General features: G+C 66.5%; 50 protein-coding genes (2 of these 50 only partly in view). 23 read left to right on the top strand and 27 right to left on the bottom strand.

Annotated features, from left to right (window positions below):
- On the top strand, positions 1-984 hold the 3' portion of the coding sequence (locus CFB46_RS34240; RefSeq protein ID WP_027786649.1) for an aldehyde dehydrogenase family protein. The gene continues 513 nt to the left of window position 1, outside the view; the window shows 984 of its 1,497 coding nt (coding positions 514-1,497); its start codon lies off the left edge, out of view; its stop codon occupies positions 982-984.
- Between the two features lie 3 nt (positions 985-987).
- Positions 988-2,652, top strand: coding sequence for a GMC family oxidoreductase (locus CFB46_RS34235; protein WP_027786648.1), 1,665 nt, complete (start codon positions 988-990; stop codon positions 2,650-2,652).
- Positions 2,653-2,844: 192 nt separating this feature from the next.
- Here the strand turns inward: CFB46_RS34235 and CFB46_RS34230 are convergent, their stop codons facing one another.
- Both CFB46_RS34230 and CFB46_RS36195 read right to left on the bottom strand, forming a co-directional pair.
- Positions 2,845-4,089 (bottom strand): aromatic ring-hydroxylating oxygenase subunit alpha, encoded by a 1,245-nt coding sequence (locus CFB46_RS34230; protein ID WP_027786647.1) that lies wholly within the window; start codon positions 4,087-4,089, stop codon positions 2,845-2,847.
- 56 nt (positions 4,090-4,145) lie between these two features.
- The gene (locus tag CFB46_RS36195) at positions 4,146-4,289 is read right to left on the bottom strand and encodes a hypothetical protein (protein ID WP_155257387.1); all 144 of its coding nucleotides are present in this window, start codon (positions 4,287-4,289) and stop codon (positions 4,146-4,148) included.
- Positions 4,290-5,129: 840 nt separating this feature from the next.
- On the opposite strand from CFB46_RS36195, the gene CFB46_RS34225 reads away from it, so the two are divergent.
- From CFB46_RS34225 to CFB46_RS34215, 3 genes are all read left to right on the top strand, one after another.
- On the top strand, positions 5,130-6,512 hold the full coding sequence (locus tag CFB46_RS34225; protein WP_227789672.1) for a spinster family MFS transporter: 1,383 nt from the start codon (positions 5,130-5,132) through the stop codon (positions 6,510-6,512).
- A 307-nt stretch (positions 6,513-6,819) separates the two neighbouring features.
- Positions 6,820-8,865, top strand: coding sequence for a transketolase (tkt, locus tag CFB46_RS34220; protein WP_027786645.1), 2,046 nt, complete (start codon positions 6,820-6,822; stop codon positions 8,863-8,865).
- A gap of 133 nt (positions 8,866-8,998) precedes the next feature.
- On the top strand, positions 8,999-9,313 hold the full coding sequence (locus CFB46_RS34215; protein ID WP_027786644.1) for a hypothetical protein: 315 nt from the start codon (positions 8,999-9,001) through the stop codon (positions 9,311-9,313).
- 105 nt (positions 9,314-9,418) lie between these two features.
- On the opposite strand, the gene CFB46_RS34210 is transcribed toward CFB46_RS34215, so the two are convergent.
- Positions 9,419-10,432: a hypothetical protein gene (locus CFB46_RS34210; protein ID WP_027786643.1), complete on the bottom strand. Its 1,014-nt coding sequence runs from the start codon at positions 10,430-10,432 to the stop codon at positions 9,419-9,421.
- A 354-nt stretch (positions 10,433-10,786) separates the two neighbouring features.
- Between CFB46_RS34210 and CFB46_RS34205 the strand changes: the two genes are divergently transcribed.
- The 3 genes from CFB46_RS34205 to CFB46_RS34195 all read left to right on the top strand — a co-directional run bounded on the left by CFB46_RS34205 (position 10,787) and on the right by CFB46_RS34195 (position 12,151).
- Entirely contained in the window at positions 10,787-11,230 is a 444-nt protein-coding gene (locus CFB46_RS34205) for an Hsp20/alpha crystallin family protein (protein WP_027786642.1), read from the top strand.
- Positions 11,231-11,266: 36 nt separating this feature from the next.
- Complete coding sequence (locus CFB46_RS34200) at positions 11,267-11,692, top strand: Hsp20/alpha crystallin family protein (RefSeq protein WP_027786641.1); 426 nt, start codon at positions 11,267-11,269, stop codon at positions 11,690-11,692.
- A gap of 162 nt (positions 11,693-11,854) precedes the next feature.
- Entirely contained in the window at positions 11,855-12,151 is a 297-nt protein-coding gene (locus CFB46_RS34195) for a hypothetical protein (protein ID WP_027786640.1), read from the top strand.
- A 247-nt stretch (positions 12,152-12,398) separates the two neighbouring features.
- Here the strand turns inward: CFB46_RS34195 and CFB46_RS34190 are convergent, their stop codons facing one another.
- The 4 genes from CFB46_RS34190 to CFB46_RS34175 all read right to left on the bottom strand — a co-directional run bounded on the left by CFB46_RS34190 (position 12,399) and on the right by CFB46_RS34175 (position 16,429).
- A complete protein-coding gene (locus CFB46_RS34190; RefSeq protein ID WP_027786639.1) occupies positions 12,399-13,397 on the bottom strand; it encodes a transketolase family protein in 999 nt (332 codons plus the stop codon).
- The gene (locus CFB46_RS34185) at positions 13,394-14,239 is read right to left on the bottom strand and encodes a transketolase (RefSeq protein WP_027786638.1); all 846 of its coding nucleotides are present in this window, start codon (positions 14,237-14,239) and stop codon (positions 13,394-13,396) included. Before CFB46_RS34185 ends, CFB46_RS34190 begins: the two co-directional genes overlap by 4 nt.
- A gap of 40 nt (positions 14,240-14,279) precedes the next feature.
- Entirely contained in the window at positions 14,280-15,605 is a 1,326-nt protein-coding gene (locus CFB46_RS34180) for an MFS transporter (protein ID WP_027786637.1), read from the bottom strand.
- 74 nt (positions 15,606-15,679) lie between these two features.
- Positions 15,680-16,429, bottom strand: a complete 750-nt coding sequence (locus CFB46_RS34175; RefSeq protein WP_089502471.1) for an SDR family NAD(P)-dependent oxidoreductase — start codon at positions 16,427-16,429, stop codon at positions 15,680-15,682.
- A gap of 213 nt (positions 16,430-16,642) precedes the next feature.
- Here CFB46_RS34175 and CFB46_RS34170 point away from each other — a divergent pair, with 213 nt between their 5' ends.
- Positions 16,643-17,593, top strand: a complete 951-nt coding sequence (locus CFB46_RS34170; RefSeq protein WP_373558197.1) for an IS110 family transposase — start codon at positions 16,643-16,645, stop codon at positions 17,591-17,593.
- A 166-nt stretch (positions 17,594-17,759) separates the two neighbouring features.
- On the opposite strand, the gene CFB46_RS34165 is transcribed toward CFB46_RS34170, so the two are convergent.
- Positions 17,760-18,659: a LysR substrate-binding domain-containing protein gene (locus CFB46_RS34165; protein WP_027786635.1), complete on the bottom strand. Its 900-nt coding sequence runs from the start codon at positions 18,657-18,659 to the stop codon at positions 17,760-17,762.
- Between the two features lie 242 nt (positions 18,660-18,901).
- On the opposite strand from CFB46_RS34165, the gene CFB46_RS34160 reads away from it, so the two are divergent.
- Together CFB46_RS34160 and dctA are read left to right on the top strand one after the other, a co-directional pair.
- A complete protein-coding gene (locus CFB46_RS34160) occupies positions 18,902-19,825 on the top strand; it encodes a LysR family transcriptional regulator (protein ID WP_027786634.1) in 924 nt (307 codons plus the stop codon).
- Between the two features lie 34 nt (positions 19,826-19,859).
- Positions 19,860-21,170, top strand: coding sequence for a C4-dicarboxylate transporter DctA (gene dctA / locus CFB46_RS34155; protein WP_027786633.1), 1,311 nt, complete (start codon positions 19,860-19,862; stop codon positions 21,168-21,170).
- Positions 21,171-21,194: 24 nt separating this feature from the next.
- Here the strand turns inward: dctA and CFB46_RS34150 are convergent, their stop codons facing one another.
- Positions 21,195-21,977 carry a substrate-binding domain-containing protein gene (locus tag CFB46_RS34150; protein ID WP_089502470.1) on the bottom strand — a complete coding sequence of 261 codons (783 nt, stop codon included), beginning with the start codon at positions 21,975-21,977 and terminating at the stop codon, positions 21,195-21,197.
- Between the two features lie 55 nt (positions 21,978-22,032).
- Positions 22,033-23,328 carry an MFS transporter gene (locus CFB46_RS34145; protein ID WP_027786631.1) on the bottom strand — a complete coding sequence of 432 codons (1,296 nt, stop codon included), beginning with the start codon at positions 23,326-23,328 and terminating at the stop codon, positions 22,033-22,035.
- Positions 23,329-23,660: 332 nt separating this feature from the next.
- Between CFB46_RS34145 and CFB46_RS34140 the strand changes: the two genes are divergently transcribed.
- Positions 23,661-25,181, top strand: a complete 1,521-nt coding sequence (locus CFB46_RS34140) for a GGDEF domain-containing protein (protein WP_027786630.1) — start codon at positions 23,661-23,663, stop codon at positions 25,179-25,181.
- A gap of 113 nt (positions 25,182-25,294) precedes the next feature.
- On the opposite strand, the gene CFB46_RS34135 is transcribed toward CFB46_RS34140, so the two are convergent.
- Entirely contained in the window at positions 25,295-26,194 is a 900-nt protein-coding gene (locus CFB46_RS34135) for a LysR family transcriptional regulator (RefSeq protein WP_027786629.1), read from the bottom strand.
- A gap of 110 nt (positions 26,195-26,304) precedes the next feature.
- Between CFB46_RS34135 and CFB46_RS34130 the strand changes: the two genes are divergently transcribed.
- The gene (locus tag CFB46_RS34130; RefSeq protein ID WP_027786628.1) at positions 26,305-27,168 is read left to right on the top strand and encodes an SDR family oxidoreductase; all 864 of its coding nucleotides are present in this window, start codon (positions 26,305-26,307) and stop codon (positions 27,166-27,168) included.
- 81 nt (positions 27,169-27,249) lie between these two features.
- Here CFB46_RS34130 and CFB46_RS34125 read toward each other — a convergent pair whose 3' ends face one another.
- The 12 genes from CFB46_RS34125 to CFB46_RS34065 form a co-directional block, all read right to left on the bottom strand.
- Complete coding sequence (locus CFB46_RS34125) at positions 27,250-28,152, bottom strand: GNAT family N-acetyltransferase (protein WP_027786627.1); 903 nt, start codon at positions 28,150-28,152, stop codon at positions 27,250-27,252.
- A gap of 194 nt (positions 28,153-28,346) precedes the next feature.
- The gene (locus CFB46_RS34120) at positions 28,347-29,534 is read right to left on the bottom strand and encodes a M20 aminoacylase family protein (protein ID WP_027786626.1); all 1,188 of its coding nucleotides are present in this window, start codon (positions 29,532-29,534) and stop codon (positions 28,347-28,349) included.
- Positions 29,535-29,599: 65 nt separating this feature from the next.
- The gene (locus CFB46_RS34115) at positions 29,600-31,057 is read right to left on the bottom strand and encodes an aldehyde dehydrogenase family protein (protein ID WP_027786625.1); all 1,458 of its coding nucleotides are present in this window, start codon (positions 31,055-31,057) and stop codon (positions 29,600-29,602) included.
- A gap of 140 nt (positions 31,058-31,197) precedes the next feature.
- Positions 31,198-32,523 (bottom strand): NAD(P)/FAD-dependent oxidoreductase, encoded by a 1,326-nt coding sequence (locus CFB46_RS34110; protein WP_027786624.1) that lies wholly within the window; start codon positions 32,521-32,523, stop codon positions 31,198-31,200.
- A 2-nt stretch (positions 32,524-32,525) separates the two neighbouring features.
- On the bottom strand, positions 32,526-33,260 hold the full coding sequence (locus CFB46_RS34105) for a cupin domain-containing protein (RefSeq protein ID WP_027786623.1): 735 nt from the start codon (positions 33,258-33,260) through the stop codon (positions 32,526-32,528).
- 120 nt (positions 33,261-33,380) lie between these two features.
- The gene (locus CFB46_RS34100) at positions 33,381-33,812 is read right to left on the bottom strand and encodes a helix-turn-helix domain-containing protein (protein WP_027786622.1); all 432 of its coding nucleotides are present in this window, start codon (positions 33,810-33,812) and stop codon (positions 33,381-33,383) included.
- 23 nt (positions 33,813-33,835) lie between these two features.
- Positions 33,836-35,113 (bottom strand): NAD(P)/FAD-dependent oxidoreductase, encoded by a 1,278-nt coding sequence (locus CFB46_RS34095; RefSeq protein ID WP_027786621.1) that lies wholly within the window; start codon positions 35,111-35,113, stop codon positions 33,836-33,838.
- A 195-nt stretch (positions 35,114-35,308) separates the two neighbouring features.
- The gene (locus tag CFB46_RS34090; protein ID WP_027786620.1) at positions 35,309-37,177 is read right to left on the bottom strand and encodes an ABC transporter ATP-binding protein; all 1,869 of its coding nucleotides are present in this window, start codon (positions 37,175-37,177) and stop codon (positions 35,309-35,311) included.
- Positions 37,177-38,136, bottom strand: coding sequence for an ABC transporter permease (locus CFB46_RS34085; RefSeq protein ID WP_027786619.1), 960 nt, complete (start codon positions 38,134-38,136; stop codon positions 37,177-37,179). The genes CFB46_RS34090 and CFB46_RS34085 overlap by 1 nt, the downstream gene beginning before the upstream one ends.
- Before the next feature lie 31 nt (positions 38,137-38,167).
- On the bottom strand, positions 38,168-39,121 hold the full coding sequence (locus tag CFB46_RS34080; protein WP_027786618.1) for an ABC transporter permease: 954 nt from the start codon (positions 39,119-39,121) through the stop codon (positions 38,168-38,170).
- Positions 39,122-39,200: 79 nt separating this feature from the next.
- Positions 39,201-40,784, bottom strand: coding sequence for an ABC transporter substrate-binding protein (locus CFB46_RS34075; protein WP_027786617.1), 1,584 nt, complete (start codon positions 40,782-40,784; stop codon positions 39,201-39,203).
- 456 nt (positions 40,785-41,240) lie between these two features.
- Complete coding sequence (locus CFB46_RS34065) at positions 41,241-41,909, bottom strand: haloacid dehalogenase type II (RefSeq protein WP_027786616.1); 669 nt, start codon at positions 41,907-41,909, stop codon at positions 41,241-41,243.
- 462 nt (positions 41,910-42,371) lie between these two features.
- Here CFB46_RS34065 and CFB46_RS34055 point away from each other — a divergent pair, with 462 nt between their 5' ends.
- The 9 genes from CFB46_RS34055 (at position 42,372) to CFB46_RS34015 (ending at position 52,902) form a co-directional block, all read left to right on the top strand.
- Positions 42,372-43,232 carry a GNAT family N-acetyltransferase gene (locus CFB46_RS34055; protein WP_027786614.1) on the top strand — a complete coding sequence of 287 codons (861 nt, stop codon included), beginning with the start codon at positions 42,372-42,374 and terminating at the stop codon, positions 43,230-43,232.
- Positions 43,233-43,244: 12 nt separating this feature from the next.
- Positions 43,245-44,171, top strand: coding sequence for a 2-hydroxyacid dehydrogenase (locus tag CFB46_RS34050; RefSeq protein WP_027786613.1), 927 nt, complete (start codon positions 43,245-43,247; stop codon positions 44,169-44,171).
- 160 nt (positions 44,172-44,331) lie between these two features.
- Positions 44,332-45,732 carry an aspartate aminotransferase family protein gene (locus CFB46_RS34045; RefSeq protein ID WP_027786612.1) on the top strand — a complete coding sequence of 467 codons (1,401 nt, stop codon included), beginning with the start codon at positions 44,332-44,334 and terminating at the stop codon, positions 45,730-45,732.
- 85 nt (positions 45,733-45,817) lie between these two features.
- Positions 45,818-46,309, top strand: coding sequence for an Lrp/AsnC family transcriptional regulator (locus CFB46_RS34040; RefSeq protein WP_027786611.1), 492 nt, complete (start codon positions 45,818-45,820; stop codon positions 46,307-46,309).
- A 109-nt stretch (positions 46,310-46,418) separates the two neighbouring features.
- Positions 46,419-47,891 carry an NAD-dependent succinate-semialdehyde dehydrogenase gene (locus CFB46_RS34035; protein ID WP_027786610.1) on the top strand — a complete coding sequence of 491 codons (1,473 nt, stop codon included), beginning with the start codon at positions 46,419-46,421 and terminating at the stop codon, positions 47,889-47,891.
- Positions 47,892-48,125: 234 nt separating this feature from the next.
- On the top strand, positions 48,126-49,136 hold the full coding sequence (locus CFB46_RS34030; RefSeq protein ID WP_034185530.1) for a helix-turn-helix domain-containing protein: 1,011 nt from the start codon (positions 48,126-48,128) through the stop codon (positions 49,134-49,136).
- A 78-nt stretch (positions 49,137-49,214) separates the two neighbouring features.
- Positions 49,215-50,153, top strand: coding sequence for a SphA family protein (locus CFB46_RS34025; protein ID WP_027786608.1), 939 nt, complete (start codon positions 49,215-49,217; stop codon positions 50,151-50,153).
- Between the two features lie 22 nt (positions 50,154-50,175).
- On the top strand, positions 50,176-51,408 hold the full coding sequence (locus tag CFB46_RS34020; RefSeq protein WP_027786607.1) for an MFS transporter: 1,233 nt from the start codon (positions 50,176-50,178) through the stop codon (positions 51,406-51,408).
- A gap of 36 nt (positions 51,409-51,444) precedes the next feature.
- Positions 51,445-52,902 (top strand): amidase, encoded by a 1,458-nt coding sequence (locus CFB46_RS34015; RefSeq protein WP_027786606.1) that lies wholly within the window; start codon positions 51,445-51,447, stop codon positions 52,900-52,902.
- 131 nt (positions 52,903-53,033) lie between these two features.
- On the opposite strand, the gene CFB46_RS34010 is transcribed toward CFB46_RS34015, so the two are convergent.
- Positions 53,034-54,509 carry an HD domain-containing phosphohydrolase gene (locus CFB46_RS34010; RefSeq protein ID WP_027786605.1) on the bottom strand — a complete coding sequence of 492 codons (1,476 nt, stop codon included), beginning with the start codon at positions 54,507-54,509 and terminating at the stop codon, positions 53,034-53,036.
- A 290-nt stretch (positions 54,510-54,799) separates the two neighbouring features.
- Between CFB46_RS34010 and CFB46_RS34005 the strand changes: the two genes are divergently transcribed.
- Entirely contained in the window at positions 54,800-55,375 is a 576-nt protein-coding gene (locus CFB46_RS34005) for a DUF308 domain-containing protein (RefSeq protein WP_027786604.1), read from the top strand.
- Positions 55,376-55,439: 64 nt separating this feature from the next.
- Here the strand turns inward: CFB46_RS34005 and CFB46_RS34000 are convergent, their stop codons facing one another.
- The 3 genes from CFB46_RS34000 to CFB46_RS33990 all read right to left on the bottom strand — a co-directional run.
- The gene (locus tag CFB46_RS34000; RefSeq protein ID WP_027786603.1) at positions 55,440-56,153 is read right to left on the bottom strand and encodes a DUF4396 domain-containing protein; all 714 of its coding nucleotides are present in this window, start codon (positions 56,151-56,153) and stop codon (positions 55,440-55,442) included.
- Between the two features lie 205 nt (positions 56,154-56,358).
- A complete protein-coding gene (locus CFB46_RS33995; RefSeq protein WP_227789464.1) occupies positions 56,359-57,021 on the bottom strand; it encodes a nucleotidyltransferase family protein in 663 nt (220 codons plus the stop codon).
- Positions 57,022-57,241: 220 nt separating this feature from the next.
- Positions 57,242-57,671, bottom strand: partial view of a DUF4149 domain-containing protein gene (locus CFB46_RS33990; protein ID WP_027786602.1) — the 3' portion only. 338 nt of this gene lie beyond the right edge of the window; only the last 430 of its 768 coding nucleotides appear in the window; its start codon lies off the right edge, out of view — the gene reads right to left on this strand; it ends in the stop codon at positions 57,242-57,244.

Here is a 57,671-nt window from a genome sequence, read left to right as displayed (position 1 = left end):
ATGACGTTCGCGATGAAGGTGGCGCCGGCGCTGGCCTGCGGCTGTACCGTCGTCGTGAAGCCGTCGGAACTCACCAACCTCGCCGTGAGCCGGCTCGCGCAGATCCTGGCCGACAGCGATCTGCCGCCCGGCGTCTTCAACCTCGTGACCGGCGCCACCGAAACGGGCACCGCGCTCACGTCCCATCCCGGGATCGACAAGGTGACATTCACCGGCAGCCCGCTCGTCGGCGAACGCATTACGGTAGCGAGCGCGCCGACTATGAAGCGCCTGTCGCTGGAACTCGGCGGCAAGAGTGCGGCGCTGGTCTTTCCCGACACGCGCAGCGTGCCGGCCACGGCGCAGGCGCTCATGGGGCTGTGTTCCACCTTCCTGTCGGGGCAGGTCTGCACCACGCCGTCGCGCGCGATCGTGCATCGGTCAATCATGGACGAGTTTCTGCATCACGCGCAGGCGCAACTCGCGAAGGTGCGGTTCGGCGATCCGTTCGACGCCATCACCACGTCCGCGCCGATGATCTCCCGGCGTCACCAGTCGCGCGTGCTCGAATACGTCGAAACCGGCCGTGCGCAAGGCGCGACGCTGCTGGCGGGCGGCGGTGTGCCGGGCGGCGCGCTCGGCATCGGCAACTGGGTAGAGCCGGCGCTCTTTGCAAACGTGCGCAACGACATGCGGATTGCGCAAGAGGAAATCTTCGGCCCCGTGCTGTCTGTGATTCCTTTCGATACGGAAGAAGAAGCGATACGCATCGCGAACGGCAGCGAATACGGCCTGGCCGGCTGCGTATATACGACGGACGTCAGCCGTGCCTTTCGCGTCGCTCGCGCGGTCAAGAGCGGCGCGATCGGCGTCAACGGCTTCGCCAGCATTCCGAACGCGCCGTTCGGCGGCATCAAGCGCTCGGGCGTCGGCCGCGAAGGCGGCTGGTCGACGATCGAGGCGTTCACCGAACTGAAGACCATCAATTTCAATCTGGATGCCTGACCCATGAGCGAAACCTTCGACTACGTGGTCGTCGGCGCCGGCAGCGGCGGCAGCGTCGTGGCCGCGCGGCTCGCCGAAGCCGGCCATACCGTGTGCGTGCTGGAAGCCGGCCCGCCCGATACCAACCCGTTCATCCACATTCCGGCCGGCTACATCAAGAACCTCTTCAACGACCGGCTCGTGTGGCGCTTTCGCAGCGAGCCGATCGCTGGCACTGCTGGGCGCACGATCGAACTGACGCAGGGCAAGGTCGTGGGCGGATCGGGTTCGATCAACGGCATGGTCTACAACCGCGGGCAACATGCCGACTTCGACGGCTGGGCCGCGCTCGGCAATCCGGGCTGGTCCTACGACGACGTGTTGCCCTACTTCAAGAAGGCCGAGACGCGTATCGGGCCCGGTGACGACCGCTACCGCGGCCGCAGCGGGCCGCTGATCGTCACCGACCCGATCATGCCGGCGCTGCTGTGCGAGCTGTTCGTCGAAGCGGTCAAGAGCTTCGGCTATCCGTACGTGGCCGACTCGAACGCCGAAGCGCAGGACGGCGTCGGGCCGTGGCATTTCATGATCGACACGCGCGGCCGCTTGCCGCGACGCTGGAGCGCCGCACGGGCGTACTTGCATCCGGCCATCAGAAGCGGACGCGTGGCGCTACGGACCGACAGCCCCGCCACCAGCGTGCTGCTGGACGGCCGGCGCGCGACCGGCGTGCGATACCGGGCGGGTGGCATCGGCGCCCCGGAGCGCGAGGTGCGCGCCAGTCGCGAGGTGATCGTCTCGGCGGGCGCGCTGAACACGCCACGCCTGCTGCAGATCTCCGGCATCGGCGACGATGCGCATCTGCGCACCATCGGCGTGCAGACGCAGATCGATCTGCCCGGCGTCGGCGCGAACCTGGTCGATCACTTCAACCTGCGCGTGGCCGTCAAGGTCAAGGACGTCCCCACCCTCAACGAGCGCGGGCGCGGCCTGCCGCTGGCCCGCGAGATCGCGCGCTACTTCCTCGGCCGGCCGAGCATCCTGAGCATGGGCCCGGTGCCGATGCGCTTTTTCTTCCGCTCGGAGCCGTCGTTGGCGCGCCCCGACCTGCAGGTATCGTTCACGCCCGGCAGCTATCAGGAAGGTCTGCCCGGCCTGCTCGATCGCTACCCGGGCATGACGCTGGGCGGCCACAAGCAGCGGCCCGACAGCCGCGGCTGGGTCAAGGCGCGCTCCCCAAACATCGACGTGCTACCCGAGGTGCAGCCGAACTACCTGACCGACGAATCGGACCAGCGTGCGATGGTGGCCGTCGTCAAGATGGCGCGCGCCGTGCTACAGGCCAGGCCGTTCGCGCCGTACTACGTCGACGAGATGTTCCCCGGCAAGGACGTCCGGACCGACGACGAGATCCTCGCGTTCGCGCGCCAGCGCGGCGGCACCGTCTATCACCACAACGGCACCGCGCGTATGGGGCCCGACAGCGATCCGATGGCGGTGGTCGATGCGCGGCTGCGCGTGCGCGGCGTGCAGGGGCTGCGCATCGCCGACGCGTCCGTGATGCCGTTGCCGATCTCCGGTGCGACCAATGCGGCGACGATCATGATCGGCGAGAAGGCCGCCGCGATGCTGGTCGAGGATGCGAAGGCGGACAGCGTCCCGAGCGCGCGGTTGTTCGATACCGCTTGATTGCGGCAGGCGCCCGGCAAGCTCGGGCATCTGCGCGACGTGCCGATCTCACCGCCCGTCGAAACGGGCGTCGAACGATTTCGGCTAACGTGTGGGGGGGCACCGGAGGAACGACGCTGCGCGGCCCCACCCGATCGATACGTCCGTGATCGTCGCCACCATTTCGGCAGCGTCCGATCGCGGACTTCTCCACTACGCGATCGCGTCCTTCACGGTCGACGCCGACGACCACCGGACGACCTGCTCGAGCCCGTGTCGGCACAGGAGCTCGCTCTCGTTGAAATAAACGAACGGTTTGGCGCCCGTCTCCATGCCGGTCTGCATCGATTCGATGTTGCCGAGATCCTCGAGCATGCCGTCGGAGATGTGCGACGTGAAATGCTCGAGCTGCAGGCGCTCGCGCACGCTCTTCGGTTTCTTGTTGTAGAAGCGCGCCTCCCAGATCGTCGTATTCACCGACGTCGGCCAGAATTCATGTGTCCAGAACTGGTTCGCCGAGACCTGCAGATGCCAGTTGGGAAAGAACCAGTTCACGTCCTGCGACCAGTTCGGATGCCGATCGGGGTTCACGCCGCGATGCTCCGTGAGCGGATTGGCCTGCGCGACGTTGCGCGTGCCGGTCACCGTTTCGCCCGCCGAAAACAGCCAGCGCGCTACCTTCGCCTTCTCCGGCACCGCGACGTTCTGGTTCAGCCAAAGCGAGAACGAGCGATGGGCGCCGCGCAGGTTCGCGCTCAGGGGCCGCCCGAACGGATTCTCCCTGCCGGTGTAGATGGGCGCGAACGTCTTCGGGTGGATCGACGCGATGTGATACACCTCGCTGAAGTTCTCGGCCACCGCCTTCCAGTTCGCCTTGAATTCGCCGCGCAGCACGATCGTGTTGTCGGCGTTCGGATAGTCGATGCCAGACAGCGCTTCCGCCATCGGACCGAGAAACTCGGCGAGGCTCACCTCCGGCGCGGGCGCCATGTTGATGAAGATCCAGCCGTCCCACACGTCGAGTGCGACGGGTGTGAGCCCGCATTTCTTCCGGTCGAGATGGAAGAAACCGGCTTCGTCGGGCACGTTCGCCAACTCGCCCGCGTTGCCGTATCCCCAGCTGTGATAACGGCAGACGAAACGCTTGGCGTTACCGCTCGGGCGGTGCTCCACGATGTTCGCGCGATGCGCACACACGTTGTGAAACGCGCGGACGTTGCCGTCCTCCGAACGCGCGACGATCACGGACGCCTTCGCAACCGCAAGATCCTTCACGAAGAAATCGCCCGGCTTCGGGATCCGCTCGACACGGCCCACCATCAGCCACGCACGGCGGAAGATTCGTTCGCGTTCGATTTCGTATTGTTCCGGATCCGTGTACAGCGTGGTCGGCATCGGCTTCGTCGACAGGCCGACGGATTCGGTCAAGCTCGGTTTGAGTTCGCCAGGGTGATTCATGCCAGCTCCTTAAAAGGGTTTGGGTGCGGGATTCGAATCAAATCGACGTGGCGCGCTCAACCGTGCGGCTGAAAGCCGGTAGTGATCGTCAATGCGTGAACCGGCGGCGCATGCCTGATGCCCGACGTCTCGTGCATCTCGACTGCGATCGCGGCGTGGCACATCGCGAGCAGCAAGCGAAACAGGTTCTGCTCCGGCATTGGCATGTCGTCGAGCGGAAACTGCTCGAGATGGACAGTCGCCTCCGCGCGGACATCGCTTCGTAAAACGCCACAATCTCCGCGTACGGCGTGGCCGCCCGATTGATCCAGCGCGCGTGCGACGTCGGCGCATTCCAGCGATCGAGAAACGGTTCGAGGGATTCGAAGCCTATGGGCAAACGCTTCGAATCGCGTGATTCATCGTCAGTCATCGTGCTCCTCCAATTTGAAACGCAACACCCGAGCCCGAAATGAGCTGCAGCGCATCGCGTCATCTCAAAGCGTCATGCGTACCCTCGCGACATCAGCACCCAGATGTCCGCGCGCCATCTTTCCGGCTTCGACCTGGGGTGCCATCGGCTTCGCACGCCACCAGAAACGTTTCGCATTCCGTACTTCAAAATACATGGCGATATCCGAGCTGATTCGGCCTGTTCGAGGTCCGCGCATTTATCTAACTAACGATAGCTTGATTACAAGAATGCGTGCGCTCCATCCGGTCAAACCCCTATGCGAATGCCTGTTTCAGGAGGATTGGGACGAGCTTGCCAAGCAACAACAAGCCCGACGACGCTACGTGCGAAGTTCGCGTGGCAGCTCAGGTGTCGTGGCAACCGTGCTTAGTGGATAACACTCATGGCGAATCACTTTGGGGCACGCCAAACTAACTAACAATTGTTCGATTAAATGCGATGTGCCGGTGGAACCGCCGATGCGCCGCACCGAAATCAAGATTGCACGGATGCGAATGACCCGACGGGCGCGCATTCAGCCTATCGGCTCGACACCAACCCTTCACATGAATCCATCGACCGCATTGGAGATAAGATGAGGAATGCCATGAATGACGTACCACCCATCGACGGCGTGGATGAAGCACCAACGGGACAATCGTCGCCAAGAGTGGTCCACGACAGTCTTCGGTCGTGGTACATCCTGGTCATCGTCACGCTGGCATATTCGCTTGCGTACATCGACCGCCAGCTTCTCAATCTGCTCGTCGATCCGATCCGGCATTCGCTTGGTATCTCCGACACGCAACTCAGCCTCGTGCAAGGGGTCGCATTCATTTCCGCGTACCTGATCGCATCACCGCTATTCGGTCGACTCGTCGACGTAACCAACCGGCGCAACATCCTGCTGGTCGGCATTTGCCTATGGTGCATTTTTACGGCGCTGTGCGGCAAGGCCACGACGTTCCAGGGCCTGTTCCTGGCGCGCTTTGGCGTCGGGGCTAGTGAAGCATGCGTGTTCCCGATCGCGTTGTCGCTGATTGCCGACTGCTTTTCGGCGAAGCAGATGCCGCGCGCGATGAGCGTGTTCATTCTCGGCCCGATGCTTGGCGGTGGACTCTCTCTCGTCGCCGGCGGCCTCGTCATCTCGTTCACCCGCAACGTTCGCCAGCAATTACCAGCGCTCGCCGGATTCGAGACCTGGCAACTGGCATTCGTGTTGATCGGGCTTCCAGGCATGCTGTTTGCGTTGCTCGTGTGGCTGACCGTGCGCGAGCCCATGCGCAGCAAGGTCGTCAGCGGTAGCGCGGACGACCGCCAGTTCTCGACCCGCGAATCCGCCGCATTTCTTTGGGCTCGGCGCGGGTTCTACGCACGCATATTGCTCGGCGTCGGCATGCTCGCCATTGTCGTGCTGGGCATGCCCGCGTGGATGCCGACCTACCTGATCCGTTCGCACGGCATGCCCGCTGCGCTGGTCGGATTTCGTTTCGGCGCGCTGGTGGTCTGCTGCGGAATTGCGGGGGCACTGTCGGGCCCCTGGGTGGTGCGCCGCTTCGAACAGCGCGGCTATGAGGACGCACCGTTGCGCGCGGCAGCGTTCGCGATGATCCCGATGTTGCTGTGCTGCGCGAGTATCCCGTTTGTGCCTGATGCAACGGGTACGCTGGTCGCAGCCGGCGGCACCGTGTTTTTCTTTACGCTGCCGACGGGGTGCATGGCCGCGGCTCTGCAACTCGTCGCGCCCAGCCGCATGCGCGGCACCGTCGGGGCGCTCTACTCGTTCTTCGCGCAGTTGATCGGTTTTGGGCTCGGACCTACGCTGATCGCAGTCTTCACCGACCGTGTGTTCGGCAATCCGAAGATGGTCGGTGGCTCGATCGGGATCATCTGTACGATCGCGTCCGCTCTCGCTGCGTGGCTGCTGTTCGGCGCACTGCCTCATTATCGTCGTCTGCTCGCGGAGGAGCGTGGCACGCATATAGGTTGACGTGGATTTGGACGAGACCAGTAAGCGCGCGACCAACGTTGCGCGCCATCGATACACGATTTCAATGCGGATGGGCATGCCGCGCGCACCGTACTAAACGCGGTGGCGGGTCGGGTGCCATGTACGAGACCGAACCCGGTCGGGCTCTCGTCGAGTCACTCGCGTCGGAACACGATTCGCACATTACATAAATAGTATTTGTTAATTTAAAAGGGTCGAATCTTTACACCCCATAACCTCGCCACCGCCGACAAGGTATGCATATTGCACCGTAGCCTCATCTTTCCTCGCCAACATAGGAGAACCGATGAGCGATCCCACCACAAATTCCGGCACGACTGCGAAATCGGTGCCGTCCCCACGAGACCCACATCTTCGCGCGCTGGCGAACTGTATCTGCTTCCTCACGATGGATGCAGTCCAGAAAGCCAACAGCGGTCATCCCGGTGCGCCAATGGGATTGGCTGACGTCGCGACCGTCCTGTTCAAGGAGTTCATCCAATTCGATGCATCGGACCCCCACTGGATCGATCGAGACCGGTTGGTACTTTCCAACGGCCACGCGTCGATGCTCCTCTACAGCCTCCTCTATCTCACCGGCTATTCCGACATGACCCTGGACGAGCTCAAGCGGTTCCGGCAAGTCGGCAGCAAGACACCCGGTCATCCGGAGTACTCGCATGCCGATGGCATCGAACTGACTACCGGTCCCCTCGGACAAGGCATCGCGGACTCCGTCGGCATGGCGTTGGCCGAACGCGTGATGAATGCGAACTTCGGCGATGATCTCGTCGATCACTACACATACGTATTTCTCGGTGACGGTTGCCTGATGGAGGGCATCAGCCACGAGGCCATTTCGTTGGCCGGCCACCTCCGGTTGGGCAGACTGATCGCGTTCTGGGACAACAATTCGATTTCCATCGACGGGGCCACCAAGCTCGCTGTCTCGGACAACGAAATCGAGCGCTTTCACTCGGCTGGATGGCACGTCCTGGAAATCGACGGCCACGATACGGATGCGATACGGCGTGCTATCGAGACCGCTCGGACAACGAATGACAGACCGACCTTGATCGCATGCAGGACGATCATCGGTTTCGGCTTTCCGACGAAGGCTGGAACCGAGAAAGCCCATAGCGACGCGCCGGGCGAGGATGAAATCGCGGGCGCACGACAGACCCTCGACTGGCATTCACCGCCGTTCGAAATCCCGGATGACCTGCTGAAAGCATGGCGGGAGGTCGGGGCGCGCGGCCGCGACGCAAGACTCGCGTGGGAAGAGCGTGTCCGCCGGGCACCGCAGGCGCTGCGTACCGAATTCGAGCGGCGCAATGCGGGCAAGCTTCCCGATGACTGGAAGCAGGCCATTGCCGCGGCACGGCAGGCTTTTATTGCCAGTGGTCGTGAAATGGCCACCCGCAAGGCCAGCGGCGAAGTGCTTGACCGTCTCTTCGACGTGATTCCGGAATTGCTCGGCGGCTCGGCGGACCTTACGGTGTCCAACAATACGAAGACAAAAAATCAAATCGCAATCGAGCCTGGCCGGTTCAAAGGTTCATACCTTCACTACGGCGTCCGCGAACACGGCATGGCCGCGGCCATGAACGGCATTGCCCTTCATGGAGGCCTCATTCCGTACGGTGGCACCTTCCTTTGTTTTTCGGACTACTGTCGACCGGCGATCCGGTTAAGCGCGATGATGCGGGTGCGATCCATCTTCGTGATGACGCACGATTCCATCGGTCTCGGCGAAGATGGCCCGACTCATCAACCCGTTGAACATCTTGCCGCCCTTCGGGCCATTCCCCAACTCGCCGTCTATCGGCCGGCCGATCCAGTCGAAACGGCAGAGTGCTGGGAACTGATTCTCGAACAGCCCCGCAGGGCTGCCCTCCTCGCATTGTCACGACAGCCGGTCCCGCTCCTGCGCAACGAGCCTGGAAACGAAAACAAGTCGGCACGGGGTGCCTATATTTTGCGGGAGGCCGATGGCGGACCGCGCCAACTCACGCTGCTCGCGACAGGTTCGGAGGTCGACCTCGCCGTCCAGGCACGCGACGTCCTGCAGCACGAAGGCGTGCCGACGGCCGTTGTATCGATGCCGTGCCGCCTGCTCTTCGAGGAGCAGCCACGCGATTACCAACGGGCCGTGCTGGGCACCTCTCCCGCGAGAGTCGCGGTCGAGGCGGCGGTCGAACTGGGATGGGAGCGGTACATCGGTCCGGAAGGCCGGTTCGTCGGAATGCACAGTTTCGGCGAGTCCGGGAAAATCAAAGACGTGTACGACAAGTTTGACATTACGGTAGATGCGGTTGTTCGCGCGGCGCACCAGGTGTTATCCGAAGTGTGACATTGCTGCGATCCGCTCGGGATGCGATGACCTCGCAGGGCTCGTGGATGTGCTTGGAGAAGTGGGCGGCCCCGATTTTTCGGTGGATTCTCGCGTAGCGTTAGAATAGCGCCCCTTCTCATGGGAGACGAAAATGTCCTGGTTCGTATACGAAGTGCCCGAATACCACGAAGACGCTGCGCGCATCGAGCCCTTCAGCGACCTGCGCAGCCGTGTGCTGCAAGTCAGTGGCGCGGCCATGGCCGATGAACTGGAAAGCGTTCGCGAGAACGCCGCGGCAACGGCGGACACTCCCGATCGTCCCCTGCGCACTCCGGAAAATCCGCATGTCTTTCCGATTCCTTACGCCGACTCCATGATCCTGGTCGGGTTCATCTTCGATTTGAAACGCGAATTCCGGCAACTGGTCGTGTCGCCCGTGGAAATGCCCTGGTTGAACGACGCGTAAAAGCTGGCCCCAGCGGAAGCCGACGGAAAAAGTCGAGCGTGCTCGCGAGCCAGTTCGAATAGTCAGCGCGCTCGACAGAATGACCCGGCGCACCAGAACGAGTGCCTAGAAATTGCGCGCCACGCCGACCATGAACATGTCCTGGTCCTTGTCGTTGCCGGTTGCGACGCGATTGAAGCGCAAGCTTGCCGCCCAATCGTTCGTGACCTGATAGGTTACTTGCGCGCTGAGCAACGCATTGAGTCGCGTCTTGCCCGAGGTCTCGTCCCGATCCCGCGAGAGATACGGACCGACGCCTGCCGACAGCGTCCATTTGCTCTTGATCGGCGCGACGTACCAGAATTGCGCGGCCACGCCTCGTCGGCCGGCAACGCCATTGTTGCCTTCGTAGACGAAGCTCGCCGAATAAGCCCACGCATTGCCGAGCGGCCGCTTGACTTCGACCATGTATCCCTTTTCGATCGGCACTTGAGGACGGTTCGTCTGCGACGTCCCGGCCCAGACGCTGACCTGCGTCTTGCCGTCCGAAAACGCCGGGCGAGGATCGCCGCCGAAATCCGAGCCGATGCCGAAGAGCACGGCGTCGGAATTGAATCCGCCAATCATCTGGACGTGGTTGTACTGCACCTTGAGGAAGAAGCGCTTGGGCACGACGTAATACCGCACCGCCGCCGACGCACGCACACCCCAGCGCTTTTCATTGCGTGCCCGGTCGTCGACATGTGTCGTGTCCATGCTGAAATACGGGCCCGCCGAAAATTCGAGCGCCAGACGACTGCCGACCGGCCAACGAAACGAACCCAGGGCAGCGAAGCCGTCGCGATGATGATCCGCCGGATGCCCTTCGTTCAAGTATGCAAGGTAGACCGACAGGTAATCGTTCAAGACGTCGCCGAAGCCGACTTCGTACGCACGCCAATGCATATCGCCACCCTCGGTCGCGCGCCCGTCGCCATACACCGCATAGGCGTTGAGCGTTCGCTCAGATGATTTGAGCCCGCCCGGCGGGCTCGAAGGATCGTCCTCGGCGTGCGCGGGTACCGGGCACGCCAGCATGGTCAGACCGGCGATCGAGCTGGCGAGGACCCAGCGCGAACGGATGCGACGGCAGTCTTCCATTTGGACACCCTCCTCACCTTGGTAACCGCGATTTGCCGGAAAGGTTGATAGCGATTATAGGCGGCGCCCGGTCGGACGGCTGACGTGCACCGCATGCCGACATCGGGCGATCAGGCGGCGGCCCTCACGGCGCGGCCGCGACCCGCCACTTGCCCGCCGGAATCGGGGAACGACCGGTGAGCCGTCGCCCCCCTTGAAATTCACGCGGCGTATCCTATTTTAGGTATCGCTCAAGGCAGTCGCGGCTTACGCGCTGCGTGTTTCGATTTGTTAGTCAGCGACCCTCTCGCGGATGGACGAACTGGAGCGCGTGGTCCGGTACGTCCCCCGCAGGGGGCACAACAGGAGCGAGTCATGAGCGATATCTTCTTCCCCTCCGATCTGCTGGCGGAATTCGACCGCCTGCAACGGCAGATGGCCGGTATGTTCACGGGCTTGCCGGCCAGTCTGCGCGCCCCGCGGCCCGGTGCGTTTCCACCGGTCAATATCGGCAGTACCGACGACACGGTGGAGATCGTCGCCTTCGCGCCGGGTCTCGACCCCGCCAGGATCGACATCTCCGTCGATCGCCGGCTACTGTCGATCAGCGGCGAGCGCACACCGCCGGACGATGGCACGACCGACGACGAGCGGCGCGTCTACGCGAACGAACGTTTCATGGGCGCATTCCGCCGCGTGATCGAACTGCCGCAACATGCGGACCCCGACAAGATCGAGGCCCGCTATACGAACGGCTGCCTGACGATCAGCATCGGCAAGTCGGAAGCATCGAAGCCGCGCGCGATTGCGGTCCAGTAAGCAGCACGACGTCACGAACGCATGACGGAGGACATCATGAGTGACACCAATACGACCGAACTGACGACCCGTGCGGCCGACACTCGAACGGCCGTGACGAACCGTGAAGCGGCTCAGCACGACACGCCGCGCACGCGTATTGCGCCGGCCGTCGACATCGTCGAGGATGCGCACGGCATCACGTTGTACGCGGACCTGCCGGGCGTGCCGCGCGAGAAGCTCGACGTCCGCGTGCACGACGGCAGCCTTGCCATCGAAGCGGAGGCCGTCGTTCCGACGCCAGCGGGATTGCGCCTGCAGCACGGCGAAGTGCAGCATCCGCACTTCTCGCGCGCATTCACGCTCAGCCCGGATTTCGACGTGTCGCGCATCGACGCGCAACTGCGCGACGGCGTGTTGAAACTGAGCATCCCGCGGCGCGAGGAAGCGAAACCGCGGCGGATCGAGGTGATGGCGGGGTAAACGGACGCGCCGGGCGCGTTTCATCGACCCGGCGCGGTCCGCGTCGCTTGCGCCGCTTCGACCGCCGGGTGCGGGCACCCGCGCTTACGGTCGCGGCGTGAAGTACCGGCACCGCGCAAGCGAGTCGTCGCACATGTCGTATTTCCATGCAGGAGGCATCCGATGCAGATCAACAGGACGATCGAACATGGCGGATATACGGTCCGGGCCGTGGTGACCGACACGGAGACGGGCCGCTATTCGGCGACGGCGATCCTCATGGATCGCGACGGTGAAAGCCGGGCGCTCGGCGTCGACGGCGACTTCGCCGATACCCGCGAAGCATGCGACCAGGCGCTCGAACTCGGGCTCGCATGGATCCAGCGACGGTCGGTCGTGTCGGACCGGTATGTGAGACGAAATCGAGCCGGGCCGAGCCGCGATTTGGACAAGGTACCGCGCGCACGACGACAAGCCTGACGCACGTTGCGCTTGCCATCGGCGACGGCCCGGCTGCCACGCCGGCGAACAGGTTTGCCGCGGGGTTACCGTGCGCGGGTAGCCGGGTCACTCACCGACGCTCAAACCGCCAGGCACCGGCATTTGACGGTCCGATGGTCGCCGATGCCGGCGTGCGCCCCGCCGCGGCCGAACCCCGACCGCTTCGCATCGCCGACCGGCGAGATCTCGTTTCGCATCGACACGCGGGTGTCGAACGATCGCCCGATCATCCGAGCCAAGACTTGATGTTCGCGCCCATCGCGCCAGCCGAGATCCCGTACCGCTCGTGCAACGTCGGCAGCGCGCCCGCGGCGAGGTATGCATCCGGCAGTGCGATCTGCCGGAACGGGACCGCGACGCCGGCGCCGAGCAACGCGGTCGCGACCGCTTCGCCGAGGCCGCCGATCACCGTATGGTTCTCGGCGACGATGACCATGCGCCCCCTGCGCGCGGCCTCGCGGACGATGGTCGCCGTATCGAGCGGCTTGATCGTCGGTACGTGCAGCACGGCGACATCGACGCGATCGCCCTGAAGCGCCTTCGCTACCTCGAGCGCGCGCATCGTCATGATCCCGGACGAGATCAGCAGCACGTCGTTGCCGTCGCGCAGCAGCTTGGCCTTGCCGAGTTCGAAACGGTAATCGTATTCGTCGAGCACGGCCGGCACGTTGCCACGCAGCAGGCGGGCGTACACCGGCCCCTTGTGCGCGGCGATGGCCGGCACCATCTGTTCGATGTCCAGCGCGTCGCACGGATCGATCACGGTCATGTTCGGCATCGCGCGCATCAGCGCCAGATCCTCGGCGGCCTGGTGGCTCGGCCCGTAGCCGGTCGTGAGCCCCGGCAATGCGCACACCAGCTTCACGTCGAGATTGTCCTCGGCAATCGCCTGATGAATGAAGTCGTACGCCCGGCGCGTCGCAAACACCGCATAGGTGGTGACGAACGGCTGCGCGCCTTCGTGCGCGAACCCGGCGGCGGCCCCCATCAGTAGTTGCTCGGCCATGCCCATCTGGTAGTAACGTTCGGGGAAGGCCTTCGCGAAGATGTGCAGGTCGGTGTACTTGCCGAGATCGGCCGTCATCCCGATCACGTTGTCGTTCGTGCGGGCGAGTTCGGTCAGCGCATGGCCGAACGGCGCAGCGCGGGTCGCCTGCCCTTCCGCCGCGATGGACGCGATCATCGCCGACGTCTTCAGACGCGGCTTGTTGTCGACGGTGCTCATGCCTGTCTCCCTGCTTCGAGTGCGTCGAGCGCGAGTTGCCACTCGTGCGCATCGACGCGGATGAAATGGCTCTTCTCGCGTGCCTCGAGGAACGGCACGCCGCACCCCATCTTCGTGTCGCAGACGATGATGCGCGGCTGCGGCGCGCCATGCCGGCGCGCCTGGTCGAACGCACGCTTCACCGCGTCGATGTCGTTGCCGTCCACGCGTTGCACGTACCAGCCGAACGCCTCGAGCTTGTCGACCAGCGGCTCGAACGCCATGACCTGGGTCGACGGGCCGTCGGCCTGCTGGTTGTTCACGTCGACGATCGCGATCAGGTTGTCGAGCCGCCAGTGCGCGGCCGACATCAGCCCTTCCCAGATGGCTCCTTCGTCCAGCTCGCCGTCCGAGAACAGCGTGTAGACGAACGCATCCGAGCCCTTGCGCTTCAGGCCGAGACAACGGCCGACCGCGATCGTCAGGCCCTGCCCGAGCGAGCCGCCGGACATTTCCATGCCGGGCGTATAGCTCGCCATGCCGGACATCGGCAAACGGCTGTCGTCGCTGCCATAGGTCTCGAGTTCCGCGGCCGGCAGGATGCCGGCTTCGAACAGCGCCGCGTACAGCGCGATCGCATAGTGCCCGTTGGACAGCAGGAAGCGGTCGCGCCCTTCCCATTCGGGATCGTCGGCGCGATAGCGCATCGCGCCGAAATACGCGACGGCCAGCACGTCGGCGATGTCGAGCGCCTGGCCGACATAGCCCTGCCCCTGCACTTCGCCCATCAGCACGGCGTTTCTACGGATGCGGTACGCGCGCTCGGCGAGCGTGGCCGCTTCATGGATGGTTTCGTTGTCCATCGATAGCTCCATTATCGGATCGGAAGGAATACAAATCGAATCAGCGGTTGACGGATCGCGGAACGAGGAACACCAACAGCGCACCGACCGCGATCGCGACGGAGATGAACACGAGTCCCGCGGTGGACTTGCCGGTCAGGTCGTTCAGCCAGCCGACAATCGCCGGCGAGAAGAAACCGGCGAGGTTCGCGAAGCAATTGACCGCGGCGATGCCCGCCGCCGCCGACACCCCGCCCAGCAATGCGGTCGGCAGCGACCAGAACTGCGACGACGACGCGAGGATGCCGGCGGACGCGATGCTCAGGCACACGATCGACGCGCCGACGCTGCCGAGCATCGGCAACGTGGCGAAGCCCGCCGCCGCGACCAGCATCGGCACCGCGAGATGAAGGCGGCGCTCGCGGCGACGATCCGCGCTGATGCCGATCAGCGGCAGCGCGACGATCGCACAGGCATACGGAATCGCGGTGAACAGGCCGACCCACAGCGGATCGGCAACGCCGGCCTTGCGAATGATCGTCGGCAGCCAGAACGTGAGGCCGTACTGGCCGAGCACCACGCAGAAGTAGATCGCCGCCATCAGCCACAGGCGTCGGTCCGCGACGAACGTACGGATCGACAGGTGGGCGGTGGTGTGCTCGGCATCGGCCGACACGTTGCGCGCCAGGAGGGATTTTTCGGCGTCGGTCAGCCATTTCGCGCCGGCGATGCCATCGTCGAGATACAGCAGGATCGCGAAACCCAGCACGAACGAAGGCAGCGCCTCGAGCAGAAACAGCCACTTCCAGCCCGCCATCGACATCGCGCCGTGCAGGGAATGCATGATCGCGCCCGACAGCGGCCCGCCGATGATCCCGGCGAGCGGAATCGCCATGAAGAACAGCGACAGCGCCTTCGCGCGCCGCGCCGACGGGAACCAGTACGTGAGGTACAGGATCACGCCCGGCGCGAAGCCTGCTTCGGCGACGCCGAGCAGAAACCGCAGCACGTAGAACGCGGTGGGCGACTTGACGAACACGAAGCTCGCCGAGATCGCCGCCCACGTCAGCATGATGCGCGCGAGCCAGCGACGCGCGCCGACGCGATGCAGGATCAGGTTGCTCGGCACCTCGAACAGAAAATAGCCGAGGAAGAAGATGCCTGCGCCCATGCCGTAGACCGTCTCGCTGAAGCGCAGGTCGTTGAGCATCTGCAGTTTCGCGAAGCCGACGTTGACACGGTCGAGATACGCGCCGAGATAGCACAACATCAGGAACGGGATCAGCCGTCGGGCAACCTTCGCGTAGGTGGCCGCCTCGAACGTCGGCGCATCGTCCCGTTGCAGCGTCTCGCCCTGGACCGGCGGTGCGGGGTACTTTGCTCTCATCTTTGTCTCCTGCCATGGCCCCGGGTCGTCCCGGGTGCATGATGGTCGGCGCCGCGCATCGGGCGGCGCCGTTCTCAGTGAATCAGCATCCCGCCATTGACGTCGAGCGTGACGCCCGTCAGATAGCTCGACAGGTCGCTCAGCAGGAACAGGCACGCATTGGCGACGTCGGCGGCATCGCCGAGCCGGCCGAGCGGAATGCCCTTGATGATGTCCTCGCGCATGTCGGGCGTCAGCTTGTCGCCGGTGATGTCGGTCTGGATCAGGCCCGGCGTGATCGAATTGACGCGGATGCGCTCGGCGCCGAATTCGCGTGCCATCGCCTTCGCGAGGCCGAGCACGCCGGCCTTGGCGGCGCTGTAGTGCGGGCCGCCGAAAATGCCGCCGCCGCGTTGCGCGGATACCGACGACATGCAGACGATGCTGCCGCTGCGCTGCGCCTTCATCGCGGGCAACACCGCCTGCGACATGTAGAGCGTGCCGCGCAGGTTCACGTCGACGATCGCATCGAAGTCGCGCGCCGAGATATCCAGCGTGCGCACGGGCTGCGTGATGCCGGCGTTGTTCACGAGGCCGTCGATACGGCCAAAGTGCTCCAGCACCGCGCGGGCTGCCGCCACGCACGCGTCGCGGTCGGTCACGTCGCACGCGAGGCCGAGATGATCCGGGCCGAGTTCGGCGGCGGCCGCTTGCGCGTCTTCGCGGCGCAGGTCGAGGATCGCCACGCGTGCGCCCTGCGCGGCCAGCGCGCGGGCCGTGGCCTTGCCGATACCGCGCGGCGATGCGGCGCCGGTCACGATGATGGCCTTGTCGTCGAGCAACATGGTTCGTCTCCTTATATCTTCGATTTGCTTCAAACTTCAGTTGTGGCCCGCCGTGAGGCGGGCTGCCTTACCGGTTGGCGGCCATGGCACAGCTTGTGTCTCCTGCGAGCCATCGAGCTCGAATCACAGCTCAAGGCGTGTCGTGGCTGCCTCGTTTAACGCTATCCCGAATGGTTGATTGATCTCATTTCGCATCTATAAGGCTGGGAGTCGATGAACATGAGCCAACCGGTTTTCGTCGGTATCGATGTCGCCAAGGACAGTGTCGAAGTCTGCTGCTCGGACGCCTCGACGCATGCGTTCGAGAACACTGAAGCCGGACACGCGAAGTTGTTGCGCTGGCTCAGGCGCAAGACAGTTACGTTGGTCATACTTGAGGCCACCGGCGGCTACGAGCGAGCCTGCGCGGTGGCGCTGGCGGGCGTCGGATTGCCCGTGTCGGTCATCAACCCTCGCCAGGCACGTGATTTTGCGCGGGCTATGGGGCGACTGGCCAAGACCGATCGGCTTGACGCGCGGGCATTGGCCGAGTTCGCCGCCGTGTTGCATGCCCAGGGGCATCAGCCCCGTGCGTTGGCCACTCAGGAGCAGCGTGAGCTCGTCGCACTTGTTACGCGCCGACGGCAACTCGTGGCCATGCTCGTGAGCGAGCGGCAACGCCTGGCCGTCGCTCACGAGCGGGCCCGTGCCAGCATCGAGGCAATGATCGAGGCCTTGCTCAGTCAGTTGGCCGACATCGATAACGACGTACAACGTGTGCTTCAGGAACGCTACGCCGATCTGTCGGCTTTGCTGCAATCGGTCAAGGGCGTTGGCCCGACCACCGCCAGTACACTCATCGCTGAACTGCCCGAACTCGGACACCTCACTCGCAAGCAGATCACCAGTCTTGCGGGGCTTGCACCCATCAATCGCGATTCGGGCACCCTGCGCGGGCAGCGCCATATCTTCGGCGGGCGCTCCAGTGTCCGACGCGTACTGTACGTCGCCGCACTGGTCGCCACGCGCTTCAATCCGCTGATCCGTAGCTGCTATCTGAGGCTGATCGCCGCCGGCAAGCCCAAAAAAGTCGCCCTCGTCGCGTGCATGCGCAAACTGCTCATCACGCTCAATGCCATCGCCCGCTCGGGCGAGCGGTGGCAGCCGGATTTCAAGGGCGCATGACATGGGCTGTCTCAAGATGGTTGCTGTGTTGATGTGTGTGCAGAGTGTCGGCTCGGCGGACACCCGCATCAACGCGGAAACGCTCAGACATCGTTGAGAAAATTTCAGGTGACGGCGCGCGGCCGGTGCTGCAGCGCAATATCGCGAGCGCCGTCGGGCGCCGCGTTCAAGCCGGCCGCGCGTGCGCCGCCACTTCCCGTTCGATCCATGCCAGGAAGCGCTTCACGCGCGGCAGCTCCGCGTTCTGCCGCGGGTAAACGAGATGATGCGCGCCGACTTCGACCGCATGGGCCGCGTCGAAGACCGGCACCAGCAGCCCTTCGCGGATCTTCACCGACGCGAGCATCAGGCTTTCGAGCGCGATGCCGAGGCCCAATGCGGCGGTTTCGAGCGACATGTACGAACGGTCGAACGAAAAATCGAAGGTCTTCTGGGCCGCGAGCGGCACGCCGGTCCGGCCGAACCACTGCTTCCACTGGACCAGCGGCGTTTCGGAATAGATCAGCCGATGCGCGAGCAGGTCTTCCGGCGCGTTCACCGGATGCCGTTCGAGATAGCGCGGCGACGCGAGCGGCGCGATGAATTCGCCGCGCACGGTCCGGACCTCGAGGTTGTCCCAGTTGCCGTAGCCGTGCCGGACATCGATATCGTAAAAGCCGTTCGAGAACGACACGTTTTCGTAAGAGCACGCGAGGTTCAGCTGGATATCGCCGTTCGCCTCCTGAAACGACGACAGCCGCGGCAGCAGCCACATCAGCCCGAAGCTCGGGCTCGAATGCACGCGCAGGATGTCCACTTCGGTGCGGCTCGACGCGCGCTCGGTCGCGCGGCTCAGGTCGGCCAGCGAGCCGGTGACGTCGGCCAGGTAGCGTTCGCCGGTCGGCGTGAGGACGAGGCCGCGCCCCGAACGCTGAAACAGCGGCTGACCGATCTGCGATTCGAGGTTGCTGAGCTGATGGCTCACCGCGGACGCGGTCAGGCCGAGCTCTTGCGCCGCACGGTTGACGCTTTTGGTCCGGGCGACGCTTTCGAACGCAATGATGGCCTTGAGCGGCGGAATGCGCATGCTGGAGTCCGTTGAAGAGAGCGGCTCGCCCGGCTGGCCGGGGCTAACGCCGGCGCTGAATCGTTGCCCGGGCAAAAGCGATACGGTACAACAGGAAGCGCGCCGGGACGATCGATTCGCGGCGTGGCCTCGGCTGGGCAGCACACCGCGCCGCGCCAACGCCGCCGCATGGACGACGCGACACGCATGGCGCGGACCGAATCATGCAAAATGCTGCGCATCTGAGTGGCGGAGAGTGACCGGTGGGCATCAATTTCGATTTGACCGACTTGCAGGCGTTTCGCGCGGTCGTGGAAACGGGCAGTTTCCGCAAGGCCGCCGAAGCGGTCAGCCTCTCCCAGCCCGCGTTGAGCCGCCGGATCGACAAGCTCGAGGACGCACTCGGCGTGCGGCTGTTCGAACGCACCACGCGCCGCGTCGCACTCACCACCGTCGGCCGCGTGTTCGCGCAGAGCGCCGAACAACTGCTCGACGATCTCGACGCCGCGCTGCTCGGCATCCGCGACGTGTCGTCGAGCCGCCTGGGCCACGTGACGATCGCCTGCGTGCCGTCGGTCGCCTACTACTTCCTGCCCCCCATCATCGCCCGCTATCATCAGCGCTTTCCGCGCATCAGGGTGAAGCTGCTCGACGCCGGCGCCAACGAGGTGCTCGGCGCCGTGATCAGCGGCGAGGCGGATTTCGGCGTGAGCTTTATCGGCAGCCAGGAGGCGGAGATCGAATTCAAGGTGCTGCTCCAGGAACGGTTCGTCGCCGCGTGCCGCCGCGACCATCCGCTCGCGCGCAAGAAGCGCGTGACCTGGAACGAACTTTACGAACACGATTACGTATCGGTGGACAAGACTTCCGGTAACCGCCTGCTGCTCGACCAGGCATTGGCCGCCGTCGCGCCGCGTAAGCCGAGCGTCTGCGAGGCGCGCCACGTCACGACCCTGCTCGGGCTGATCGAGGCGGGGCTCGGCGTCGCCGCGGTGCCATCGATGGCGATGCCGGGGCATGACCACCCGGTCCTCACGAGCGTGCCGCTCGTCGAGCCGGCCGTGAAACGGCGCGTGGGCATCGTCAAGCGGCGCGGGCGCTCGCTGACGCCGGCCGCCGAGGCGTTTCACCGGATGATCGTCGACGCGAAGCGCGGCGACGCCGTCGGCAGCGGCACATCGGCATGACGACGCCGGAACGCAAACGAAGGAAGATTGCATCGTGAGGTGGACCCGGCTGCTCAAATCGCTTTACGTGCAGGTCCTGCTCGCGATGATGCTCGGCATCGCCATCGGTCACGTGTGGCCGGCGGCGGGCTCGATGCTCAAGCCGCTCAGCGACGCGTTCGTCGGGCTCGTGAAGATGACCATCGCCCCGATCGTCTTTTGCACGATCGTGTCGGGCATCACGTCGTTGTCGAACGGGCGGGCCATCGGCCGCACGATCGTGCGGGCGCTCGCGCTCTTCTATCTGTTGACGGCCGCCGCGCTCGCGCTCGGGCTCGTCACCGCGTACGGGCTGCAACCGGGCGCCGGCATGCACATCGACGTCCATCATCTGGATGCGAGCATCCTGGCGCCGTACGCGAAGCATGCGGAGCCGCGCAGCCTGGTGGCGTTCGCGCTCGGCGTGATTCCGGATACGATGCTCGGCGCGTTCGCCAGCGGCGAAGTGTTGCCGGTGCTGCTGCTGTCGCTGTTGTTCGGCTTCTCGCTGAATGCGCATCCGCGCACCGCCCGCCCCGTTCTTGCGCTGATCGACGGCATCGCCCAGGTCGTCTTTCGCATCCTCGCGATGATCATGCGACTGGCGCCGCTCGGCGCGTTCGGCGCGATGGCGTTCACGGTGGGCCGCTTCGGCATCGGCTCGGTCGGTTCGCTTGCGAAGCTGATGATGTCCTTCTACGTGGCCTGCGCGCTGTTCGTCGCGCTGGTGCTCGCACCGCTCGCGCGGCTGCACGGCTTCGCGCTGTGGCGGCTCTTGCGTTACCTGCGCGAAGAGTTGCTCATCGTCCTCGCGACCTCGTCCACGGAGCCGGTCCTGCCGCGCCTGATCGTCAAGCTGGAAGCGCTCGGCTGCGACAAAGGCGTGGTGGGGCTCGTGCTGCCGGCCGGCTATTCGTTCAATCTGGACGGTACCGCGATCTATCTGACGCTCGCGGCGTTGTTCATCGCGCAGGCATGCGACGTCCCGCTTTCCGCGCCGCAGATCGCGACGATGCTCGCGATCATGCTGCTCACGTCCAAGGGGGCGGCCGGCGTGTCCGGCAGCGGGCTCGTCGCGCTGATCGCGACGCTCGCCGTCATGCCCGACCTGCCCGTCGCCGGGGTCGCGCTGCTGGTCGGCATCGATCGCTTCATGTCGGAAGCGCGCGCGCTGACCAGCGTGATCAGCAATGCGTGCGCGGTGATCTTCGTGTCGGCGTGGGAAGGTGCATGCGATCGCACGCGCCTCGCGCAGCGGCTCGCGTCGGCCGGGGCCGATGAAGCGCGTGCCGCGGCAGGCGGCGACGGCGACGGAAAGACGGTCTGATACGCGCCTTCCCGTCGATCGGGCTCAATGTGCGGAAACCGGATCCAGGCCGGTCGATTTCACGTCGGCCTGCACGTCGGGCGACGCAAGAAAGTCGAGCAGCGCCTTCGCTTCCCGCGGATGCTGCGCGCCGACCGGGATGCCGGCGGCGAAGCGCGTGACGGACTGCAGCGATTCGGGAATCTTGCCGACGAAGCTCGCCCCCTTGACGGGCAGCAGCTCGCTGACCTGCTGGAAGCCGATTTCGTAGTCGCCGTTCGCGACGACCGACGCCACCGGAATCCGCGGGATCATCTTCGCCTTCGACTTCACCTGCTCCTCGATCCCGAGCTTCTTGAACAGCGCGCGTTCGATATACACGCCGCTCGCGCTGTCCGAATAGGCGATCGATTTCGCGTGCAGCAGCACCTGCTTGAGGCCCTCGGCGGTGCTGATGTCGGGCTTTGCCGCGCCGTCGCGCACGACCATGCCGATGCGCGAGTCGGCCAGCTCGACGCGAGATTCGGGAGCGACCTTGCCTTGCTTGATCAGATCGTCCAGCGCGTAGCCGACCATGATCACGGCGTCGGCGGGCTCGCCGCGCGCGAGCCGGTTCGGAATTGCTTCGGGCGATTTGCCCATCGACGGGCCGAGCGCAGTAGCGAGCGTATTGCCCGTCGTGGACGCGAACCGGGGGCCGAGCACCTTGTAGGCGGCGGTGAAGCCGCCCGAGCTCATCACGTGCAGTTCGGCGGCCTGTACGTTGGCCGCCAACGCCGCGGTGGCGACGAGCGCGGTCGCGCAGAATGTCAGGAACGGATTTCTCATGGTCGTGGTCGTGCGGATTCGTGGATGTGGGTTGGCATGCCGGAGGGGCCGGACCTCAATGCGCCGGCGTCAACGTCGCTGCACGGCGGCGATAGAGCGCGAACGTCGCAAGCAACGCGCACATCGCGGCGAAGCTCATCCAGTAGCCCGGTGCGGCCTTGTCGCCCGTCATGTGAATGAGCCCGGTCGAGATGACCGGCGTGAAGCCGCCGAACACGGCCGTCGCGAGGCTGTACGCGAGCGAGAAGCCCGCGACGCGCACCTGCACGGGCATCACTTCCGTGAGCGCGACGATCATCGCACCGTTATAGATCCCGTACATGAACGAGAGCCAGAGCAGGACGAGCAGCATGTTGACGAACGACGGCGCGTGAGCGAGGAACGTCAGCGCCGGGTAGGCGGTCACGACGGTGAGCATCGTCATGCCGACCAGCAGCGGCCGGCGGCCGATCCGGTCGGAGAGCGCACCGCCGATCGGCAGCCACACGAAGTTCGACACGCCGACGCAAAGCGTCACGAGCAGGCTGTCGGCGGTGCTCAGATGCAGCACCGTCTTGCCGAAGGTCGGTGCGTAGACGGTGATCAGATAGAAGCTCGTCGTGGTCATCGCGACCAGCATCATGCCGGCGACCACGACGCCCCAGTTCTGGACCAGCGTACCGAACACTTCCTTCATGCCCGGACGATGCTTGCGGGCCTTGAATTCATGGGTTTCCTCCAGGTTGCGGCGCAGCATGAAGATGAACGGCACGATCATGCAGCCGACGAAGAACGGCACGCGCCATCCCCAGGCGGCGATCTGCGACGCGCTCAACCACTGATTGAGCGCGAAGCCGAGGCCCGCCGCGATGACGATCGCCACCTGCTGGCTGGCCGATTGCCAGCTCGTGAAGAAGCCCTTGCGGCCGGGCGTCGCCAGCTCGGCGAGATAGACCGATACGCCGCCCAGTTCGGCGCCCGCGGAGAAGCCCTGCAGCAGCCGGCCGGTCAGCACGAGCACGGGCGCGAGCAGCCCGATCGTCGCGTAGCCCGGCACGAACGCGATCAGGATGGTGCCGCTCGCCATGATCGTCAGCGTGACGATCAGGCCCTTGCGTCGGCCGACCTCGTCGATGTACGCGCCCAGCACGATCGCGCCCAGCGGCCGCATCAGGAAGCCGGCGCCGAACACGGCGAAGGTCATCATCAACGACGCGAACTCGCTTTGCGCGGGGAAGAAGACGTTGGCGATCTGCGTGGCGTAGAAGCCGAACAGGAAAAAGTCGAACTGCTCGAGAAAATTGCCGGCCGTGACGCGAAAGATCGCGGCGGCCTTCGAACGTTCGGCCGGAAGGCGGGACGAGGGGTGCATCGGGGTGTCTCCTGAAAACCTGAAATACGCGGGAGGGGCTGGTCGATTGTCGTTTTCCGGCATGTTGGCGCGGTATCGATCAAACGATAAGTGCGATTTTCGGAACGATTGATGCAGGATGGTTATCAATCAACATGAGCCGCATGTGTCCGGATGGCGTTCGGGCGTATTGCCGCATGCCTGGGTGACCGCACACGTTTGCGCCGTCACGCGATGCCGATGTGGCCGACGGGCGGCCATGCCGGCCTCGATTTTTCCTGAACCGTGCCGTTAACCGGGATTGGAATCCGCGCTGGCGCAATCGCAGCTGGCATCTCACAACGAGCGCGAGCATGCCCGCATTCACTTCGATCGAGAAAATCGCCGACTGGGCCGGACGCAATCCGTTCGTCGTCGGCGCGCTGGGCACGCTGATGTCGCTCGCGGCGCTCGGAATCAGCGCGGTGACGCTGTGGGCCGCGCGCAGCGAAGTCGTCGTGCACGCACATGAGACGTCGCGCAACGTCGCGGCCGTACTGGCGAGCCAGATCGCGAGGACGGTCGAAACGTCGAACACCGCGCTGGTCGCGCTGGCGGCCGATCTCGGCAAGCCGGGCGTGCAGCGCATGGACGCCGGGTTACGGCACGACCTGCTGTTCGAGCGCACCGCGGCGCAATACGTGACCGGCATGGGCGTGACCGACCGGCACGGCCGGCTGATCGACGGGTGCTGCAGCTCGACCCACCGGTGGGACTTCGGCGATCGCGACTACTTCAAGGTTCATCGCGATGCGGACAACGTCGGGCTCTACGTATCCCAGCCCTATCGCGCCCGCTCGCGCGACGGCAAGGAATCCATCGCGCTGTCGCGGCGCATCGAGCGGCCGGATCATGCGTTCGACGGGATCGCGGTCGTCGCCGTCGATCTCGCTTACTTCGAGCAGCTCCTGTCCCGTCTCGACGTCGGGCCGAACGGGGTCAGCGCGATCGTGCGCGCGGACGGCACGATCCTCGCGAGAAACCCTTCGTTGAACGAAGGCCAGATGAGCCGCCTGCGTCTGTCGAAATCCTTCAAGCGGATGGTGAACAGCGAATCGGGCTTCTATCCCGCGCGCTCGAGCCTCGACGGCACCGTGCGGTTGTATACGTACCAGCGGATACCGGGCACGCCGCTGATCGCGGTCGTCGCGCCGGCCGAAAGCGACGTGCTGGCCGGCATCCGGCGCCTGTCGTGGACGGTCGGCGTGTCGGCATCCGTGATCGGCGTATCGTTCTGCGCGGTGGTCTGGCTGCTTGCCTTCGCATTGCGGGACAACTTCCGCAAGCAGACGCTGCTGACCGATCTCACGCGTACCGATCCGTTGACCGGACTGCACAATCGTCGCGCGCTCGATACCGCGCTGGCCGACGAATGGGAGCGGCTGCAACGCGGCAGCGACGGGAGCCTGTCGGTGCTGTTCATCGACGCCGATCACTTCAAGCAGTACAACGACCGGCACGGGCACGCGCTGGGCGACACCGCGCTGCGCTTTCTCGCCGAATGCATCCGCGCGCATACGCGGCGGCGCGGCGACCTCGCCGCGCGCTACGGCGGCGAGGAATTCGTCGCGGTGTTGCCCGATACGGACGAAGACGGCGCCGCGCAGGTGGCCGACGCGATTCGCCGCGAGGTGGAACGCAACCGGCTCGACGGGTTTGCCGAAACCGTTCCGGCCTTCACCGTCAGCATCGGCTGTGCAACCGGTCGGCGCGCGCGGCATGCTTCCGTGCACGCGCTCGCGCATCAGGCGGACATGGCGCTCTACCGCGCCAAGCGCGAAGGCAGGAACCGCGTGTGTTGCGCGCGGACGGAGCCGGTCGCACAGCCGGCGTGAAGGCCCCGGTTCGAATCGGGATGGAAGGCGGAATCACCCCTGCCGATTGCGACGGCATCCCCCTCGGCACATCGCGGCCGCGACGCGCGTGCGCTGTCTCGACCGCGGCCGTTTCACTGCCCGGGTTCGATATACGCAGCCAGTTCTTCCGGCTTTCCCGATGGAAACGCGTCCTTCAGATGATCGAGAAACGCGGAAACGCGCGCGCTCAATAATCGTCTGGACGGATACAGCGCCCACAGGGCGATATCGGGCCCCGGCACGTCGCCCCAACTGACGAGCGTGCCGGCGGCCAGGTCGCGGCTCACGAGCGATACCGGCAGGCGCGCGACGCCCAGGCCGAGGCGGACCGTATCGCGCACCATGACCAGCGACGACAGCCGCGCCACGGGTTCGACCGGTATGCGCGCCGTCCCGGCCGGGCCCGCGATTTCCCATACGGCGCGGGTGCCGATCGCGCCGCGAACCACGGCCGGTGCGGGTGCGTCGCCGCTAGGCCGCGCCAGCGCGGGCGTCGCGACGACGACCAGCCGGTCGCGCAGGATCACGCGCCCGATCAGGCTCTCGTCCGGGTCCGGGTTCACGCGTATCACGAGGTCGTACCCTTCCTCGATCATGTCGACGGGCCGGTCTTCGGTCGTCACCTCCAGCCGGACGTCCGGGTATTTCAGCGCGAACGTCGCCACCAGCTTCCCCATCGCGAACTGGGAAAAGAGCATCGGCGCGCTGATGCGCAGCCGGCCGCGCGGCCGCTCGCTCCCCGATGCGATCGCCGACGCGCTGTCGGCAAGCTCCGCGAGCAAAGCACCCGTCCGCTCGTAGAGCGCGCGTCCTTCCTGCGTGAGCTTCACGCCGCGCGACCCGCGTTCGAACAGACGCAACGACAGACTGTTCTCCAGTTCCGCCACGCGGCGCGACAGCGTCGCCTTTGGGCGATCCGCGACCCGCGCGGCTTCCCCGAAGCTGCCATGGCGGGCGACGAGGTTGAAATCGGCGAGAGCAAGCAGGTCCATGTGTTCCACCAGTGAGACGACACGTCTATTTATCACATCTTCCGGATCGTGTGTGGATCACTTAACTTACGCAGGCAGTCAACCCAACCGTTACTTCAGGAGTGAACATCATGACCATTCTCGTTACCGGCGCCACCGGCCGTGTGGGCCGCCAGGTCGTCCGTCAACTCGTCGATCGCGGCGCCGACGTGCGCGTGCTGGTGCGCGATCCGGCCAAGGCCGACTTTCCGGCGGGCGTGACCGTCGCGCAGGGCGACATGCTCGACGTCGACGCGCTGCGGGCGGCATTCTCCGGCGTCCGCACGCTGTTCCTGCTCAACGCCGTGGCGGGCGACGAATTCACGCAAGCGCTGATTGCGCTGAATCTGGCCCGCGAGTCGGGCATCGAGCGCGTCGTCTATCTGTCGGTTCTCCACGCCGACCGCTTCGTGAACGTGCCGCACCTCGCGGTGAAATTCGGCGCGGAGCGGATGATCGAGCAGATGGGCTTCAGCGCGACGATCCTGCGCGCCGCATATTTCATGGACAACGAATCGATGGTCAAGGACGTGATCGTCGGGCACGGCGTCTATCCGGTGCCGATCGGCGGCAAGGGCGCCGCGATGGTCGACGTGCGCGACATCGCGGAAGTCGCGGCGATCGAATTGATCCGCCGCCACGACGCGCCCGGCAAGCTGCCGGTCGACACCCTCAACCTGGTCGGTCCCGACACGTTGACGGGCGCGCAACTGGCGTCGATCTGGTCGGAAACGCTCGGCCGCCCGGTTGCGTATGGCGGCGACGATCCGACGCCGTTCGAAAGCAATCTGGCTCAGTTCATGCCGAAATGGATGGCCTACGAAATGCGGCTGATGGCCGAACGCTACGTCAGCGACGGCATGGTGCCGGAGGCCGGCGACGTCGAGCGGCTGACCGCGATCCTCGGCCGCCCGCTGCGGACGTATCGCGACTTCGCGGCCGCGCTTGTGCGCTGAGCGCGATGGCGCGCGTTCATGCCGACGGTGGCTGGGCGGGCAGCCGCCCTGGAAGAACCGGCCGCCGTGCGCGGCCGGGGTTTACAGCATGGCCTGACTGATCAACGCGTACAGTCCGAAGGCCGGGTCGGCCGGGCCCTCGTGTGCCGCGGCCGGCGCGTTGCGAACCATCTTCGAACAGGTATCCACCTGTTTCAATCCCTGCTCGCTCAGCCACGCCGGCAGACTGCTCCCGGAAGGCACGTCGATACGAACGAATTCGCCGTCTCGTTTCGTCAGCCAATAGCCGATCAGCGCCTTCGCACGCGCATCGTCGCCCGAACGCGGCGCGACCACCGGACCGATCACGTATCCGCGACCGAAGCGCCGCAGCACCGAAAACCCGACGACCTCGCCGTCGCGTTCGAGCACGACGCTTTCGCCCCGCTTCAGCAACGCGGACAACAGCGCTTCGCGCTCGAGGCCGGAAGCCCGTGCGTCGAGTTCGATCAGGCGCGGCCAGTCCGCCGGCGAACCGGCACGCAGCCGCTCGCCGTCGGGCACGGCAACCGCGGCGGGCCGATCGACATTGCCCTGATATTGGCCCAGCGATCCGCACACGCTGAATCCCAGTTTCTCGTAGAGCGGCCGACCGGCCGGCGTCGCGTGCAGAAACGTGATGCGCGGCCCCAGTTCGTCGAGGAGCGTCTCCATCAGTTTGCGGCCGATTCCCCGGCCCTGATGCGCGTCGGAGACGATCACATGCCCGATCGCCGCGCGATCCGCACCGAACTTCCAGCACATCGCCGTGCCGATGACCACGCCGTCTTCCTCGGCCGCGAACGCGGTCGACGTGTCGGCGGAGAACTGCCAGTCTTCCACCCTGAACGGCCAGCGAAGCGCCGTGGTAAGGGCATGGGCAGCGGTGACGTCCGCCGCGGTGAATCCCCGGTAGCGAAGCGCCGACGTCGCGCCGTGCGCCTTCACTTCATGTTCCTGTTTCATCAAGGAATCCTTCCAAATAGTGTTTTCGTGCGACACGGCACGCTGAAAAATACGCGGCGATCACGTCGAAGCGGCGACGAATTGCACGGCTCTCCCCGGCTGGCATGGGTACCCGACCACCCGGAAGAACGCCTTTCCCGGACCCGACGCCCGATCAACCCGACGTCGACCGGTTTCAACACCGCCCCGACCCATCACGGCGATCGCGTGAAGTAACGCTGCGCCAGCGCGACCCAATACCGGACGCCGGCCGGAATGATGTCGTCGTTGAAGTCGTATTTCGGGTGGTGCAGTGCCGGCGCGCTCGCGCCGTCCTGCGCATTGCCGATCAGCACGTAAGCGCCCGGCCGCTCCTCCAGCATGAAGCCGAAGTCTTCGGACGTCATGTTCGGCGGCACGTCGCGCTCAACGCGCGCGTCGCCGAACGTGTCGCGAATCACCGCTTCGCACAGCGCCGTCTCGGCCGGCGTGTTGACCGTCGCCGGGTAGTACTGAAAAAACTCCACGTCGACCTGCGCGCCATAGGCCCCCGCGAGCCCCTCGCACGCGAGCCGGACGTCGCGCTGCAGCTTCTGCTGCAATGCCGACGACAGCGTGCGGATCGTGCCGCGCAGCTCGGCTGTGTCGGGAATCACGTTGTCCGTCGTGCCCGCATGGAACATGCAGACGGAAATGACGGCCGGGTCGACGGGGTCCTTGTGCCGTGCGGCGATGGTCTGACACTGCAGCACCATCGAGCACGCGAGCGGCACCGGATCGATGCCCAGATGCGGCTGTGCCGCATGCGCGCCCTTGCCCGTCACCGTGATCCTGAAGCGGCAGCCCGCGGCCATGATCGGGCCCGTACGCAACCCGAAATGCCCGGCCGGCAGACCGGGCCAGTTGTGCATGCCGAATACCGCTTCCGTCGGGTATTGCTCGAACAGCCCGTCGTCGATCATCCTGCGCGCGCCCGCGCCGCCCTCCTCGCCCGGCTGAAACACGAAATGGACGGCGCCGGGCAACTGCGGCAGCGCCTTCAGTACGCGTGCGGCGCCGAGCAACATCACGGTATGGCCGTCATGGCCGCACGCATGCATGATCCCGTGCGTGCACGATGCGTGCGCGAAGTCGTTCGCTTCGTGGATCGGCAATGCGTCCAGATCGGCGCGCAGCACGATGCCGCGGCGCGGATCCGCGCCGGGCAGGCTCGCGACGACGCCCGTGCCGCCCAGCCCGCGCGACACCGCGTAGCCGAGCGCTTCGAGCTCGCGGGCGACGACGTCGGCCGTCCGGTGTTCCTCGAATCGCAACTCGGGATGCGCGTGCAGGTCGCGGCGCAGTGTCGCCCAGTGCGCGTGATGCGCGTCCAGCGACGCGTCGGGGATGATGGCGTTTTCCACTCTCGGCACCCTTGCTAAGCAAACCGGTTCAAATCGCGACTGCTGCGTCGCGCGCAACGGCCGCATCAATCATAAAAACCCAGGATGGACTTGACCTCCATGTACTCCTCCATCCCCTCGACCCCGTATTCGCGGCCGTTGCCCGACTGCTTGTACCCGCCGAACGGCGCCTGAGGATCCCATGCAGGGTAGTTCAGATGCACCTGTCCTGCCCGGATGCGCGCGGCCACCGCGCGTGCGCGTTCCTTGTCGGTGCCCTGCACGTGCGCGCCGAGCCCGTAGACCGTGTCGTTCGCGATGGCGACCGCTTCGTCGACGGTGTCGTAAGGCAGGATCGCGAGTACCGGACCGAAGATCTCCTGCTGCGCGATCGCCATGTCGGTGCGCACATCGGAGAAAATCGTCGGCCGCGCATAGAAGCCCTTGTCGAGCCCCGCGGGCCGGCCGGGGCCGCCGGCGATCAGCTTCGCGCGTTCGTCGATGCCCGCGTCGATCATCCGCGCGACCCGACCGAACTGCGCGCGATTGGCGAGCGGCCCATGCGTCGTGGCCTCGTCGAACGGATCGCCGACAACGAGCGTTTGCATCGCCGCGACGGCCAGTGCCTCGACCGCGCCGAGCGCGTCGCGCGGCACGATCATGCGGGTCGGCGCGCTGCACGATTGCCCCATGTTCCGGAACGCGGCGGCCACGCCCGGCGGGACCGCGCGCGACAGGTCCGCATCCGGCAACACGACGTTCGGCGACTTGCCCCCCAGTTCCTGCGCGACGCGCTTGACGGTCGGCGCCGCCGCCTGCGCCACCAGCACGCCGGCCCGCGTCGAGCCGGTGATCGACACCATGTCGACTTCCGGATGCGCCGAAAGCGCGGCGCCCACCGTTTCGCCGCTGCCGCTCACGAGATTGAATACGCCGGCGGGCACGCCCGCGTCGGCGACGACTTCCGCGAACAGCAGCGCGCTGAGCGGCGACAGTTCGCTCGGCTTCAGCACCACCGTACAGCCGGCCGCGAGCGCCGGCCCGACCTTCGCGGTGATCTGATAGATCGGCCAGTTCCACGGCGTGATCAGTGCGCACACGCCGATCGGCTCGCGCACGACCGCGGTCGTCCCGCGCCGCTCGACGAATGGGTAGCGCGCGAGGTTATCGCGCGCGACGCGAATATGTTCGGCCGCGAGCGGCACGTGCGCGCCGCGTGCGTAGCCGATCGGCGCGCCCATTTCCAGCGCGAGCGCGGTCGAGAACAGCTCGGCGCGCTCCAGCATCAGCGCATGCACGCGGTCGAGCAATGCAGCGCGTTCCTGCGGTGACGTCGCGGACCAGCGTTCGAACGCGTGGCGCGCGGCCCGCACCGCGCGGTCGGCGTCGCGCGCGCTGCCGAGCGGGATCTCGCACAGCGTGTCTTCGGTGGACGGACTGACGACCGAGAACCGGTCGCGACCGTCCGGCATGACCCAGTCGCCGTCGATGAAAAAGCGATCGAGCCGGCCGGCTTGCATTAGGCGAACAACAGGTGAATTCATTGCAGCGGGTCCTTGAGTCGATACCAGGCGCCGACGAACGGCAGGAACCAGGGTTTGCCGAAGCGGCCCGGAATCGCGGGCCAGTCGAAACCTTTCCACGGGTTGAGGTCGGCGCGCCGCGTCCGCGCGACGGCCTTGCACTAGAAATCCGCGACCTTGCCCCATGCCGACTCGCTGAACCGGCCGGGCCGGTACGGCGCCGGGTCGACGAACGGTTGCGCCGCGGACGCGAGATCGGCGATCAGGTGCCCGGCGCCCGGCCCGATCCCGAAGCCGTGCCCCGAAAACCCCGCCGCGAGGATCAGCCCCGGCACGCCCGGCACTTCGCCGATGCCCGGCACGCCGTCCGGCGTGCTGTCGACGAACCCGGCCCATGCGTGCGTGATCGTCGCGTCGCGCAGTTCCGGCAACAGTTCGGCCGCGCGGCGGTACGTTTCGGCAACCGTCGGCATGTCGGGCTTCGGATCGAGAATGCGTACCGCTTCCATCGGCGTCGGCGCATCGAGGCGCCAGCGCTTCAACGTTTCATGGCCGCCACGCACGCCTTCGAGGCCGCCCGGCAGCAGATTGCGCCAGCGCTTCGCGAACATCGGCACGAATTGCGGCGCGAAGCGCAGGAACTGCGGCGTCAGGTCCACCCGCGCGCGGCCGCTGATCGCCAACGCGTAGCGTCCGTCGCTGCGGCGCGTCACGGACACGCCGGACGTATACATCGCATCCGGCAGCGGATGCTCGACCGGCGACACGCTCAGGATCGACTGACGGATCGACGCCTGCGGAAACCGGATGCCGAGCTGGCGGCAGAACGACGACGCCCATGCGCCGCCGGCCATCACGACCGTCCGGGTCTTGATGACGCCCGCCTCCGTGACGACGCCGGCGACGCGGCCGGCCTCGAGCTCGATGCCGCGCGCCGCGCAGTGCTGGTGGACGCTGCCGCCCAGCTTCATCAGCGCGGCGGCCACGGCCGGCGCGGCCTTCGCCGGATCGGCCGTGCCGTCGGTCGGCGAGAACACGCCGCCCTTCCACTGCCGGCCGGTCGCGCGCCCGCGCTCGGCGGCCTGCTTGCTGTCGAGCATGTACGTGGTCACGCCCGCGGTCTTCGCGAATTCGCCCCAGTTGGCCCAGCGGGACAGTTCGGCCTCGTCGTTGCTGAGATACAGCAGCCCGCAGCGATGAAAGCCCGTGTCTTCCCCGGATTCGGCGGCGAATCGTTCCCACAGATCGATGCTCTTGCTCGCCATCGGCAACTCGCGCGCGTCGCGGTTCTGCTGCCGGCACCAGCCCCAGTTGCGGCTCGACTGTTCGGCGCCGATGCGCCCCTTCTCGACGAGCGCGACCGAGATGCCGCGGCGCGCCAGATAGTAGGCGGTGAAGACGCCGATGATGCCGCCGCCGATCACGACGACGTCGGCCGCGGCCGGCGGCGTGGACAAGGTTTCGATATGGCGCAGCGGAGGGGACATGTTCAGTCTCGCTCCACGGTGGTATCGACGGTCTGCATGACGTAGAACTTCGCCACGCGTTCGCTGCTTTCCCATCCGATCGACGCGCCGCGCGGCACGAACAGCGCATCGCCGGCACCGAGCGACAGCACGCTGCCGTCGGGCGCCGCGAACCGCACGCCGCCGTCCAGCAGGAACATGAACTCGTTGGCGCGATGCGGCCGCACGATCCGGTGATACGGCGTCGAATCCCACGTGCCCGCGCAGTACCCGGCGCCGTCGTCGGTGAACACGTTGTCGCTGCGGCATTGCGGCGCGGGGCCGAGCAGTACCTCGGCCGGCAGCGTCGCGGACGGTTTGAAATCCGCGTCGGCGCGCAGCGCAAAGAGGCCCTGCTTCGTCGGTTTCGCGCACGCTGCCGCGCAGAACATCAGTAGCACCGGCGATTGCGCGGCGACGCGCAGTGCGGTGCCGCAGCCGATGACGGCGCCTTGCCCCGGGCCGACGACCAACGGTGCGGCCCCAACCGCTTCGAGCGTCAGCTCGCCTTCGACGACGACGAGCGTTTCGATGTGCGGAAAGCTCGGCACGTCCAGCTCGCCCACGAAACCGATACGTCCGGCGGCCATCGCGTCGGGGCCTTCCCATGCGATCTCGCGATGCGACGCGAACGGATCGCTCGCGCCGAACGCCTGCTTGCTGAATGCGGTGGAAGACGGTGCGCCGTCGGCCCGGTGCAACACGAAAACTGCGGTCATTTCTACTCCTGTGCAGTGCGCGACGGACTGCTTCAACGTCGTCACGCGATATCGGAAATCGTCGTTCGCCGGCTCTTCTGCCGGAAAATCCTCAGCGGGGCATGACGTCCATGCGTGCGCTTATGCCGCATGACACGACGCATCGCGGCGTTCGGCGCGCAGGCGCGTCGACGGCGTTCGCACCGATGCGCCGCCCGTTCGGGCGACCACGTAATCGCGCGGCGTGATCCCGAGCACACGCCGGAAATGCCGGCACAGATGGCTCTGATCGAAGAAGCCGACGTCGGTCGCGACGACCGACGGCGCGAGACCGGCGCGCAACAGGTCCTGCGCCCGCCGTACCCGCACGAGACACAGATACCGGTGCGGCGACAGCCCGGTTTCGCTGCGAAAACGCGCGGTGAAACGCGACACGCTCAACCCGGCCACCGCCGCGAGCGTATCGAGGTTCAGCGGCTGCGCGAACGACGCGTCGATCGTGCGCAGCACGTCGCCGATCGCCGGCGAGACGGGCCGCGCGACACGCGGCGAGCCAACGAATTGCACTGTCATATCGAATTCTCCCGGCGCTCGCTTCAATGCAGGAAATCCTGCATCCGGTAATACGCGCCGACGAGCGGCAGGAACCACGCGTGCCCGAAATGGCCGGGTATCGCCGGCCAGTCGAGTTCGCGCCACGGGTTCGACGCGGCCGCGCCGTACAGCACGTCCGCCATCACGCGGCCCATGTGCACCGACATCTGCACGCCGTGGCCGCTGTAGCCCATCGAGTAATAGAGCCCGTCGTGCTGGCCCGCGCGCGGCAGCCGGTCGGCGGTGATGTCGACCAGACCGCCCCAGCAGTAGTCGAGCCGCACCCCGGCCAGTTCGGGGAAATAGCCGGCCATGCCGGCGCGCAGGACGTCGCCGCTCTTCGCATCGGAGCGCGGGCTCGACATCGCGAAACGCGCGCGGCCGCCGAACAGCAGCCGGTTGTCGGGCGTCACGCGGAAGTAGTTGCCGATCTGGCGCGACGTCACATACGCGCGGCGATGCGGAAACAATCGGTTCAACTGCGCGTCGGGCAGCGGCTCGGTCACGACGATGAAGCTGCCGACCGGCGCGATGCGTCGCCGGAACCACGCGAACGGCCCGTGCTGCGAGGCGCCGGTCGCGACCAGCACGCGGTCGGCGACGAGCGTGCCGCGCGTGCACGTGACCGTGTGGCGCTCGCCGTCGAGCCGCTCGATCTGCGTGACGGCCGCGTGCTCGTAGACGCGCGCGCCGGCACGCACGGCCGCTTGCGCGAGCCCGACGCCGAACTTGCCCATGTGCATCTGCGCGCCGTTGCGCTGCAGAAGTCCGCCGTAAAAACCGTCGGACGCGATTTCATCGCGGATCCGCGACGGCTCGATCAGTTCGATATCCGGATCGACGTCGCGTCGCAACGCGTCGAAGGTCTTCGCGAGCCCCGCGAAGTGCTGCGGTTTCGCGGCGAGCTTCAGCTTGCCCGCGCGCCGGAAGTCGCAGTCGATCGTGTGTTCGGTCACGATCGTCTCGACGCTCTTCACCGCGCTTTCGTACGCGCGATAGAACTGCTTCGCGGGCTCGGCGCCGATACGGGCGGCGAGCGACGCGTAGTCCTGCGCCACGCCGGTATTGCACTGGCCGCCGTTGCGACCCGACGCTTCGCCGGCGACCTGCGCGGCTTCGAGCACGACCACCGATACGCCGCGCTGCGCGAGCGCGAGCGCCGCCGACAAGCCGGTGAAGCCGCCGCCGATCACGACCACGTCGGCGCGCCCTTCGACGGGGCCAACGCTGCCGGCGCGAAACGCGGGGCGGGTATCCAGCCAGTACGATTCCAGTTTCATTGGATCCTTCATTTGCATGCCGGCAATGACGATCGGCGACCGTTCAATGGGAATCATTTAATCATCGTCACAAACCGCGGTTGCCGCGTATTCGCGCACGACACGCGCACAAATTGCCGTTTTGCGCGACCGTCTCAGCAGACTATGCGGTGCACCGTCCACCGCACCGCGCGAGGAACGGTTCGCGCCCGCGCACTACAGCTGCACCGGCGTGACACCGGCCGGCACCGGCTCCGCCTGGAAGCGCACGAGATCTTCCTCGCTGCGATGGCACAGCACCTGCGCGCCGTTGTCGAGCGTGCGCAGCACGGGCGCCGTCCGGTTGCACAGTCCGTCCACCCGCATCGCGCAGCGCGACAGGAACGGACACAGCCCGGCATCGTCCGCGCCCGCGGCGATCGGCACCAGCGGACGGTGACAGCGCTCGGCCGCATCGTCGAGCCAGCCCACGCGCAGTTCCGGCGCGGACGACACCAGCAGGTGCGAATACGGGTGATAAGGCGGCGCGCACAGCGCGTCGCGGCTGCCCGTCTCCACGCGGCGGCCCGCATACAGCACGACGATGTCGTCGCTGATCGCGCGCACCTTCGCGATGTCGTGCGTGATGAACACGTACGACACGCCGAGCTTCGCCTGCAGGTCGCGCAGCAACTCGATGATCGCGGCGCCGACGACCGTGTCGAGCGCCGACGTGACCTCGTCGCACAGGATCAGGTCGGGCTCGGCCGCGAGCGCGCGCGCGAGGTTCACGCGCTGCTTCTGCCCGCCCGACAGCTCGCCGGTACGCCGCGCGGCCACCGCCGGCGGCAGCCGCACGAGTTCGAGCAGTTCCGCGACGCGCTGGCGTGCACGCGCGCCCTTGATCCCGTGGTAGAACGCGAGCGGTCGCGCGAGCGTGCGCTCGACGGTATGCACCGGGTTGAGCGCGGTATCGGCGTTCTGGAACACGATCTGCACGCGGCGATGCTGCTCCTTGGTGCGCTTGCCGATATCGCGCGCGAGCGGCTCGCCGTCGAGCAGGATCTCGCCGCCGGTCGCCGGCACGAGGCCCGCGATCACCTTTGCGAGCGTCGTCTTGCCGGAGCCCGATTCGCCGATCACGCCGACCGTCTGCCCGCGCCCGATGCGCAGGTCGACTTCATGCAGGATCACCTTCGCGGGCCAGCCGTTCGCGGTGCGGCCGCCGTAGCCCGCGATCGCGCCGCGCACGTCGAGCAGCGGCGCCGGCGCGGCCGGTTGTTCCGCTCGCGCGTCGCGTTCGGCATCGTTCGGCGTGACCGCCGCGATCAGGCTCTGCGTGTACGGGTGCGTCGGCGCATGGAGGATCTGTTCGGTGTCGCCCGCCTCGCGGATCACGCCGTCGCTCAGCACGACGATCCGGTCGGCCATCTGCGCGACCACGGCCAGGTCGTGCGATACGTACACCGCACTCATCCCGTAGCGCCGGATCACGCTCTTGAACGCCTGCAGCACGTCGATCTGCGTGGTCACGTCGAGCGCGGTGGTCGGCTCGTCGAGGATCACCAGCTCCGGATCGGTGATCAGCGCCATCGCGGCCATCAGCCGCTGCAGCTGACCGCCGGATACCTGGTGCGGATAGCGCTTGCCGATCGTCTCCGGCTCCGGCAGCGCGAGCGCGCGAAACAGCTCGATCGCCTTCGCTTGCGCGTCGCGCTTCGTCATCGTCTTGTGGATCAGCGCGCTCTCGATCACCTGGTCGAGAATCGTGCGCGACGGGTTGAAGGCGGCGGCCGCGCTCTGCGCGATATACGCGACCTTGCGGCCGCGCAGCGCGGTCAGCGCTTGCGCGGACAGCGTGCACACGTCGGTGCCGTCGAGCTTCACCGAGCCGCCGGCGATCCGGCATCCGGTGCGCGCATGGCCCATCAGCGACAGCGCGATCGTCGTCTTGCCGGAGCCCGATTCGCCGATCAGCGCGAGCACCTCGCCGCGCCCGATCTCGAAGTCGACGCCGTGGACGATCGTCGTTTCCTCGCCGCCCGGCCGGCCGCCGACCACGCGCAGCCCGCGCACTTCGACGAGCGGGTTCGATTCGTGTCGCATCAGCGTCCTCCGGCGGCGCCGGCCGCGCCCTTGCGGCGGCCGCGATGCGGCAGACCGTCGATCATCAGGTTGACGCCCACCGTCAGGATCGCGATCGCGACCGCGGGCATGATCGCGACGGCCGAGCCGTCGCCGAGGCTCGCGATGTTCTCGCGCACGAGCGAGCCGAGGTCCGCATACGGCGGCTGCACGCCGAGCCCGAGAAAGCTCAGGCCGCTCAGCAGCAGCACGACGAACGTGAAGCGCAGCCCGGTGTCCGCCAGCATCGGGTGGATCATGTTCGGCAGCATCTCGACGCACGCGATGTACAGCGCGCTTTCGCCGCGCGCCTTCGCCACCTGCACGAATTCGAGCGTGCTGATGTTGACCGCCAGCGCGCGCGCGATCCGGTACGAGCCGGGCATGTAGCTGACCGCGGCGGTGAGGACCAGCAGCGGCAGCGACGAGCCGAACGCGGCGACGAACATCAGCGCGAACATCTTCGACGGGATCGACGTGAGTGCGTCGAGCAGCCGGCTCATCGTCTCGTCGACCGCGCGGCCCGACACGGTCGCGAGCAGCCCGAGCGTCGTGCCGGTCACCGCGGCGAGCAGCACCGCGGCCAGCGCGAGCAGCACGGTCAGCCGCGTGCCGTACAGGATCCGGCTCAGCATGTCGCGGCCGAGAAAGTCGGAACCGAACGGCAGCTTCGCGCCGAACGGCGCGAACACGTCCGGCGTGACGATCGCGCCGACGTCGTGCGGCGCGAGCAGCGGCGCGAACACCGCAACGAACAGCATCAGGCCGACCATCGACAGGCCGACGCGGCCGCCGGTGGTCAGTCCGAGGCGTGCCCCGCGGCGCTTGCGCGGCTGGTCGGGGGACGGCGCGGCGGGCGGCGTCGCGCCTCCCCACGGCGAGCGCGGTTCGCCTGACGGCGGCAGCGCGCTGCTGCGATGAACGGGGTCGGTCGGGTGCATGGGCGGCATCTCGGAAGGTGGACGGGGGCGCTCAGGTCCGCAGTCGCGGATTCGACACGATCGAGCACAGGTCGGCGAACAGCACGAGCGTCAGGTAAGCGACGCAGAAGATCAGCGTGCACGCCTGGACCAACGGGAAATCGCGGTTGCTGACGGCGTCGACCATCAGGCTCGCCAGACCCGGATAGTTGAAGATCGTCTCGACGACGATCACGCCGCCGAGCAGATACGACAGGCTCAACGCGATCGCATTGGCGATCGGGCCGATCGCGTTCGGCAGCGCATGGCGCAGCACGACGCGTGCGGGGCTCGCGCCCTTGAGCACGGCCATCTCGACATACGACGCGCTCAACTGCTCGATCACCGCGGCGCGCGTCATCCGCGCCATCTGCGCGATCACGACCGCGCACAGCGTCAGCACCGGCATCGCATATGCCCGCAGGAAATCGTGCAGGCTGTCGATCGGGCCGCCGTACGACAGCGCGGACAGCCAGCGCAGCTTCACCGCGAACACGAGCACGGCGACCGTCGCGATCAGGAATTCCGGCGTCGCGACGAGCGACAGCGTGCCGAGACTGATCGCGCGGTCGATCGCCGACTCGCGCTTGACCGCCGCGAGGATCCCGAGCAGCAGCGCGATCGGTACCGACACGGCAGTCGTGATCGCCGCAAGCATGAGCGACTTCGGCAGGCGTCCTCCGATCATTTCCGACACCGGCATGTCGCCGGACAGCGAGCGGCCGAAATCGCCGTGCAGCAGCCCGGCGAGCCAGTGCACGTAACGCACGTGCGCCGGCAAGTCGAGGCCGAACTGCTGGCGCAGCGCGGCGACCGTTTCCGGCGTCGCCGACTGACCGAGCGCGGCTTGCGCGGCGTCGCCGGGCAGCAGGTTCGTGATCGTGAAGATGATCGCGGACACGATCAGCAGCGTCAGCGCGGTCACTGCGATGCGCCGGCCGATCAGCCCGATGAGAATCCGGTTCATGGAGCGGCACTCCCCAAAAAACCGCGCGTGGCCGGCGCGGCGATCCGCACCGGCCGCGCGACGGCGGCCAGCAACGACGTCATGCGTTCCACCACACGTGTTCGGCGAACATGAAGCCCATCATCCCGCCGGTCGGGATCGAACCGAGGCCCGCGAGCCGCTTGTCGTATCCGTCGAGGAAGCTGATGAACGCCGGAATCCCGACCCGGCCCTGCTGCGACACGATCACCTGCATGTCGCCGTACATCTGCTTGCGCTTCGCGTCGTCGGTTTCCGAACGCGCGGCGAGCAGCAACTGGTCGAACTTCGCGTTCTTCCAGCCCGACTCGTTCCACGGCGCATCCGACTTGAAGAACTGCGTGAACAGCACGTCGGCGCTCGAGCGCGGGTTGATGTTGCCGAAGGTGAGCGGGTGCTTCATCCAGTGGTTCGACCAGTAGCCGTCGGGCGACGCGCGGTTGACCTGCAGGTTCAGCCCGATCTTCTGGCCGGCCTGCTGCAGCAGCACGGCCATTTCGATCGACCCGTTTGCGTCGGACGTCGCATAGATCGGCGGCAGCGAGGCGCCGAGCGCCCCCGCCTTCTGCAACAGGAACTTCGCCTTGTCCGGATCGTGCGGCCGCTGCGGCAGCGACGCGTTGAAGTAGCGATGCCCCGGCGGAATCGGCTGGTCGTTGCCGATCACCGAGTAGCCGCGGAACACCGCCGAGCGGATCTGCTCGCGATCGAACAGGTACTTCATCCCTTCGACGAAATCGGGATTCGAGACGATCGGATTGTCGCTGCGCGCGATCAGGTCGGTATAGAGCCCCGACTTCGTTTCCTTCAGCGCATAGCCGGACGCCGACGCGACCCGCTGCGTCGAACGCGGGTCGATCGCGTTGATCAGGTGCACGTCGCCCGACAGCAGCGCGTTCAGGCGTGCGGCGCTGTCGCTGATGCCGATCAGCTCGATCTCGTCGAGATACGGCATGCCCGGCTTGAAGTAGCTGTCGTTGCGCACGCCGACGGTCGACACGCCCGGCTTGAACGACTTGAGCTTGTACGGGCCGCAGCCGATGCCGGTCGCGAAGTCGGTCGTGCCATCCTTGACGATCACGAGCTGCGGCGTCGCGAGGATGACCGGCAGATCGGCGTTCGCGCTGGCGAGCGTCAACGTGACTTCGTCGGGGCCACTCGCCTTCACGTCGGCGAACTGGTCGGCAAGTGGCTTGACCTTCGACGCGGTGGCCGCGTTCTTGTGACGCAGCAGCGAAAACACCACGTCGGCCGGGCCGACGGGCTTGCCGTCGTGGAACGTGACGCCCTTGCGCAGCTTGATGATCCACGTCTTCGCATCTGCCGTCTGCAGCGACTCGGCGAGGTTCATCTGCGGCGTCAGGCTCGCGTCGAGCTGCGTGAGGCCGCTGTAGAACATGAAGAAGCGGATGTAGTCCGCACCCGTCGAGCCCTTGGCCGGATCCAGCGTATCGGCTGTCGAGCTGGATTCGTTCGCGACCCGGATCTTGCCGCCGCGCTTCGGCGCGGGCGCGGCGAATGCCGACTGCGCATGCATCAGCAGCCCGCCGCCCCCGGCGGCCATCATGCCGCTCGCCGCCATGACCCGCATCATGTCGCGGCGCGTGAAGCCGCCCTTGCCGCCATTGTCGATATCGTCGCTCATCCGAACTGCTCCTGACTGTGGAAAGTGGGTCCAAGGGTCCAGCGTGGTTGTTCAATCTCGCCGTGCCCGCTTGCTGGTGGCGGGCGCGACGTCGTGCACATGCAATTCATTTAAGCATCGCCAAAATGCCGGTTGTCGCGATTCGAGGCACCCTCACGATACGAATCGACCGTTTTGGGTAGCCTGCGCAGCATGATTCGCTGCATGCGCCAGGAATCGCCGGCGGGTGCCGCCCGCATGCCGACGCACGCGCGAAAGTTCAGAGGATTGTTCGCCGGCATCGACGCGTTCATCCCGACCGTGCGGCGCGAATGCGCGCAGGGCTTGCGCGACGCGGCGACGTGGCGACGTGGCGACGTGGCGACGTCGGCAGCCTGCCGCTTGCGCGGGTTTTCCCCGGGATCGCGACCGGCGGCGGCACGGCGTGCGCGACGTCGCCCCGGAGAAACGCGCCGCTTACAGCCCGAGCTGCGTCGCGAGATGGCCGATGTCCGACACTTCGTAATAGTTGTAGAACGGCGTGCCCGGCTCGTGGCCGCGGTTCACGAATGCCTTGTGCTTGATCCCGAGATCCTCGGCCGTCATCAGGTCGTAGCGCAGGCTCGATGACACGTGCAGCACGTCCTCCGGCTTGCAGCCGAGCTTGCCGAACATGTATTCGAAGCCCTGCATCCGCGGCTTGTACGATTGCGCCTGCTGCGCGGTGAAGACGGCATGAAACGGTGCGCCGAGCTTGTCGACGTTGCTCATGATCTGGTCGTCCATTGCGTTCGACAGGATCACGAGCTTGTACTTCGAAGCCAGCCGCGACAACCCGGCCGGCACGTCGGGGTGCGGGCCCCACGTCGGCACCGCCAGATAGAAGCGCTCGGCCTCGGCTTCGTCGAACGCCGTGCCGACCCGCGCGCAGGTGCGGCGGATCGCGTTGACGACGACGTCGCGGTACGGCTTCCATGCGCCGAGCACCTCGTCGAGCCGATAGGCGGCGAACGCACGCACGAATTCCTCCATCGCGACCGGCGACAGCCGGTCCGCATAGACTTCGCGCGCCATCTCGGCCATCCGGAAACGGGTCAGCGTGCCGTAGCAGTCGAAGGTGATGAACTTCGGTTCAAACTGGATCATGGTGACGTCCTGTCGGTGTGAAGCCCCGGCAGGGCCGGGGACGGGCTGGGTTGGTTGAAATTGAATCAGGGCAAAAAGTCGTTCGCACATCGTTCGACGCGGCTCAAAGCGCAGAATCGCCGCGTGTTGCGCGGCACATGCAGCACGATCTGCGGCGCGATCGGGTGTGGCGCGGCGGGTCCGGCCGACGAACACCGCGCCACTGCGACGGGCTCGCCTGCCGGCGCGGCCTGGCGGCAGGCGGCGTCGCCGTACATTCATCGTAGTGGCATTCGCACAGCAGGCGTTGCCGGATCGACCGGCCGCGCCGGCACGGTCGGTGCGTTCGTTCGTGCCGATCGTGCGGGTTTGCATGGGTCCCGCGGGCGCCGGCCGCAGCCGGAAAACAGGCGAATCGTCCTATCCGTGCCGCCACCGCGCTGGCAGAGTGAACGGGTCATTCCCACCCATCCGGAGTCCGGCGTGTCCGACCTCAACCCATCCCGCACGCTCATCTATCGCACGTTCGCCGAAACCGACCTGCCCGCCGCCCATCGACTGTCGGAAGCGGTCAAGTGGCCGCACCGGCTCGACGACTGGCGCTTCGTCTTCCGGCTCGGCAGCGGCTTCGTCGCCGAAGACGAAAGCGGCGTCGTCGGTACCGCGTTCGGCTGGCGCTTCGGCGAATCGCACGCGTCGCTCGGCATGGTCATCGTGTCTCCCGAGCGTCAGGGCCGCGGCATCGGGCGCGAGCTGCTCGCGCGCGTCGTCGACAGCCTCGGGGCGCGCACGATCTTCCTGCATGCGACGCCGTCCGGCGAACCGCTCTACGTGAAGTTCGGCTTCGAGGCGATCGGCACCATCGATCAGCACCAGGGCGCCGCCTTCCAGCCGCCGCTGATCTCGCTGCCGCCCGGCGAGCGCCTGCGCCCGCTCGGCACCAACGACGGGCCGCGCCTCGCCGCGCTCGCGTCGCGCGCGGCCGGTTACGAACGCGGTGCGGTGATCGAAGCGTTGCTTGACGTTGCGAACGGGATCGCGCTCGACCGCGACGGCGAGCTGCTCGGCTTCGCGCTGTTCCGCCGGTTCGGCCGCGGCCACGTGATCGGCCCCGTGATCGCGCCGGATGCGCTGCGCGCGCAAGCGCTGATCAGCCACTGGCTCGCGCTGCACGAGGGCATGTTCGTGCGGCTGGACGTGCCCGGCGACAGCGGGCTGTCCGACTGGCTGCAGGGGCTCGGGCTGCCGCGCGTCGACACCGTCGTCGCGATGGCGCGCGGCACGGCGCCTGAGCGCGACCCGACGCTGCGCGCGTTCGCGATCGTGAACCAGGCGCTCGGCTGAGCGGCACGCACGATGAGCTTTCTCTACAAGGCCGACCCGGTGCGCGGCGCGCAGTGGGCGGCGCGCTTCGCGCAACAGGCGCCCGATCTGCCGTTCCGGATCTGGCCAGACCTCGGCGACGCCGAAGCCGTCCGCTATCTCGCCGCGTGGCAGCCGCCGGACGATCCGGTCGCGCTGCTGCCGAATCTCGAAGTCGTGTTCTCGGTCGGCGCCGGCATCGACCAGTTCGACCTGTCGCGCGTGCCCGCGCACATCCCGGTCGTGCGGATGATCGAGCCGGGCATCGTCGAAGGGATGGTCGAATACGTGACGCAGGCCGTGCTGACGATCCATCGCGACCTGTTCGACTATGCGGCCCAGCAGCGTGACCGGACGTGGCGCGAGCGGCCCGTGCGCGCGGCCGCGTCGCGGCGCGTCGGCGTGCTCGGGCTCGGCACGCTCGGCCAGGCGGTGCTCGACACGCTGCGGCGCTTCGGTTTCCCGTGCGCCGGCTGGAGCCGCACGCCGCGCACGCTCGACGGCGTCGACTGCCATGCAGGCGACGCGGCGCTCGACGCGTTCCTCGCCCGCACCGACATCCTGATCTGCCTGCTGCCACTGACCGACGGCACGCGCGGCCTGCTCGGCGCGCGCGTGTTCGACGCGCTGCCGGCCGGCGCGTCGCTCGTGCAGGTCGGGCGCGGCCCGCAGCTCGATTCGGCGGCGCTGCTCGCCGCGCTCGCGAGCGGCCGCATCGACAGCGCGATCCTCGACGTGACGGATCCCGAACCGCTGCCGGCCGGACATCCGTTCTGGACGCATCCGCGCATTCGCATCACGCCGCACATCGCCAGCGCGACGCGGCCCGACACCGCGGTCGACGCGGTGCTCGCGAACCTCGCTCGCCATCGCGCGGGCCAGCCGATGATCGGCGTCGTCGATCGCGCACGCGGCTACTGACGTGTATGCCCGGCCCGCCGGACACGCAGCAGAAAATGCCGAAGCGCCCCGCACAAACGCCGCGCGCATACGTTTCGGACCGCAAATTGAAGACGCATGCGAATGTCTCGCCCGGTAGCATGAACTCACCGCTGACACCTGACGAGAGTCCCGCCCTCCCATGAACCAAGCCGCGCTGATCGAAGCCGATCGTCAACACCTGATCCACCCCGTCGTCAATTACCGTGCGCACGAGGCGCGCGGCGTCACCGTGCTGGAATCCGCGGACGGCGTGTTCCTGCGCGACGCCGCGGGCCACACGCTACTCGACGCGTTCTCGGGCCTGTGGTGCGTGAACGTCGGCTACGGCCGCGACAGCATCGTGAAAGCCGCCGCCGACCAGATGGCGAAGCTGCCTTACGCGACCGGTTATTTCCATTTCGGCTCGCAGCCGGCGATCGAACTCGCCGAACGGCTCGCCGCGCTCGCCCCGCCGTCGCTGAACCGCGTGTACTTCACGCTCGGCGGCTCGGACGCGGTCGACTCGGCGGTGCGTTTCATCACGCACTATTTCAACGCCACCGGCCGCCCGTCGAAAAAGCAGATGATCGCGCTCGAACGCGGCTATCACGGCTCGTCGTCGATCGGCGCCGGCCTCACCGCGCTGCCGGCGTTCCACCGTCATTTCGACCTGCCGCGCGCGGACCAGCACCATATTCCGTCGCCCTACCCGTACCGCCATCCGCTCGGCGACGATCCGCAGGCGCTGATCGCCGCGTCGGTCGCCGCGCTCGAAGCGAAGGTCGCCGAACTCGGCGCGGACAACGTCGCCGCCTTCTTCTGCGAACCGGTGCAGGGTTCCGGCGGCGTGATCGTGCCGCCGGCCGGCTGGCTGAAGGCGATGCGCGACGCGTGCCGGCGCCTCGGCATCCTGTTCGTCGCCGACGAGGTGATCACCGGCTTCGGCCGCACGGGCCCGCTGTTCGCATGCGAGGCCGAGCAGGTCGATCCGGACCTGATGACCGTCGCGAAAGGCCTGACCGCCGGCTATGCGCCGATGGGCGCGGTGCTGATGTCCGACGAGATCTACGAAGGGATCGCGGGCCAGCACGCCGATGCGCCCGTGGTCGGCCACGGCTATACGTATTCCGCGCACCCGGTCAGCGCGGCGATCGGCCTCGAGGTGCTGAAGCTCTATCACGAAGGCGGGTTGCTCGCGAACGGCCAGGCGATGGCGCCGCGCTTCGCCGCGGGGCTCGACGCACTGCGCGCGCATCCGCTCGTCGGCGACGCACGTTCGGTCGGCCTGCTCGGCGCACTCGAACTGGTGACCGACAAGACCCGCAAGACGCGCTTCGACGCGGCGCTGAACGTGCCGGACAGGATCGCGGCCGCCGCGTACGCGAACGGCGTGGTGTTTCGCGCGTTCGGCGACGGCGTGCTCGGCTTCGCGCCGGCCCTGAGTTTCACCGCGGGCGAGTTCGACCTGCTGTTCGAACGCTTGCGCAAGACGCTCGACGACGTGCTGGCCGACCCGGGCGTGCAGCGTGCGCTCGACGCCGCGCACGCGCAGCCGGCCTGACAGGCCAAGGGAAAGCCGGGCTTGTGGCCGCCATCGTTCGACTCTAAAGTAACCGGACATTCCATTTTTGCCCTTTCACGTGAACATGACGGACAGCAAGCTGGATCGCATCGACCTGCGCATCCTCTCCCAGTTGCAAAAGCGCGGCCGCATGACCAACGTCGAGCTGGCCGATGCGGTCGGGCTGTCGCCCAGTCCATGCCTGATCCGCGTGAAGCGGCTCGAGAAGGCCGGCTACATCGGCGGCTACGGCGCGCACATCCAGCTCGAGAAACTCGGCGACGTGCAGGTCGTGTTTACGGAGGTCACGCTGGCCGACCACCGGCGCGAGGATTTCGAGCGTTTCGTCGCGGCGATCCGCAACGTCGACGAGATCGTCGAATGCCACCTCGCGAGCGGCGGCTACGACTACCTGCTGAAGTTCATCACGCGCAGCGTGAGCCATTACCAGACGATCGTCGAAGGGCTGCTCGAGCAGAACATCGGCATCGAGAAGTATTTCAGTTACGTGATCATCAAGTCGCCGTTCGTCAAACGGCACTACCCGCTCGAATCGCTGTTCGGCGAACGCCACTGATACTCGGCGTGCGTCGCTCCGTCACGCGGCAGCCGGCTGTCCGCGTGGGCGGAGTCGCGCCCGCGCCGCGCCGCCGTCGTCGCCGAACCGCTTCATTCAAGGACCTGTCATGCCGCTTACGCTGTCCCGAACCGAACTCGTTCGCACCGCCAATCTGATCGACGGCGCCTGGCGCGATGCGCTCGACGGCCGCCGCTTCGCCGTCACCGATCCGGCCACGCTCGAGACCGTTGCCCACGCACCCGACAGCGGCGCCGCCGACGCACGCGCGGCAACCGACACCGCGGCACGCGCGCTGCCCGCATGGCGCGCGACGCCCGCGCGCGAACGGGCCGCGATCCTGCGTGCATGGCATGCGGCGATCATCGCCCACACCGACGATCTGGCGAAGCTGATGTCGCGCGAACAGGGCAAGCCGCTTGCCGAAGCGCGCGGCGAAGTCGCGTACGGTGCGTCGTACGTGCTGTGGTTCGCGGAGGAAGCGACGCGCACGTACGGCGACCTGATCCCGCAGCAGCAGCGCGGCAAGCGGCTGAGTGCGGTGAAGGAACCGATCGGCGTCGTCGCCGCGATCACGCCGTGGAATTTTCCGCTCGCGATGATCGCGCGCAAGATCGCTCCCGCGCTCGCGGCCGGCTGCACGGTCGTCGCGAAGCCGGCGGAGGACACGCCGCTGACCGCGCTCGCGCTCGCGTTTCTCGCGCAGGAAGCCGGCGTGCCGCCCGGCGTGCTGAACCTGATCGCCGCGTCGCGCGAACGCGGCATCGACGCCGCCGCCGACTGGCTCGCCGACGGCCGCGTGCGCAAGATCACGTTCACCGGCTCGACGCCCGTCGGCAAGCTGCTCGCGCGCGAATCCGCGGCGACGTTGAAGAAGCTGTCGCTGGAGCTCGGCGGCAATGCGCCGTTCATCGTGTTCGACGACGCCGAGCTCGATGCCGCGGTCGACGGGCTGATGGCCGCCAAGTTCCGCAACGGCGGGCAAACGTGCGTGTCGCCGAATCGCGTGTACGTGCAGGCCGGCGTCTACGACGCATTCGCCGCGAAGCTCGCGGCGCGCGTCGCCGCGCTGAAGGTCGCGCCGGCGACCGACCCGGCCGCGCAGATCGGCCCGATGATCAACGCGCGTGCGGTCGACAAGATCGCGCGCCACGTCGGCGATGCCGTCGAACGCGGCGCACGCGTGCTGACGGGCGGCCAGCGCCTGACCGAACTCGGGCCGAACTATTACGCGCCGACGGTGCTCGCCGACGCCACCGCCGACATGCGGCTCACCTGCGAGGAAACCTTCGGCCCGGTCGCCGCGCTGTTTCGCTTCGAGTCCGAGGACGACGCCGTCGACGCCGCGAACGACACGCCGTTCGGACTCGCCGCCTATTTCTACACGCAGGACGTGCGGCGCATCGCGCGCGTGTCGGCGCGGCTCGAAACGGGGATCGTCGGGATCAACGAAGGCGCGCTCGCGAGCGAGGCCGCGCCGTTCGGCGGCGTGAAGGAATCGGGCTATGGTCGCGAGGGCTCGCGCTACGGCCTCGACGATTATCTGTCGATCAAGTATCTGTGCCAAGGCGGGCTCGACTGAACCGGTGTCGCCGCGCGTTCGATTTCCCGTCGGGCGTGCCGCTCCCGCCGGCATGCCTTACGGATTCGGGCGCGACGAAGCGGTCGGTGCTGACGTCATGCCGAATCGCGCGTGCCCGCCGCGCCATCCGCGGCGCGACCGCAGCCACGGCCCCGGCCCCGGGTAAAAACGCATTGCCAACCGGAATTTGTGTGCGCATTGTCGGCGGACGCCTCCTCCATCGCCCCGCTCGCCATGCATTCCGCTCCGCAGCCGCTCGCCGCAGGCCTCGCCGACACCGCGCCCGACGCGCTGCCGTTGATCCGGCGCTTCTCCAGCGAGGACGTCGATACCCACGCGGAATGCACGCACGGCTGGTCGATCCGGCTCGATCAGCTGTCGCCGGGGCCGTTCCATGGAACGCTGCACGAAATCCGCTTCGACGGCATGCAATTGCTGCGCGAACGCGTGAACCGCGCGCTGCTCAAGCGCGGCGACCAGTGCGCCGGCAAGACGTCGTTCAGCATCCCGCTGGAAACCGCCGGCGCCGGCTTCTGCGGCGGCGCGCCGCTGCGCGACAAGGCGTTGCTCGTCTCCGGCGGCACGTCGCTGCCGGAGTTGCGCACGCCCGACCATCAGGACGTCGTGCTGTTGACGGTGCCCAGCGACACGCTGCACCGGTTGGCGTGGCTCGGCGATCGGGACAATGATGGCGACGGCGTATCGTCGAGCGAAACCAGCATCCTGCGGGTGCCCGCCGCGCGCCACGACGCGCTGACAGCGTTGCTGATGGCCGGCTTCGGGGCGGCCGATACGCCGGAGCGCCCGCTCGCGCGGCCGCAAACGCGCAAGACGCTGCACGACGCCATTCTGGTCGAACTCGTGCACGCGATGGAGGCGGCCGGCCGCCCCGTCCGGCTCGATCCGTCCGCGCGTCGCCGCGTCGTCGATCGCGTGCGCGAACTCGTCGCGTCGCGGCCCGGTGTGGCGCTGACGGTGCTCGACGTGTGTCGCGAAGTCGGTGCGAGCCGGCGCAAACTGCAGTATTGCTTCGAGGAAATCCTCGGCACGCACCCCGCGTGGTACCTGCGCGTGCTGCGGCTGAACGCGGTGCGCCGCGAGCTGCGCGAGCATTCTCCCGCAAGCGCATCGGTCAGCGACGTCGCGTGCCGCTGGGGTTTCTGGCACCTGAGCCGGTTCGCGTCGCACTACCGGGAACTGTTCGGGGAACTGCCGTCCGACACGCTCAAACGCCCGTCACGATAATTACCAAAAGCGGATAACGCCCCGGATTTTGACGTTCCTAGACTCCGTACACATTTCAACTGTACGGGGAACGGCACGATGGAAATCCTCAGACGTCCGCACGGCGTGCGGCGCTGCCGCACACGCACCACCGCCGTCGCGATCGGCGCATTGGCGGCCACGCTCGCATGCCAGAACGCCCGGGCGCTCGAAAGCGACGGCCCGATCACGCCGTTCGGCGTATTCGATTTCGGCGCGGGCATCATGCCGCCGCCCACGCCGAACGGCACGCTCGCCACGCGCTTCGCGTACTACTCGACCCGCACGATCCGCAACGGCGGCAACGCCGACTTCTCGCTGACGGTCGCGTCGTGGAGCGTCGCGTATATCCGGATGACGAACGCGAAACTGTTCGGCGCGAACGTCGGCTTCGGCGCGGTCGTGCCGTTCCTGAACCTGAACGGACACGTGAACGTGCCGACGCCCGCGGGCACGCTCGCGATGTCCGCCGATCCGACCAACATCGGCGATGCGGACTTCCAGCCGCTGATCCTCGCGTGGACATCGCCGAATCTGTACGTCAACGTCGCCCTGCAGGTGCAAGCGCCGACGGGCGCGTATCGCGCCACCCGTCTCTTCAATCCCGGCGTCAATCACTGGACCTTCTCGCCGATCGTCGGCGCGACCTACATCACCGACGGCGGCTTCGAAATCTCGACCAGCATCGAGATCGATCAGAACACGACGAACCATGCAACGAACTATCGCAGCGGCACCGGATTCCGCCAGGAATTCGCGCTCGGCCAGCACGTCGGCGCGTTCACGGTGGGCCTGGGCGGCTACCTCGAGCGGCAGTTGAGCAACGACCACGGCCCGACCATCGACGGCAACCGCGCGCGCGTGAACGCGCTCGGCCCGGCGATCAGCTACGTCGAGCCCGGCAAGCCCGCCGTCTGGCTGCATGCCTACAAGGAATTCGGCGCGCAAAACCGCGCGCAGGGTTACCAGATCGCGCTACGTGCCGCGCTGTCGTTCTGATGTTCCGATTCGGGAGCTGTCGATGAATCCGCTTTCTTCAACGCAATCCGCGCCGCCCTGTACGCGTGCCGCCCGACAGGCCGGCGCAAGCCAGGGTGCCGTGCTGCTGCTCGGCAGCAGTCTCACGGTGATGGGCGCGGTCATGATCGCGCCGGTCCTGCCAAAACTCGCGGCCGAATTCGTGCCGGCCGACCCGCGGCTGGCCGCGCTCGTTCCGCTCGTCGCGACGGGCCCCGCCCTCGCGATCGCGCTGTGCGCGCCGCTCGCCGGCTGGCTGGCCGATCGCGTCGGACGCAAGATGCTGCTGTTGCTCGCGACGCTCGTGTACGGGCTGGTCGGCGCCGCGCCGGCGTGGCTCGACAGCCTCACCGCGATCCTCGTCTGCCGGTTCGCGCTCGGCGCGGCCGAAGCGTGCGTGATGACGTGCTGCACGACGCTGATCGGCGATTACTGGCATGGCGAGCAACGGGTGCGCTACGTGAACCGGCAGGTCGTCACGATCGGTATCGTCGGCACGGTGTTTTTCGTGCTCGGCGGCGCGGCCGGCGAGCACGCGTGGCGCTATCCGTTCTATCTCTATCTGTTGCCGATCCTGCTGCTGCCGGCGATTGCGACCGTGCTGTGGGAACCGCTGCGCGAGGGTCAGCCCGCGCAGCCGGCCGACCACGGCACGCCGCCGGCCCATGGAACGCTCGGGCGGACGCTCGCGGTCGGCTACGTGCTGATCTGCATCGGCATGATCAGCTCGTTCGTGGTGCCGGTGCAGATGCCTCAGTTGATGGTCGACATCGGCCAGCGATCGTCGACGATGATCGGCGCGGTAGCGGGCGTCGGCCTGCTGTCGACGCTGGCCGGTTCGATCGCGTGGCCATGGTTGCGCGACGCGATCGGCCGCCGCTTCGTCAACGTCGTGCTCCTTGCGCTGCTCGCGGCGGGCCTGACGCTGCTGGCCCGCGCGCATACGGTGCCGGCCATCGTCGTGGCGGTCGTGATTCACGGCTTCGGCGGCGGCATGCTGGTGCCCAACGCCATCCTGCCGCTGATGCGCACGCTGTCGCTCGCGATGCGCGGCCGCGGCCTGGGCGGTTTCACGGCCGCGCTCTATCTGGGTCAGTTCGTCAGCCCGCTCGTCGTGCTGGGCTGCGCGCACGCATTCGGCGGGCTACGCGCGGCGGTGTTCGCGATTGCGGCAGGCACGGCCGTCGCGGCGTTGTCGTGGTCGTTACCGGCGTGTCGCCGCCGCGACGACGAATGACCCATTCATGTTTTCCTGTTCCTGAACGATAAACCCATGAAAGACTTTCAGACGCTCATCGCCACGCACGACGGCATCGCGCTCGCGGCGCTCGTTCGAGCCAAAGAAGTGAAACCGACCGAATTGCTGGACGCCGTGCTCGCCAGTCTCGACGCGCTCGACCCCACGCTGAATGCCGTGGCGGAACGCCTCGACGACACGGCAAGACAGGCCGCGTCGTCCGTCACCGGGCACGAAAGCGTGCTCGCCGGCGTCCCGACGCTGATCAAGGACCTGTTCATGCCGGTGCGCGGTGCGCGGATGTCGAACGGATCGTTCCTGTTCGGCGACTACCGGCCCGACTTCGACGGCGAACTCGTGGCCCGCCTGCGGCGCGCGGGCATACCGATCGCGGGCACGTCGCTGTCGCCGGAGCTGGGCACGTCGTATTGCACGTCGTCGGCACGCTTCGGCATCACGCGCAACCCCTGGAATCCGCAGGTGAGCGCCGGCGGATCGAGCGGCGCGGCGGCGGCGCTCGTCGCCGCTCGCGTGCTCCCGTTCGCGCACGGCAACGACGGCGGCGGCTCGCTGCGGGTACCCGCGTCCTGCTGCGGCGTGTTCGGATTGAAGCCGACGCGCGGCCGAACGCCGAATGGCCCGATGATCGGCGAGGGATGGGCCGGCATGGGCATCAACCACGCGATCACGCGCTCGGTTCGCGACAGCGCCGCCCTGCTCGACCTGACCGCCGGCGCCGATACCGGTGCGCCGTATGCGGCGCCGCATCAGGCCGACACGTTTCTCGCGGCCACGCAGCACGATCCCCGGCCGCTGAGAATCGCCGTGATCGAGCAAGCGCCGCCCTGGCCGCTTCATCCGGCATGCCGGGCTGCACTGGAACATACCGTCGCGTTGCTGCGCTCGCTCGGACACGACGTCGAGCCGCTCGGCAGTCCCGTCGATTCGGCCGCTTTCTATGGCCACGTGTTCACGATCATCGGCGCGCAAACGCGCGCGCTGCTCGACACGATCGGCACCCAGCGACGCGCGCCGGTGCGCGACGACGAAATCGAGGCGCGCACCCGCATCATCCTGCGCGAAAAAGGCAACGTGAGCGGCGCCGAATACGCGGGCGCGGTCGACTGGATCCATGCGTTGGGCAGGACGTTCGGCCGGCTGATGGAACGCTACGACGTGTTGCTGACGCCGACGCTCGCGATGCCGCCGCTGCCGCCGGCCGCACTCGCGACGGTGGACGCCGCGCAATCGTTGAGCGACGTCATCGATCGGTCGCACCGGTTTTCGCCGTTCACCGCGTGGTTCAACGCGACCGGCCAGCCGGCGATGTCGGTGCCGCTTTACTGGGACGAGCAAGGCTTGCCGATCGGCAGCCATTTCGCGGGGGCCTTCGGCGCGGAGTCGCTGTTGTTCTCGCTCGCCGCCCAGCTCGAACGCGCCGCACCGTGGGCCGAGCGTGCCCCGCTGGTTCGCGTCGGGCCGTCGGGTGCGTGAATGGTCCGGCGGCAGGCGACGGGATGGCGGCACCCAGGTTGATCGTCGCGTGCCGCGCGTGCCACGATCATCGGCGCCCGGCGCAGCCGGTGCACCAGCCGCGCGAACGCGAATCCGCGTCTCGGATCGCGTCAGAGCAGCCCCAGCGCCGACGCCTTGAGGGTCGCCGCGGCGCGTGTCGAACATTCGAGCTTGCGAAACGCCTTTTCGACATGGGTTCGCACCGTGCTCGGACTCATCGCGAGCGCCTGCGCGACCTGCTTGTTGCTCGCGCCGCGGGAAATCGCCCGCAGGACGTCGATTTCCCGCGCGGACAGGCGCGGGCCAGCGGGCGACGGACGCGTGACGGTGCGCCGGAGCGCGGGCGCCCCATTCGTCACGAGCGCGGCCACCACTTCGCCGCATAGCCGGCCGCGCGCCGCTTCTTCCTGCAACTGGCCGGCGGCGGCCGCATCGCTCAGCGCCGCGCGCCACGGGCGCGCCGAGCGCAACGCGACCCATGCCAGCGACGCCGCCAGCACGCGCGCTTCCAGCGTCAGCGCCGCGTCACGCACGCCGCGAAAATAGCCCGAGCCGTCCTGCCGTTCGTAGGCATACGAAGCAAGCACCGCGGCTTCGCCGAGCGCGCCGGTCTGCCTGCCGGCGCGTTCGGTCCAGTACGGCACGAGCCGCACCTTTTCCCATGCGCTCGCAGGCAGCCGCGCCGGCAGATTCCACACGTCGTTCGGCACCGCGGCCCTGCCGATGCCATGGATCAGCCCCGCGCGGTACACGCGTTCGCGCGCTGCCTCGTCCGACGAGAGACGGCCGTAACAGGCGGCCGCCGTCGCGGCGACCGCACGCGAAAAACCCGTCATCCACGGCAGTTTCAGATCGATGACGTCCGCAATCAATTCAGCGGACGTCGCGCCCTGCATGTCCGGCGTGGCCAATGCGGCGTCCAGTTCGGCGGACGTCATGTGCTCGAGCGCCGCCAGCCAGCGCGTTGCGTCGCGCGCAGCCGTGTCGACGAGCACGGCCGGATAGCGTGCCCCCGCCCGTTGCCCGATCAATTCGAGGGCCCGCTCGACGCCGTACGTGCGGCTGAACACGTCGAGATCGCCCGCAAGCGCGACGATCGACACGGCGGCCGGCACCTCTTCCCGCGCGAGCCGTGCGGGCAGCCCGTTGCCGTCCCAGCTTTCGAAAATATGCCGCAGCGCGGTTTCCGTCGCGTGGGGCAGACCGAGTATTCGTGCAACCTCGCCCGAGACTTCGCAATGAATCTGCGCGAGCGGGATCATCGCGACGCCCGCGCCGCCGATCGCTTCGGCGATGCCGGACCGGCTCTCGAGCATCGCGGCGCGGATCGCGACGTCGTCGCCGAATACCTGCGCGAAACCCGCCGCGTTCGCCGTGCAGCCCGACCAGCGCAACAGCGCCACCTCGCGCGCCGTGTCGCACACCGATGCATCGAATCGTGCCGCGTGCGCGAGCCGTGACGCCAGCCAGCCGGTGCGCGGCGAATGGTCGGTCGGCTGCCCCATGCTGAGATCGCCGATGAAGGCCAGCGCGCGTACGGCGTCGAATATGCGCAGCGGGGCGTGACGGGCTTCGGCGTCGGACATCGGGTGGGCAGAGACATTCGCGAGGACGGGAAAACGATCATACGCGACGGCGTCGTGTCATGCACGAGCATGCGCGTGGCGGCTCACCGTGGCCACGCCGGCGCGAGGTTGGCCCGCATCGGCGCAGACGGCCGGCGGACTTCGCCATCGGACATCTGACCGATAGCGGGAGGCCTGGACGATTGCGATACTCGGCGCACTGGAGATTCGGTCGGCGCCACATCGGCATCCGCATGGCGGACACCTTGCGCACCGGCCGCAACGACGATTCGATGTAAGAAGGAGTGCAAATGGTTGATCGTTACCCCGAATTCCGTGCCCTTGCCGACGAACCATGGCTGAAGCGGTACTACTTTTCCAGGGCGATATTCTCGCTGATCTGGGTCGCACTGGCGTTTTCCGTCGGCCGGCAAAGCGCGGCCGGCGCGGCGGTCCTGCTGGTCGTTTATCCGGCCTGGGATGCACTCGCCAATTTCGTCGACCTGTCCCGCAGCGGCGGGACGGCGGCAAACCGCACGCAGGCGATCAACGTCGCGATCAGCGCCGTCACGACACTGGCGGTATTTCCGGCGTTGAATGCGGGCACGCACGCGGTACTCGCGGTGTTCGGCGTCTGGGCGATTCTCTCCGGCGCGCTGCAGCTCGGCACCGCCGTCCGGCGCTGGAAGCATGCCGGCGCCCAGTGGGTGATGATACTGAGCGGTGCGCAATCGGCGTTGGCTGGGTTGTTCTTCATTTTGCAAAGCCACGCGCCAATGCCGCCGGCGATCGTGAAGATCGCAGGCTATGCGGGAGTGGGTGCGCTTTATTTCCTGATATCCGCCATCTGGCTGCAGGTGCGGGGGATGCGGCGTAGGGTGTCGTGAGCCTTCGGTCGAAATGAAGATGTCACGCGACAAGCCACCTTCGCTGTGCTTGCGGTCAGGACCCTTACATTTTTTCCTTCATACCCGAATTGATCAGCCACCAGTTGACGGGATAGCTGGTGGCGAATCCTGCAAGCATCGCGAGCTGCATGGCGAACCAGAATTCGGGGCTCGCAACTTTCGCGATACCGCCGTAAGCCGGCTTGAACCACAGGAACTGGATGATGGCCATAACGCCGTACATGCCGACCTGCCACGCGGTAATCGACGCGATATCCGCTCTGACGGCCGCAATCAAACCTGCGCGTGCCGAGAGCCCCCGCATCGGTTTGATAGTGAAGTACTGAAAAACGATGCCGAACAGAAAGGCGACGATGAAATCGGGGATCCAGACAGCAAACGTTTTTTCATCAAACACCGTGTGCCACCCGAACCAGACTGCCAAGGCGGGGAAGGCAAAAGCCGACCACTCGACAACGATGTCTCCGAGCGTACAGCCCGCGCCGCAGTGACTCGTGCCTTTCATCACCATCGCGACGAACGGCTGCTCGTCGACCTCGTGTCCCGCGTCAGTGACATTCCGTCCCCACACGTAGTAGGCGGCAACCCACAAGACCGTCCCGAACAACGCCGTCAGGGGCCAGACGACGTTCATGATCCACATCTTCTGAGGGTGTCGAGCTTCGTCAACGACGATTGCAACGGCACAGGCCGCACCCAAAATGATCGATGTGACCGATAGCGTATGCAGCCAAGGTGGAAAGGTTCCGTAAATCATCGATATTCCTGCTGGCGAGTCAAATGCCAAACACCCAGCAAGGCACGTTCCGTTCGCCGGATGAAGCTTTCCGTCGTCAGGTCCGCCGATTCACTTGGCCGAGTGTCGTCTCTTGGCCGGAAGTCGCCGGTCGGCACCCGGTGCGGCCGACCGGCGACTTCCGACCCGAAGCGGTCTGTCGAGCGAACGCGCGCTCAGTGGCTGCTCACGGACTCAAACGGGCAACCGTCTTTACACCGACGGTACAACGGCTTCTTGACAATGTCCGACATTCGGGCGGTGGCGTGGCTTGCTCATCGTGGCTAGCTGACAACCGTAACGCGGGGCCAGCGGTCGCAGTATTTTTTTGCTCGATCCGTCTACGGTATGTCTCGATGCTGACGCGCGTCGGGTTGCGTCGTATAACCATAGAAAAAAGATCGTCGACGCCGTGCGGCGCGCAAACATCAATTGTCCCATCCTGGAGAAGGGATAATCCGACTGCCGTCGCGTACTCCGGCCACGATGCGATAGCTTCTGCCAAGGAAGTCAATGGTGGCACCGGGTGGCCGAATACACTCTCAAACCATAGATGAACAGCCGCTTGGTTGGTGACTTCCCAGGGAATCTCAGGACACCTTGCGGCGAGTCGCTGTTGAATCTCCGCGTCGCGAGTTGAAGACAGATCGGACGAGTCGAAATACGCCACATCGACATCTGGTAGGTATGTTGGAGTCTCATATCCGTGGAGTGAATCCCACACCAGATTGCGAATCGCTCCTCCACCGATGCACCACGAATCCAGCTGCATCTCGCGTACCGCCGATAATGCAGACATACACCAAGTGGAACGACTGGCTATTCCAATCAGTTTTTCATAAGAGTTCATGTAAATCTTCGCTCCAAACTTAGGGGAGTGCTGGCATTTTTGGCAATTCCGGTGGCACCGCATGGAACAAGTTCTCGGGTAATATCGCGAGAATGTATTTGCTGTGGGGTGCCGAAAATCTCGGTTTCGTCGTCACTCAACGATCGACTCGCCGCATCGGCGCACGAGGGGCCACACGATGCGGTAACACCCGAGTATGTACAAGTGTCAACTGCTCCAGTTAGAGCCTCAGTGTCTGCTTAATGACATCCCACTGTGTCGACAGGTCGGCATTGCGTTTTTTGAAAATTCGGTCAGAAAGTGTTACTCCCGCCATGGCCTTTCCAGACTCGTATGAGTTCAGGCCACCAATCGTCTCGGCGGTGAAAGTCGGATCTGTTGGATTGTGGAGAAACAAGTCGTGAAGCTGTTTATAAATTGATTCGCAGCGACTGCGAAACCATTCTAGTCGTAGATAACGCACTATGACTTGCTCACCAAACACGGTAGCAGCAGCAATCGCCCCAAATGCAAGATCGTCCTCTCTCATCAAAAAAATAAATATCAGGAGCGCAACTCCGGCGCGGAACCGTTCAAACCTGAGCATTGATTTAGAGATTTCCTTGCTAAAGAACGCGTTTTCTAGCGCCATTGCCGCCAACCTTCTGTGG

Origin of the sequence: Burkholderia sp. HI2761, from assembly GCF_002223355.1 — a bacterium.
Taxonomy (GTDB): Bacteria; Pseudomonadota; Gammaproteobacteria; order Burkholderiales; family Burkholderiaceae; genus Burkholderia.
This window is presented reverse-complemented; position numbering and strand designations above follow the sequence as displayed.

Coding starts and splice junctions, on each gene's coding strand:
- CFB46_RS34235 (WP_027786648.1), top strand. CDS start 988: ATGAGCGAAACCTTCGACTACGTGGTCGTCGGCGCCGGCAGCGGCGGC.
- CFB46_RS34230 (WP_027786647.1), bottom strand. CDS start 4,089: ATGAATCACCCTGGCGAACTCAAACCGAGCTTGACCGAATCCGTCGGC.
- CFB46_RS36195 (WP_155257387.1), bottom strand. CDS start 4,289: ATGCCGGAGCAGAACCTGTTTCGCTTGCTGCTCGCGATGTGCCACGCC.
- CFB46_RS34225 (WP_227789672.1), top strand. CDS start 5,130: ATGAATGACGTACCACCCATCGACGGCGTGGATGAAGCACCAACGGGA.
- tkt (WP_027786645.1), top strand. CDS start 6,820: ATGAGCGATCCCACCACAAATTCCGGCACGACTGCGAAATCGGTGCCG.
- CFB46_RS34215 (WP_027786644.1), top strand. CDS start 8,999: ATGTCCTGGTTCGTATACGAAGTGCCCGAATACCACGAAGACGCTGCG.
- CFB46_RS34210 (WP_027786643.1), bottom strand. CDS start 10,432: ATGGAAGACTGCCGTCGCATCCGTTCGCGCTGGGTCCTCGCCAGCTCG.
- CFB46_RS34205 (WP_027786642.1), top strand. CDS start 10,787: ATGAGCGATATCTTCTTCCCCTCCGATCTGCTGGCGGAATTCGACCGC.
- CFB46_RS34200 (WP_027786641.1), top strand. CDS start 11,267: ATGAGTGACACCAATACGACCGAACTGACGACCCGTGCGGCCGACACT.
- CFB46_RS34195 (WP_027786640.1), top strand. CDS start 11,855: ATGCAGATCAACAGGACGATCGAACATGGCGGATATACGGTCCGGGCC.
- CFB46_RS34190 (WP_027786639.1), bottom strand. CDS start 13,397: ATGAGCACCGTCGACAACAAGCCGCGTCTGAAGACGTCGGCGATGATC.
- CFB46_RS34185 (WP_027786638.1), bottom strand. CDS start 14,239: ATGGACAACGAAACCATCCATGAAGCGGCCACGCTCGCCGAGCGCGCG.
- CFB46_RS34180 (WP_027786637.1), bottom strand. CDS start 15,605: ATGAGAGCAAAGTACCCCGCACCGCCGGTCCAGGGCGAGACGCTGCAA.
- CFB46_RS34175 (WP_089502471.1), bottom strand. CDS start 16,429: ATGTTGCTCGACGACAAGGCCATCATCGTGACCGGCGCCGCATCGCCG.
- CFB46_RS34170 (WP_373558197.1), top strand. CDS start 16,643: ATGAACATGAGCCAACCGGTTTTCGTCGGTATCGATGTCGCCAAGGAC.
- CFB46_RS34165 (WP_027786635.1), bottom strand. CDS start 18,659: ATGCGCATTCCGCCGCTCAAGGCCATCATTGCGTTCGAAAGCGTCGCC.
- CFB46_RS34150 (WP_089502470.1), bottom strand. CDS start 21,977: ATGAGAAATCCGTTCCTGACATTCTGCGCGACCGCGCTCGTCGCCACC.
- CFB46_RS34145 (WP_027786631.1), bottom strand. CDS start 23,328: ATGCACCCCTCGTCCCGCCTTCCGGCCGAACGTTCGAAGGCCGCCGCG.
- CFB46_RS34140 (WP_027786630.1), top strand. CDS start 23,661: ATGCCCGCATTCACTTCGATCGAGAAAATCGCCGACTGGGCCGGACGC.
- CFB46_RS34135 (WP_027786629.1), bottom strand. CDS start 26,194: ATGGACCTGCTTGCTCTCGCCGATTTCAACCTCGTCGCCCGCCATGGC.
- CFB46_RS34130 (WP_027786628.1), top strand. CDS start 26,305: ATGACCATTCTCGTTACCGGCGCCACCGGCCGTGTGGGCCGCCAGGTC.
- CFB46_RS34125 (WP_027786627.1), bottom strand. CDS start 28,152: ATGAAACAGGAACATGAAGTGAAGGCGCACGGCGCGACGTCGGCGCTT.
- CFB46_RS34115 (WP_027786625.1), bottom strand. CDS start 31,057: ATGAATTCACCTGTTGTTCGCCTAATGCAAGCCGGCCGGCTCGATCGC.
- CFB46_RS34110 (WP_027786624.1), bottom strand. CDS start 32,523: ATGTCCCCTCCGCTGCGCCATATCGAAACCTTGTCCACGCCGCCGGCC.
- CFB46_RS34105 (WP_027786623.1), bottom strand. CDS start 33,260: ATGACCGCAGTTTTCGTGTTGCACCGGGCCGACGGCGCACCGTCTTCC.
- CFB46_RS34100 (WP_027786622.1), bottom strand. CDS start 33,812: ATGACAGTGCAATTCGTTGGCTCGCCGCGTGTCGCGCGGCCCGTCTCG.
- CFB46_RS34095 (WP_027786621.1), bottom strand. CDS start 35,113: ATGAAACTGGAATCGTACTGGCTGGATACCCGCCCCGCGTTTCGCGCC.
- CFB46_RS34090 (WP_027786620.1), bottom strand. CDS start 37,177: ATGCGACACGAATCGAACCCGCTCGTCGAAGTGCGCGGGCTGCGCGTG.
- CFB46_RS34085 (WP_027786619.1), bottom strand. CDS start 38,136: ATGCACCCGACCGACCCCGTTCATCGCAGCAGCGCGCTGCCGCCGTCA.
- CFB46_RS34080 (WP_027786618.1), bottom strand. CDS start 39,121: ATGAACCGGATTCTCATCGGGCTGATCGGCCGGCGCATCGCAGTGACC.
- CFB46_RS34075 (WP_027786617.1), bottom strand. CDS start 40,784: ATGAGCGACGATATCGACAATGGCGGCAAGGGCGGCTTCACGCGCCGC.
- CFB46_RS34065 (WP_027786616.1), bottom strand. CDS start 41,909: ATGATCCAGTTTGAACCGAAGTTCATCACCTTCGACTGCTACGGCACG.
- CFB46_RS34050 (WP_027786613.1), top strand. CDS start 43,245: ATGAGCTTTCTCTACAAGGCCGACCCGGTGCGCGGCGCGCAGTGGGCG.
- CFB46_RS34045 (WP_027786612.1), top strand. CDS start 44,332: ATGAACCAAGCCGCGCTGATCGAAGCCGATCGTCAACACCTGATCCAC.
- CFB46_RS34040 (WP_027786611.1), top strand. CDS start 45,818: ATGACGGACAGCAAGCTGGATCGCATCGACCTGCGCATCCTCTCCCAG.
- CFB46_RS34035 (WP_027786610.1), top strand. CDS start 46,419: ATGCCGCTTACGCTGTCCCGAACCGAACTCGTTCGCACCGCCAATCTG.
- CFB46_RS34030 (WP_034185530.1), top strand. CDS start 48,126: ATGCATTCCGCTCCGCAGCCGCTCGCCGCAGGCCTCGCCGACACCGCG.
- CFB46_RS34025 (WP_027786608.1), top strand. CDS start 49,215: ATGGAAATCCTCAGACGTCCGCACGGCGTGCGGCGCTGCCGCACACGC.
- CFB46_RS34020 (WP_027786607.1), top strand. CDS start 50,176: ATGAATCCGCTTTCTTCAACGCAATCCGCGCCGCCCTGTACGCGTGCC.
- CFB46_RS34015 (WP_027786606.1), top strand. CDS start 51,445: ATGAAAGACTTTCAGACGCTCATCGCCACGCACGACGGCATCGCGCTC.
- CFB46_RS34010 (WP_027786605.1), bottom strand. CDS start 54,509: ATGTCCGACGCCGAAGCCCGTCACGCCCCGCTGCGCATATTCGACGCC.
- CFB46_RS34005 (WP_027786604.1), top strand. CDS start 54,800: ATGGTTGATCGTTACCCCGAATTCCGTGCCCTTGCCGACGAACCATGG.
- CFB46_RS34000 (WP_027786603.1), bottom strand. CDS start 56,153: ATGATTTACGGAACCTTTCCACCTTGGCTGCATACGCTATCGGTCACA.
- CFB46_RS33995 (WP_227789464.1), bottom strand. CDS start 57,021: ATGAACTCTTATGAAAAACTGATTGGAATAGCCAGTCGTTCCACTTGG.